The 56,579-nt window shown below is 46.7% G+C and carries 42 protein-coding genes, 1 tRNA gene and 1 pseudogene; 17 read left to right on the top strand and 27 right to left on the bottom strand.

Annotated features, from left to right (window positions below):
* Positions 1 to 96 precede the first annotated feature (96 nt).
* A complete protein-coding gene (locus QT973_RS08630; protein ID WP_333208329.1) occupies positions 97 to 957 on the bottom strand; it encodes a PEP-CTERM sorting domain-containing protein in 861 nt (286 codons plus the stop codon).
* A gap of 317 nt (positions 958 to 1,274) precedes the next feature.
* On the opposite strand from QT973_RS08630, the gene QT973_RS08625 reads away from it, so the two are divergent.
* Positions 1,275 to 1,982 carry an ABC transporter ATP-binding protein gene (locus QT973_RS08625; RefSeq protein ID WP_333053265.1) on the top strand — a complete coding sequence of 236 codons (708 nt, stop codon included), beginning with the start codon at positions 1,275 to 1,277 and terminating at the stop codon, positions 1,980 to 1,982.
* Positions 1,983 to 2,046: 64 nt separating this feature from the next.
* On the opposite strand, the gene QT973_RS08620 is transcribed toward QT973_RS08625, so the two are convergent.
* Together QT973_RS08620 and QT973_RS08615 are read right to left on the bottom strand one after the other, a co-directional pair.
* On the bottom strand, positions 2,047 to 7,536 hold the full coding sequence (locus QT973_RS08620) for a response regulator (RefSeq protein WP_333053266.1): 5,490 nt from the start codon (positions 7,534 to 7,536) through the stop codon (positions 2,047 to 2,049).
* 548 nt (positions 7,537 to 8,084) lie between these two features.
* Positions 8,085 to 9,452 carry a hypothetical protein gene (locus tag QT973_RS08615; protein WP_333208330.1) on the bottom strand — a complete coding sequence of 456 codons (1,368 nt, stop codon included), beginning with the start codon at positions 9,450 to 9,452 and terminating at the stop codon, positions 8,085 to 8,087.
* Between the two features lie 830 nt (positions 9,453 to 10,282).
* Between QT973_RS08615 and QT973_RS08610 the strand changes: the two genes are divergently transcribed.
* On the top strand, positions 10,283 to 10,714 hold the full coding sequence (locus tag QT973_RS08610; RefSeq protein ID WP_333053268.1) for a pyridoxamine 5'-phosphate oxidase family protein: 432 nt from the start codon (positions 10,283 to 10,285) through the stop codon (positions 10,712 to 10,714).
* 153 nt (positions 10,715 to 10,867) lie between these two features.
* On the opposite strand, the gene QT973_RS08605 is transcribed toward QT973_RS08610, so the two are convergent.
* The gene (locus tag QT973_RS08605) at positions 10,868 to 11,644 is read right to left on the bottom strand and encodes an alpha/beta hydrolase (RefSeq protein WP_333053269.1); all 777 of its coding nucleotides are present in this window, start codon (positions 11,642 to 11,644) and stop codon (positions 10,868 to 10,870) included.
* Positions 11,645 to 12,130: 486 nt separating this feature from the next.
* Between QT973_RS08605 and QT973_RS08600 the strand changes: the two genes are divergently transcribed.
* Complete coding sequence (locus QT973_RS08600; protein ID WP_333053270.1) at positions 12,131 to 12,625, top strand: GAF domain-containing protein; 495 nt, start codon at positions 12,131 to 12,133, stop codon at positions 12,623 to 12,625.
* Positions 12,626 to 12,814: 189 nt separating this feature from the next.
* Here the strand turns inward: QT973_RS08600 and QT973_RS08595 are convergent, their stop codons facing one another.
* From QT973_RS08595 to QT973_RS08570, 6 genes are all read right to left on the bottom strand, one after another.
* Complete coding sequence (locus QT973_RS08595; protein WP_333053271.1) at positions 12,815 to 13,135, bottom strand: XisI protein; 321 nt, start codon at positions 13,133 to 13,135, stop codon at positions 12,815 to 12,817.
* The gene (locus QT973_RS08590; protein ID WP_333262887.1) at positions 13,123 to 13,539 is read right to left on the bottom strand and encodes a XisH family protein; all 417 of its coding nucleotides are present in this window, start codon (positions 13,537 to 13,539) and stop codon (positions 13,123 to 13,125) included. The genes QT973_RS08595 and QT973_RS08590 overlap by 13 nt, the downstream gene beginning before the upstream one ends.
* Before the next feature lie 43 nt (positions 13,540 to 13,582).
* The gene (locus tag QT973_RS08585; protein ID WP_333208336.1) at positions 13,583 to 14,773 is read right to left on the bottom strand and encodes a GIY-YIG nuclease family protein; all 1,191 of its coding nucleotides are present in this window, start codon (positions 14,771 to 14,773) and stop codon (positions 13,583 to 13,585) included.
* Entirely contained in the window at positions 14,766 to 16,898 is a 2,133-nt protein-coding gene (locus QT973_RS08580) for a DEAD/DEAH box helicase (protein ID WP_333053274.1), read from the bottom strand. Before QT973_RS08580 ends, QT973_RS08585 begins: the two co-directional genes overlap by 8 nt.
* Positions 16,899 to 16,911: 13 nt before the next feature.
* The gene (locus QT973_RS08575) at positions 16,912 to 18,573 is read right to left on the bottom strand and encodes an AIPR family protein (RefSeq protein ID WP_333107679.1); all 1,662 of its coding nucleotides are present in this window, start codon (positions 18,571 to 18,573) and stop codon (positions 16,912 to 16,914) included.
* Between the two features lie 205 nt (positions 18,574 to 18,778).
* Positions 18,779 to 19,009, bottom strand: coding sequence for an addiction module protein (locus tag QT973_RS08570; protein WP_333053276.1), 231 nt, complete (start codon positions 19,007 to 19,009; stop codon positions 18,779 to 18,781).
* Positions 19,010 to 19,151: 142 nt separating this feature from the next.
* On the opposite strand from QT973_RS08570, the gene QT973_RS08565 reads away from it, so the two are divergent.
* Entirely contained in the window at positions 19,152 to 19,328 is a 177-nt protein-coding gene (locus tag QT973_RS08565; RefSeq protein ID WP_333391179.1) for a hypothetical protein, read from the top strand.
* A 72-nt stretch (positions 19,329 to 19,400) separates the two neighbouring features.
* Here the strand turns inward: QT973_RS08565 and QT973_RS08560 are convergent, their stop codons facing one another.
* From QT973_RS08560 to QT973_RS08535, 6 genes are all read right to left on the bottom strand, one after another.
* Entirely contained in the window at positions 19,401 to 20,819 is a 1,419-nt protein-coding gene (locus QT973_RS08560; protein ID WP_333391178.1) for an ATP-binding protein, read from the bottom strand.
* Between the two features lie 24 nt (positions 20,820 to 20,843).
* On the bottom strand, positions 20,844 to 23,618 hold the full coding sequence (locus QT973_RS08555) for a DNA methyltransferase (protein ID WP_333391176.1): 2,775 nt from the start codon (positions 23,616 to 23,618) through the stop codon (positions 20,844 to 20,846).
* A gap of 196 nt (positions 23,619 to 23,814) precedes the next feature.
* Complete coding sequence (uvrA, locus tag QT973_RS08550; protein WP_333208341.1) at positions 23,815 to 26,775, bottom strand: excinuclease ABC subunit UvrA; 2,961 nt, start codon at positions 26,773 to 26,775, stop codon at positions 23,815 to 23,817.
* Between the two features lie 73 nt (positions 26,776 to 26,848).
* The gene (locus QT973_RS08545) at positions 26,849 to 27,292 is read right to left on the bottom strand and encodes a retroviral-like aspartic protease family protein (protein WP_333391184.1); all 444 of its coding nucleotides are present in this window, start codon (positions 27,290 to 27,292) and stop codon (positions 26,849 to 26,851) included.
* 121 nt (positions 27,293 to 27,413) lie between these two features.
* Positions 27,414 to 28,040 (bottom strand): 7-carboxy-7-deazaguanine synthase QueE, encoded by a 627-nt coding sequence (locus QT973_RS08540; protein ID WP_333391172.1) that lies wholly within the window; start codon positions 28,038 to 28,040, stop codon positions 27,414 to 27,416.
* A 222-nt stretch (positions 28,041 to 28,262) separates the two neighbouring features.
* On the bottom strand, positions 28,263 to 28,961 hold the full coding sequence (locus QT973_RS08535; protein ID WP_333053282.1) for a class I SAM-dependent methyltransferase: 699 nt from the start codon (positions 28,959 to 28,961) through the stop codon (positions 28,263 to 28,265).
* A 1,177-nt stretch (positions 28,962 to 30,138) separates the two neighbouring features.
* Here QT973_RS08535 and QT973_RS08530 point away from each other — a divergent pair.
* The gene (locus tag QT973_RS08530; RefSeq protein ID WP_333053283.1) at positions 30,139 to 30,909 is read left to right on the top strand and encodes a hypothetical protein; all 771 of its coding nucleotides are present in this window, start codon (positions 30,139 to 30,141) and stop codon (positions 30,907 to 30,909) included.
* Positions 30,910 to 31,221: 312 nt separating this feature from the next.
* Positions 31,222 to 31,668, top strand: coding sequence for a hypothetical protein (locus QT973_RS08525; protein WP_333053284.1), 447 nt, complete (start codon positions 31,222 to 31,224; stop codon positions 31,666 to 31,668).
* A gap of 366 nt (positions 31,669 to 32,034) precedes the next feature.
* On the opposite strand, the gene QT973_RS08520 is transcribed toward QT973_RS08525, so the two are convergent.
* Both QT973_RS08520 and QT973_RS08515 read right to left on the bottom strand, forming a co-directional pair.
* Positions 32,035 to 32,589 (bottom strand): cyclic nucleotide-binding domain-containing protein, encoded by a 555-nt coding sequence (locus QT973_RS08520; RefSeq protein ID WP_333053285.1) that lies wholly within the window; start codon positions 32,587 to 32,589, stop codon positions 32,035 to 32,037.
* Positions 32,590 to 32,919: 330 nt separating this feature from the next.
* Entirely contained in the window at positions 32,920 to 33,903 is a 984-nt protein-coding gene (locus QT973_RS08515; RefSeq protein ID WP_333053286.1) for a DUF1517 domain-containing protein, read from the bottom strand.
* A 300-nt stretch (positions 33,904 to 34,203) separates the two neighbouring features.
* Here QT973_RS08515 and hemB point away from each other — a divergent pair, with 300 nt between their 5' ends.
* Both hemB and QT973_RS08505 read left to right on the top strand, forming a co-directional pair.
* Positions 34,204 to 35,187, top strand: coding sequence for a porphobilinogen synthase (gene hemB / locus QT973_RS08510; RefSeq protein WP_333053287.1), 984 nt, complete (start codon positions 34,204 to 34,206; stop codon positions 35,185 to 35,187).
* A 636-nt stretch (positions 35,188 to 35,823) separates the two neighbouring features.
* Entirely contained in the window at positions 35,824 to 36,312 is a 489-nt protein-coding gene (locus tag QT973_RS08505; protein ID WP_333053288.1) for a GNAT family N-acetyltransferase, read from the top strand.
* A gap of 448 nt (positions 36,313 to 36,760) precedes the next feature.
* Here QT973_RS08505 and QT973_RS08500 read toward each other — a convergent pair whose 3' ends face one another.
* The 6 genes from QT973_RS08500 to QT973_RS08475 all read right to left on the bottom strand — a co-directional run bounded on the left by QT973_RS08500 (position 36,761) and on the right by QT973_RS08475 (position 41,433).
* Positions 36,761 to 37,696: a HAMP domain-containing sensor histidine kinase gene (locus tag QT973_RS08500; RefSeq protein ID WP_333053289.1), complete on the bottom strand. Its 936-nt coding sequence runs from the start codon at positions 37,694 to 37,696 to the stop codon at positions 36,761 to 36,763.
* 25 nt (positions 37,697 to 37,721) lie between these two features.
* Positions 37,722 to 38,315, bottom strand: a complete 594-nt coding sequence (locus QT973_RS08495) for an L-threonylcarbamoyladenylate synthase (RefSeq protein WP_333053290.1) — start codon at positions 38,313 to 38,315, stop codon at positions 37,722 to 37,724.
* Between the two features lie 81 nt (positions 38,316 to 38,396).
* Positions 38,397 to 39,377: a HemK/PrmC family methyltransferase gene (locus tag QT973_RS08490; RefSeq protein WP_333264495.1), complete on the bottom strand. Its 981-nt coding sequence runs from the start codon at positions 39,375 to 39,377 to the stop codon at positions 38,397 to 38,399.
* 133 nt (positions 39,378 to 39,510) lie between these two features.
* Positions 39,511 to 40,329, bottom strand: a complete 819-nt coding sequence (locus tag QT973_RS08485; RefSeq protein ID WP_333053292.1) for a Tic22 family protein — start codon at positions 40,327 to 40,329, stop codon at positions 39,511 to 39,513.
* Between the two features lie 152 nt (positions 40,330 to 40,481).
* A tRNA-Pro gene (locus tag QT973_RS08480) sits at positions 40,482 to 40,555 on the bottom strand.
* A 326-nt stretch (positions 40,556 to 40,881) separates the two neighbouring features.
* Positions 40,882 to 41,433, bottom strand: a complete 552-nt coding sequence (locus QT973_RS08475; RefSeq protein WP_333053326.1) for a GNAT family N-acetyltransferase — start codon at positions 41,431 to 41,433, stop codon at positions 40,882 to 40,884.
* 649 nt (positions 41,434 to 42,082) lie between these two features.
* On the opposite strand from QT973_RS08475, the gene QT973_RS08470 reads away from it, so the two are divergent.
* From QT973_RS08470 to lptC, 8 genes are all read left to right on the top strand, one after another.
* Positions 42,083 to 42,808, top strand: a complete 726-nt coding sequence (locus QT973_RS08470; protein WP_006631881.1) for a hypothetical protein — start codon at positions 42,083 to 42,085, stop codon at positions 42,806 to 42,808.
* 682 nt (positions 42,809 to 43,490) lie between these two features.
* Positions 43,491 to 43,706 (top strand): hypothetical protein, encoded by a 216-nt coding sequence (locus QT973_RS08465; protein WP_333053293.1) that lies wholly within the window; start codon positions 43,491 to 43,493, stop codon positions 43,704 to 43,706.
* A 102-nt stretch (positions 43,707 to 43,808) separates the two neighbouring features.
* The gene (locus QT973_RS08460) at positions 43,809 to 44,678 is read left to right on the top strand and encodes an alpha/beta hydrolase (protein WP_333053294.1); all 870 of its coding nucleotides are present in this window, start codon (positions 43,809 to 43,811) and stop codon (positions 44,676 to 44,678) included.
* 212 nt (positions 44,679 to 44,890) lie between these two features.
* Positions 44,891 to 46,033, top strand: a complete 1,143-nt coding sequence (hrcA, locus tag QT973_RS08455) for a heat-inducible transcriptional repressor HrcA (RefSeq protein ID WP_445243000.1) — start codon at positions 44,891 to 44,893, stop codon at positions 46,031 to 46,033.
* Between the two features lie 175 nt (positions 46,034 to 46,208).
* Positions 46,209 to 46,385, top strand: coding sequence for a hypothetical protein (locus QT973_RS08450; RefSeq protein ID WP_333053296.1), 177 nt, complete (start codon positions 46,209 to 46,211; stop codon positions 46,383 to 46,385).
* Between the two features lie 291 nt (positions 46,386 to 46,676).
* Positions 46,677 to 48,269: a methionine--tRNA ligase gene (metG, locus tag QT973_RS08445; RefSeq protein WP_333236178.1), complete on the top strand. Its 1,593-nt coding sequence runs from the start codon at positions 46,677 to 46,679 to the stop codon at positions 48,267 to 48,269.
* Between the two features lie 105 nt (positions 48,270 to 48,374).
* A complete protein-coding gene (locus QT973_RS08440) occupies positions 48,375 to 48,980 on the top strand; it encodes a LabA-like NYN domain-containing protein (protein WP_006631885.1) in 606 nt (201 codons plus the stop codon).
* A 196-nt stretch (positions 48,981 to 49,176) separates the two neighbouring features.
* On the top strand, positions 49,177 to 50,373 hold the full coding sequence (gene lptC / locus QT973_RS08435) for an LPS export ABC transporter periplasmic protein LptC (RefSeq protein ID WP_333053299.1): 1,197 nt from the start codon (positions 49,177 to 49,179) through the stop codon (positions 50,371 to 50,373).
* Between the two features lie 58 nt (positions 50,374 to 50,431).
* Here lptC and QT973_RS08430 read toward each other — a convergent pair.
* The 3 genes and pseudogenes from QT973_RS08430 to QT973_RS08420 form a co-directional block, all read right to left on the bottom strand.
* Positions 50,432 to 51,060 (bottom strand): annotated as a pseudogene (locus QT973_RS08430) (Uma2 family endonuclease).
* Positions 51,061 to 51,456: 396 nt separating this feature from the next.
* Positions 51,457 to 52,908 carry a signal recognition particle protein gene (ffh, locus tag QT973_RS08425; RefSeq protein WP_333053300.1) on the bottom strand — a complete coding sequence of 484 codons (1,452 nt, stop codon included), beginning with the start codon at positions 52,906 to 52,908 and terminating at the stop codon, positions 51,457 to 51,459.
* A gap of 424 nt (positions 52,909 to 53,332) precedes the next feature.
* Positions 53,333 to 54,856, bottom strand: a complete 1,524-nt coding sequence (locus QT973_RS08420) for an ATPase (RefSeq protein WP_333391167.1) — start codon at positions 54,854 to 54,856, stop codon at positions 53,333 to 53,335.
* A gap of 695 nt (positions 54,857 to 55,551) precedes the next feature.
* Here QT973_RS08420 and QT973_RS08415 point away from each other — a divergent pair.
* Positions 55,552 to 56,331, top strand: coding sequence for a Tat pathway signal protein (locus QT973_RS08415; RefSeq protein WP_333391164.1), 780 nt, complete (start codon positions 55,552 to 55,554; stop codon positions 56,329 to 56,331).
* The last annotated feature ends 248 nt before the right edge of the window (positions 56,332 to 56,579 follow it).

The following is a 56,579-nucleotide window of genomic DNA, read 5'->3' as shown; positions in this document are numbered from 1 at the left end:
CGTCCCGCCCGTCCTTTCTGGGCGGGCGGGACGCCCATCCCACAAGAAAAAAGGGAAATTATTTAATTGACGATCCTTAGATGTTTTGCATCATTCCTAAACTTTTGATTTAACTTCAGAGAATTGATTCTTAAATTTTCTCCCCTTCGCCAGGAAACCGAAAAATAGGGCAGTGCCTAATATAGTAGTAGGTTCGGGAACTGGTTCTGCTTCGGGGACTGGTTGCGCTTGTGCCACTGCCATATTGTTCTTAACTTCTACTAATCTTAAATTAGTGGTGCTGTCAAAAGTCCGCGAATACACTCCCGAAGTATACAAACTCAGGCTTTTTGTATTACCTTCAGCCAGAAAAGCAAAATTAATTTGTGTTGGATTAAAGTTTCCAGCGAGGTTGTATGACACACTCAATTCCGGGGCTTTAAAAGAGTGCAAACCGATCCCAAATTGAAATGATTCTAAAAGAATGTTAGAAACAGTGTCAATTAATGCAAAAGATATACTGCCTTGGGCGCTAGCCCGTTCTGATTGGGGATTACTAACAGATGTAAAAAGATGTAAAATAGTCTGAACAGTGAAGGAAAAAGTTTCTTTAGCCTTTATAGAAAAGTCGCCGATAACTGCTGCTTGACTTTGGGCTAAACCAGAATAGTTATTCCCGCTGCCTATGACTTCACTTTGCGAGAGATTTGTTGCCAGCAATTCGTGACAGTTAGATATAAAAAATGCCTCAGCGTTCGCTTGGCTAATGGCTGCACCGCTGTTAGCTATTGTCTGAGTTTTAGTGTTAGTAAATGTACCTGTCTCAGTCGGGGTGTGACGGAAGTTGTTAATCGTTACTGCTGCGGCAGAACCGGCTATTGTGGCAGCACGGCTGGGCGCAATACCTACACTCAAGCTGGTTACTAAAGGAGTTGCTAATAAAAATGCGATCGTTCCGCTACAGTGATTGAATTTCATGGTAAATTTCCTTAAATTTGAAACATTTTAAGTGCTGTTATTGGTAACTTGTAGCGGTTGGTTGCGCTTACGTATCAATACTAGCTATATACTTAGAGATTTTTGTAAAGCTACTGTCAAGAAATCTTGTGTTTAAGTAAAAATTATGTAAAGTTGGTCGCCACAGCTACTAAAAATAGATTCTATGGGAGCTAGGGCGGGTCTTGATCTAAGTAAAATTACTGTTTACTCTAAAAAAGCTTGATTTTAAATAAATGCAATAAAATTTTATAATTAGTCGGGATAATATAAAAAGGCACAAAGCAGAAAGAGTAATCATGCTAGAAATTAAAAACATTCACACCTACTACGGAAATATCCACGCTCTCAAAGGGGTATCGCTAACAGTCTCGCAGGGAGAAGTTGTGACATTAATCGGCAGCAACGGGGCGGGGAAAACGACCACTCTCCGCACGATTCAAGGACTGCTGCGCCCGCGAATCGGCACTGTATTATTTGAGGGAAAGCCTTTAGAAGCACTATCTACAGAGGCGATCGTCCGTTTGGGGATTTCTCAAAGTCCCGAAGGGCGGTTGATTTTTCCGCGAATGACGGTGCAAGAAAACCTGGAAATGGGTGCTTATCTCCGCAACGATACTCTAGGTATCAAGTCCGATATGGAAAAAGCATTAAATTTATTTCCTCGTTTGCGAGAAAGAATTAGTCAAAAAGGGGGAACTCTCAGCGGCGGGGAACAGCAAATGTTGGCGATCGCCCGGGCTTTGATGTCGCGCCCCCGCTTGTTATTATTGGACGAGCCGAGTATGGGATTGGCACCGATGTTAGTCAGTCAAATTTTTGCGATCGTCCGCGATATTAATGCTGAAGGAACAACTATTTTGCTGGTGGAACAAAACGCCCGTATGGCTTTAAGTGTAGCCCACCGCGGCTATGTCATCCAAACCGGTCAGGTTGTAGTCGCCGGTACTGCTAGCGATTTGCAGTCAAATGAAACTGTTCGCAAAGCCTATTTAGGTGAAAGTTAAATAACTATTCTGGTAATCGGTAATGGGTAATCGGTAACAGCAATTACCAATTACCAATTAGCAATTACCCTATTTGCGATCGCAACTTCCCCGTTTCCAATTCCGTCTCAAAAGCCGCCCGCACCTTTTCCCACTCCGCTTGGGCTTCCAACAGGCGATCGCGCGCCGTACTCACATCAAAAACCTGTTCCCCTCCCGACTCAACCGCCAAGCGACCCATATATTCCAACTCCTTGCAAACAGCAGAAAAAGACACCGCTCCTAAATTGGCGCTGCTCGACTTCAGCGTGTGAGAAGCCAGCTTCAAACTATCAGCATCGCCGAGAAAAATAGCCTCCTTAATAGTTTCTAAATGTTGCGGTGCGTCTACCAAATATATCTTGATCAGCTCCCCCAAAAAATCCGGATCTTCATCATCGTCTAGCTCGCGGAGATTTTGCAAAATATGAAAATCAATCGGCGAATCGGCTCCCGGTTGAACGCTCGAAGATGCCGCAGCATCACTGTCAATGTCATCAGAAATATCTTGATTGTTTTCCTCTGTTACCGCATCCAATTCATCCCGAATCAGAGGTGAGCACTTGCTCAAGGCGATCGCCAACTCTTCCCGGCGTACCGGCTTAGTAATATAATCGTCCATACCTGCTTCCAGACACTTTTCGCGATCGCCCTGCATCGCATTAGCAGTCATCGCAATAATTCTCGGCTTCTTGTTAGCAGGCCATTCCTGACAAATGCGGCGCGTCGCTTCCAACCCATCCATATTCGGCATCTGCACATCCATCAGCACAACATCGTAAGATTGCCGCTTCAGCGCCTCCAAAACCTCCAACCCATTAGCCGCAATATCAGCCCGATATCCTATCCTGTCGAGTAAATGCGTAGCCACTTTTTGATTCACCACATTGTCCTCCGCCAGCAAGATCCGAATCTGACTAGAATTAGCTCCATCCTGTCCGGCAGAATTCGTCGCAACCTGCCTCAAAACAGCAGGCGTCCGCTGCGCGCGGTGTTGTTCTTGAGAATTTTCAAAATACTTCAATCCCGAAGTCAAAGTCACCACATTTGAAACTTCTCCCCTGCCGCTTCTGCCAGTAACATATCCAAAAACTTGCAGCAACACATTATAAAACTGGGACTGTTTTAAAGGCTTAGTTAAAAAAGCCGAAAAATGTACTTCTGTAGTTTCAAGTTTTTTCCAAACTTCCGCCTTACTTAAATAAGTAAACAGTACCAAAGGTAGTGCTATTTTGCGAGGGTTTTTAACGATGACATTCGGATTTAAGCCGTCGTCGCCAGACAAATTGCTCTGCTCAAATTTCCGAATCTCCACAGCCAAAGCCACACCGTCCATATCTGGTAGATTCATCGCCAAAATAGCTAAATCGAGCGGCGAGTTTCCTTTGATGATTTCCAAAGCCTCAGCACCCGAAGTTACAGCCACGGGTATCATTCCCCAAGACTCTGCCTGCCGGATCAAAACTTGCCGGTTAATGGCATGATGCTCAACAATTAACAAGCGCTTACCAGCGGCAAATTCCGGTCTTTTTTCCTCAGCCCGGATGTCATTCGCTTCAGCAGTCACCGTGAAATAAAAAATCGAACCCGAACCCGATATCAAGGGCGGAGTAAATTCTTCTGGCGACCTTCCAGCGATACTTTGTCCGGCAGAAACTCCCGGTTGAGACTTAGAACTTCGGGGATCAACCTGGCTGACAACCCACATTGTACCGCCCATCATATCGCTCAAACGCTGGCTGATAGCCAGTCCCAAACCCGTCCCGCCGTAATGTCGTGTTGTCGAAGCATCCACCTGCGAAAAAGCTTTAAACAGGCGATCCATCCGGTCTGGCGGAATACCAATTCCCGTATCTTGGACAGCAAATTGAATCTCGTATTGTTTGCTACGTGCCAACTCTCCCTGGTTAATTGCTAGCGGTTGTGGATCTAGAATATTAATTTTTTCCGGCGAACTCTTAGCAGCTACCGGTTCAATTTGCCTAGCCGTACAGCACACCACAATTTCTCCAGATTCTGTAAACTTAACTGCATTGCCCAGCAAATTTACCAAAATTTGGCGCAGTCTCGTGACATCTCCTAAAATGTTTTTTGGCACAGAATCATCAATAAAATAAGCCAACTCTAAACCTTTTTCTGAGGCTCTAGGAGCCAGTAATTCTAGAGATTCTTCTATACAGTTTTGCAGCTCGAAGGGGCTGCGTTCCAAATCCAATTTTCCAGATTCAATCTTGGAAAAGTCGAGAATATCGTTAATAATAGTCAGCAAAGCATCGCCGCTGGTACGAATTGTCTCCACAAAATCCCGCTGTTCTGGAGTTAGTTCCATATCCAGCAGCAAGCCCGTCATCCCGATGACCGCATTCATCGGAGTGCGGATTTCGTGACTCATCGTTGCTAAAAATTCGCTCTTAGCTCTATTAGCAACTTCCGCCGCTTGTCGTGCTTGATCCAAAGCTTCATTTTGCTCTGCTAACTGTCGCTGTCGCTGAACTTCGGTTTCTAAAAGTTGTGCTTGAGCTAAGGTAATGCCAACTTGAGCGGCAACATCTTCTAACAGTTCAATTTCGTCTGGATTCCACTGGCGAGTTGCATCGCACTGGTGCAAAGTAATAATTCCATTCGGTTCTCCTTGATAGGAAGTGCGAACAGCCAACATAGATTTTAATCCGATGCGGCGGCACATCGGCCCCGAAGATTCCAGCAAAGGATCGGCAAACACATCGGGAGATGCCAGGGCTATATCTTCAGCGAGAAGTTTTTCTGTGTAGGGGTTATAAGTGACAGAAAGTTCTAAATCTAAAGCCGATTCGTGACCGGGTTCTAAGTATTCCGCGACGCAAGGAAGGTGGGGATAAGGTTCCGAAAGATAGGTGTGAATTGTACAGCGATTGACACCAAATACGCGGCCGATTTGGGTGGCGGTAGTTTGAAAAATTTCTTGAGTGTCTAAAGTCGATCGCACTTTTTGAGTAATTTGTTTGAGTAGTAAAACGCGCTGGTACTGACGTTGCAAAGTTCGCTCTCGCTCTTCGCGGGCAATTTCTGCGCCGATGTAATTGCCCATCAACTTTAAAATTTCAAAATTCAGCGGTTTAAAAGGAGATTTAGTGGTGCGAGAAGTAAAGCTCAAAGTGCCATAAATTCGCCCTTGCACTATTACCCTCGTCCCCACAAAAGCCTCCAACTTGCGGACGCTGTAAGCGGGGTGGTTGCGCCACTGAGTAGTGCCGGCTGATTCGACAGAAATAGGTTCGCTCGATCGCAAAACCTCTCGCTCAAAGGTTCTGCTCAAAGCAAAACCGTCTCCTTTAGCAAATCCAAAGGGAAAATCTTCCGGTACATAAGCCGAAATCACTTCGTAGCGATCGCCCAAAACCCTGCCCAACAGCCCGATATCCATCCCAAACTGACTACAGCCCATCGCCAGCAACCGGATCGTTCGATCGTCAAAAGAGCCTTCCGAGCTCACCATTACCTCGTAGAGCGATCGAATTGCCCGCTCACTTTCCCGCAGTTCCTCAACTCCTTCGAGGCGGTTGCAGACATCGTGCAAAGTCCCGAAAATTCCCGCTATTTCGCCTTGCGAATTCCGGCGGACTTGGGCAAATAATTCTACGGAAACAAAGCCGGAATTACTGTGAATTCCCAAGGAGTTTTTTTCCGAAACCGACTTGGACTTAAATCGCAGTTCTCGCCGTTCAAATTCCGACTTCCCGGACAGCAAAGACTCCAATAAATTTGCACATTGCTCGCGCTCATCTGGATGCACCCACTCTAAAAAATTAGTTTGCAAACTTTCGGAAACCGCATAATTAGTAATTTCCGTCCAAGCGCGGTTGAGGAATTTCCAAACCCCCGCCGCATCTATGTGGAAAATTACTGTTGCTTTCAAAGAGTCAAATAGATGGAATTGTTCTCGATCGTGCTCGCGGTTTTTGACTTCAAACTGCTTGTTTAGAGTAATATCTGTATGAGTTCCTACTACCCGCAGCGGTTTGCCAGTAGCGCTGCGTAAAACTTGACCCCGGTTCAGCACCCAGACAGTGCTGCCGTCTTTACAGTACATCCGATATTCGGCTGCAAAATCCGGTGTCTTTTGGGCGAAGTGTTCTTCTAAAGCTGCCTTTACCGAGTCAATATCATCTCGGTGGATGCGACTCCACCATTCCGATCGGCGATTCGAGATTTCCCCTTCTTGGTAGCCCAGCATTTCTTGCCACCGCGCCGAATAAAAAAACTCATCTGTTTCGAGATTCCAGTCCCAAATCCCCTGATTGTTGACTGCAGGGGGGAGATTTGGCCGCTCTACGAAACTGTGGTAAGAAATTTCAGCCATCTCGTGGCTATTTGCTGCTGTCCGCTGTATTTCTGCTGAGAGTTTTTTGTATTGAGCGTTGCTAGATTCTAGCTGGCGCTGCAAAGCAATTAAGCCAGAATGCAGAGATTTGGAATCCAGCGCTTGTAAAAGGATAGTTTTAGGATTAATAATCCCGATCGGGTGATTTGTTTCGTTGATGACTAATAAAGGCAACTGGCAGTAGTGTTTTTGCAGCAGCGCCACGGCTGCTTCGAGGCTAGAGTGCGATCGCACCAGTGGCGGCGAACTGCTGCAAATTGCTCCCGCTTTAATTTTGTTAGAGTCTCTTCCCAGGGCCTGCAACTGCACGATATCCCGCGAACTTACCACCCCAACCAGTTTGTGAATGTTGGGATTTGTAAATTTGGAATTGTGAGCAGCACCAGTCGAGTGTTGATCGGGGGTTTCAGTGATTAATACATAACTAACATTGTGTCTAAACATCAGTTGCGCCAAGTAGCGAACCGAAGAATTAGAAGGAGCGTGAATTATTCGTGAAGCTGCTATTTGAGGGATTTGATAAAGTTTAATTAAACTTGCGGGCAGCTCTAATTTTTGATGCACAATTGGCAGCGGCGGAGGGAACGCGAAAGCCGCAGGTAGCGAAGCGCTGCTAATTGCTTTTGGTGTCGATTCCCCAATTTCCTGCAACACTTGCACCAAGCTTTGAGAGCTAATTAAACCGACAAGTTCTTCAGCCTCGCTGACGACGGGCAAATGGCTGATCTGATTTTTATCCAGCAGATTGGCTAAGGCAAAAAAGTCGGGAATTTCCGATTCTCTGGCTACAGTTACGGTTCTGATCATGATTTGCTCGATCGCAAATCCCCTCAAAGCAGCGCCGATCGAATTTAGCTGTACGATATCTCGCGCTGTAAAAATCCCCAGCACTGTCTGGCTGCTAGGATAGGGAGCTTTTGAGCCGTTGAGAGGCCGCCCGTTGCCTCCTGCGTGTAGCGCACGCGGTACACCGTTGTAGAAACCCGACTGTTCCCGCGATTGTGGGGAAGTCCCGTTCGTGGGATTTCCGAGTTGATAATTCCCGCGCGGTTCTACCACGAGGACGTAACTGGCTCCTGTGCTACTCATCAGCTCGATCGCCTTTTCTACGGGCGTCTCAGGGGTGACGGTGAGGGGATTGCGGTTGATGACCTGACTGAGGGAGGGAATAAACATCAGGGGGCATAAAAGTGATATTTGTTGGAAAAAGCCGATCGCGAGCAGCAGGTTGATTGAGAGGCTTTACCCGCGAGATTTCCAAGCGCGCTCAAAGTTTCTGTACGATTCAACTCACCCATACTTCCAGCATCTTGGCATTTAAAATTAATTCCGTGCCATATCCTGATAATTGACGGCTTCTGACTTCCAGAACCAATGCTATCTGCCAGAGGGCGGACATGAAGGCGGGCGGGTAATTCCTCGCCTAGCCTAACTGCTGCGGGTTTACGAGCAAGAATTTCTGCGATTGTCTAGACTGCACCCTACTTTCTGCCCCTCAACGGAACTCTCGCTCACATTCTGTTTGAGGCCAGATACCTGCACCCTACCAATTTACCAGCGACAGGAGGGGAATCACAACATGACATTTAGGTATTGCAACTGTGCAATTGGGGGTTCGAGGGTTCGAGGGTTCCAGGGTTCCAAGGCCAAGCAGGCAGAAAATAAATAATTTTGAGCATAACTAATTCTATCTTATCCCAATTATGGCCCAGAGGATTTGAGCTTCAATTCTGGCGATCGAACTTGATGAGAATAGCGCTGTTCCCTGCCAGTGTAAAACTCGCATTGCCACCCTTGAGCCTTAAGCTACCAACAACCTCATCCATTGTTTTAGAACTGAACTCCCGCACCGTGCCATTACCAGTTTTTATCAGCTCCGAAATATCAGCATTAACAGTGTAAGATGTTGCTCGGTCATTGACAACCAGCAAGTAAACATTCTTGCTAGCATCAAGAGTTGCAACTGCCATTAAATCCGAACTATTAGTGATAGGAAAAAAGGTAGCTTTCCCGCCCTGCAAAGCCCTAATTCCCATCCGTAAAGCATAGTAGCCTGCGCGCCGTTTTCCCCCGTCCCCTAGCAAACCTTCCGCCCCTGCGGGCTTGCCCCAGTCGTACAAACAGAATATGTGACTGCCGTCAATATAATTATCCCCCGGTTGAGAACCTCGAATCAAATTCTTAATCAAATTTAAAGCTAAAGATAAATCACCGTAGCTCATGTTGTAAGTTCCCCATTCTCCTACCCAAAGCTGCGAGTTAGCGCGGACAGTACCGTTCATCCAGCCGCGCACTTTGCGGGTGTAGCTAGAAATATCTGCATCGTAGTTGTGGACATTGACTGTATCGAAATAATTCGGTATTTCCTGCAAAGCACTAGCCGGCCAATTGCTGCCGCCTATGGTTTTCGGGCCGTGGATGCGGTAAGTGCGCGAAGGCAAATAAGTTTTATAAACAAAGTCGATCGCATCTTTTGCCACCTTAACCAATTCAAAATAGTCAGCCCTAGTCCCGCCCCAACCCTGATCGCGATTGTCCGGTTCGTTGTGAATTTCCCAATCATCAACGCGGTAATCATTGCGAACATTCAGCCAATAAACCGTAGCAAAAACGTGTTCCCACCACTCGTTCCAATCTTCTCCTGTGCGCGGCGGATTCAGTTGCAGTGCCCAACTGGGATTCCAGTTATTATCAACATTACGAATACTCACAACCGGGCGAATATTTGCTTGTTTGAGACTATTAAAAATAGTCCTGGCATTGCCTTGCCAAACCCTACCTGGTCGTCCCGACCACCAATAATCGCTACCCTGGGGCGGATTAGTCATCATCTGATCCCAATGTGCCCAATTAATTATATTGGGATTTGTCTTAATTTCGTCAATAGATGGCCAACCGTATTTACCATCATCATCTTCAGCTTCCCATCGAGACATACCCCCGTAAATGCGGTAGGTATTAATTCCCAAATCTTGCAAATCTTTGATGTCGAAATTGATATTGCCTTCGACTGCACCGATGTAGCGAGTGCTGACACCCGCAGCAGTGCCGGAAATTTTAATTGTTTCGATGTTTTGAGCAAAAGTTGTCATTCCGATGAACAACCCTAGGCTGATGGCAATTAAAACACCTAGAAAAAAAATCAGAATTCTAGTTTTTGATAACACGTGATTATTAACTACTAATTTAGGTTATTTTCTGTTCGAGGTAAATATACCCATCGCTAATCTAACTTAACGGGCGATCGAGTTTGTTAGCTATTGTAATAAAAAAGCATTAACTATACCAATTTCCCGAATTAACACATAAAGTAAAATAGCACAGGTAGCAGTCAAAAGTGAAGGTTCACCTCGAACAACCACAGTAAAATATTTGGGTATAACAATTAACCCTATAAATTGCGTTAAATATCTGGCGGGGTGACAACGCCGCCGGAAAGCCAGCCAGGCCTCATATTTGATCGACTTGTGTTAAAAAAGATAGGTCAGAGCATTCCAAGGGACGATCGCCTTTTGTTCGCGGGTAACAACAAAACATGGACGCCCAAGCTGCAGATAAAGTGAGTTTGGGCTTGATCTGGGCTGAAAATTTGTTTAAGTCCCGTTAGGAAAAAACGCTTTTATTAATTAATTAGACGATCGCCATTTAATAAAAACATTAAACCCTCAGCAATTGCCGAGGGTTTATTTCCCAAATCCTACAATTTTCCCCACAAAAAATATATCGGTCTAAAGGTAGATGATATTGGTGACCAACCTAGGTTATGCTCGGAGAACTTCTATACTTGTTTATAGCCACAAAACAGGCGCATCAAAAATGCAATAATTAGACCCAAAGCCCCACTCGTGAAGCAACCTAAAACATCGATGGATTTCTCTAGAGTAAGTCTTAAAGGAGCATAAAAATGTTAGATATTGATGAAATGAGTTCAAAAGAAATACAAGAACTTTTGCAGCAAGTAGGACACGGACACCTCGGCTGTGTATTTGAAGGGCTTCCCTACGTTGTGCCAATGCACTATTATCTCCAAGATTCGGACATATACATTTTCACAACAGTCGGGATGAAAACGAAGTATATCGACGGCAATCCAGAAGTCTGCTTGCAAGTGGAAGAAGTCCGCGATATGGAACACTGGCGCAGCGTTGTCGTGAACGGGCGAGCAGAACGCCTTACGCAGCAGGAAGACATCGATCGCGCGATGGAATTGGTCAAAGAACACAACCCCAAACTTTCGCCCGCCATCAATCGCACCTGGATTGACTCGCAAGGGCGTGCGGAGACCATCGCAATTTACCGCATTCAGCCCTGGGAAATGAGCGGGCGCACGACGGAGGGAATCAGCAGTCGGTGAACGTCGAGACTCACTTGTTACCGGGTTTTTTACGAAAATACTTAATTAAGATTTTCAATCTCGGTAAAAAACCCGGTTTACGATCGTCAGAGCGCCTCCAACACTAGAAATTACAAAAAAGTGCGGCCGGAGAAAATAGTGCCAAATATCAGCTCAAACAGCTTTGCTTGCCAAAAAATCTCTCATGTACCGATTCACTAACTGCGGCTGTTCCTGCTGCACCCAGTGGCTGCAATTAGGAATGTAATGAATCTGAAAATCCCGCACGTAATCTGCGGTTCCATAGGTTAACTCTTTGCCGAGGGCCGCATCTTTTTCTCCCCAAATCATCAGCGTCGGAACTTCCAGCACGCTCCAATTCTGGCGATCGAGAAATCCGCGAGCAATATTGCGGTAATAATTGATAGTAGCAGTCAGAGCGCCCCGTTTGGCAGCGGCATCTTTGTAAGCTTCGATATCTGAGGGACTAAAGGTGCTTTTGTCAACTGCCATACCTTCCAAAGCAGCCGAAATTGCTTGATAGTCGTCCCACTGAATTAACAACTCCGGCAAAACTGGCAACTGAAATAAAAAGATGTACCAACTTTTCAGCAATTGTTGGGGAGTGCGTAACCCTTCAGCAAACTTGGCCGGATGCGGTAGATTCATCACAATTAATTTATCCACCATTTCGGGATAAGCATAAGCAAAATTCCAGGCGATCGCACCTCCCCAGTCGTGACCAACTAAGACGCAACTTTCGTATCCCAAACCCTGAATAATGCCCTTGACATCTTGCACAAACTCTGCCATAACGTAAGCAGATCGATCGCGAGGTTTGTCGCTGTCGTTGTAACCCCTGAGATCCACAGCGACAACTTTATAATCTGATGCAAATTCTGGGATTTGATGCCGCCAAGAATACCAAAATTCAGGAAATCCGTGCAGCATCAGCATCAGCGGCCCAGAACCTTGAGTGACATAGTGCAGTTTAATGCCGTTCGTAGCGATAAATTCGTGTTTCCAAGCAGCTTCCTTCTAGCACAGACATATTTGATGCTTCCTCTAGCTATCGAGATAGCCTAGCAGTTCCTCTCTTTAAGAGGAACCAACTTTAGGCCGATCTAGCAATTCTCCCAGCACTTGTAAACTCTTCCTTTTCTCTTCATTTGTGGAACAGGCGTCCCATCGGTGGTTCTTCGCGAAAAAAAGCCGTAGCTTGCGGGGCCCGACGCCATTGCCCGTTTCCCAAAAAGATTGCTATCTCTGTCAAAATAATAGTATAATGTTGCTGGCATCCAGACAACTGTTAAGCCAAAAATTACTCATTTTAGAGCGCGCGAAAATCTCGAAGCGCAAGAAATTGAGTTTTGTTGATAGCGCCAGTTCAATAATTAAGATCGGGCGAGTGTACTAGGAACTAAAGGAGTTAATACTATGTCGGGCGATCGCCTGCAAAACATTGTTAACCGCTTGACAGATCGTCTAAAGCGCGATGTATTAGTTGAAAAATCCCTCTACGACATTCGAGAAGTTTTGCAGAGCGATCGCGCGGTGCTTTATCATTTTTACAAACAGTGGCAAGGTCGAGTGACTTACGAGATGTTAAGTGCGATCGAACTCTCAATCTTGGGTTCAACGGGGCCAGACGAATGTTTTAGCGGCGAATACGCTGCTTTGTACGAAGCGGGCAGAGTTAAAGCAATTGCAGATATTGAAGTAGAACCAATTAACCCATGTCACCGAGATTTTCTGCTTAGCCTGAAAGTTCGCGCCAATTTAGTCGTGCCAATTTTAACAAACAAAGGACTGTGGGGGCTGTTAATTGCTCATCAGTGCAGCGGGCCCCGCACTTGGTCGCGATCGGACATTGAATTCATGCAGCAACAAGCACAAAATATGGCAATGTCTCCCACAATTCAAGATAGTTAATATTTAATCCCAGATTCTGCTTGGTGACAGTTGGGGTATCGAGCATAAAATATATATGCGAAAACCGAGACAGAAATATTTACACATATATAATGTTGCAAAGCTTACGGGAAGAGAATTTCAGATTCTATTTTGTGTAATTAATTCTGTCTAACTACTTATCCATCTAACTGTTCCAAACCTTGGTCTCTAGGAATAGTTGGTGGCAAGGAGTTTTCGGATGCTGGGGGAGCGAAACCCAAGAATGATATCTTGAGGAGACACGCCGCGTTGAATCAGTTCTCGATCGATGTAGATTTCGGTACTGTTGTGTTGAATCCAGATTTGATTTTCGATGATATCAAGCTGCATGGCACACCCATAGATGCGATATTCGTCGCGCCATTCGTTGTGCATAACGAGGTATCGATCGCGGGCGAAATCGAATATTAGCTGAGCATTTGCGTCATTTTTAGAAAAGTCTTCGAGAAAGTCACAAACAATTTTGCGGTATTCGTTTAGTCTATCCATTGGTCGATCGCCTCACGAGTTGGATTATAAACAATTAGTCGAATTTCATAACGTTCGATGACAGTTTTTGCGGGTTCAAACCTGAGAAACATTTGGTAGGTATCGGTGGGCACTGCCAGATAGAGTATACGTTCGGGTTCGCTAGAGACTTCGAGGGCAACGCGATAGTTGAGGAATTGACCGAGGGCAGTGTGGAATTCAGAAATGGTGGAGCCACCTACGAAACTTTTGACTTCTACAGCTATTTTACGTCCTTCTTTTTCAGCGGCGATCGCTTCTTCGGCTGCAAGATCGATGTAGACATCAGCAACACCATAGCGTAACTGGTAGGGATCGTGGGTAATCTTCCAGCCATCTTTTTGTAGGGCGATTTTGACCCTGTTGTGGAAGAGATCCTTTGCCATTTTTAGTTTGGGTTCTAATTGGACGTATTCCCCTTAGATAGCATTACGATCGCGTGAGACTTGCTGTCTCCCGATCGTACCGGAATTGATCGAGGGTTCCTTCCTTGATTTTTTCGATCGCCTCCTCAATGACTTCTAGTGGAACGAGGAACCACTCCCTTGGCTGCACTGGTATACCGAAGCGATCCTGTAATTCCAAATCCAATCGAGCACTGGCGAAGAACTTCTGAAGGAGTGCCTCAAGTCGCTTCCGGTTCATATTTGCCAGTTTGAATTTTGCGACGATTTCCACATCTGCTAGTAGATAGGTGGGGTCTTTCTTGGCGTTGGCAATTCGGCTTTTTACGTCTCCTCCGGTGACGCCGATCTTGTGAATAATAGACCGATTCTCCGCAATGAAGGGGTGATCCGATTGGCTCCTGAGCACGTAAATGTACCCAGTTGGTAAGTCGTCTGCTGCTTCAATGTGAGAAAATAGGGGGCCGAAATCTGGGGTGGTGATGCGGCGGCTGGCCTTGTCTTTATTTAAAGCACGCTGGAGCGATCGCAACAGCAAATCGCTCTCGGTGGCATTGTCATAAACCACCCTCAACCGGCAGTCCGATCGACCATAGTCGCTGACAAACGGCTCACCCATATCGACCACCATCACCTTCTGCCCATCAAGGATGAACAAATCACCTTCCTTGACGGCTGCATAGTCTTGATATTTGATGGTTTGCCGTTCCCCCGACTGCAATTGCCGTTGCACTTTGTCAAAGATGGGTTTGAATTCATCAAAGTCCTGACAGGGAGTACGTTGGGCGATTTCCTCGGCTGCTTTGATTTCGCTGCGCGATCGCACATGAGTAAGCTGGGTAACGTCGTTCTCTGAGGCTGCATCGACTCCCAGGGAGGCCAGCAGTGCTTCATCTGTCAGATTGCTTTCTGTGATCGGGCTGGCATCAGTCTCAGCATCTAACAGTCTGCGTGAGTCTAGGGGTTCCAAGACTGCACGACATTCCTCCGATTCTCGCAGGCGATCGAGCCGTACTGCATAAAGCCGCTCGAAGATATCGCGATCTTCCCCATGCTGGGGCAGTCTGCCATATTCTTCCACAAACCGCTCGATCTCCTCAAAGCCTGCGACGATCCGCTCTTCTCTGGCAGAACGCTGGCCGGAGGGTTCGGGGGTCATGTCCATGCCCAATTCACCGAGCAATTCCAAATCATCATCGGTGGTGTACTTAGGCATTAGTTTCCTCCTTCACTTTGCGTTGCAGGAAGGCAACTCCTTCTGCCATCCGTTTTTCCCAGGGATCGACTGCTGTGAGAGAGGGCAACCTGCCTTTTTCTTGCTTGAACCGCAGCGCCCGTTTGGCTAATTCCCGCGCTTCTTCCACGCTAAGGGTTACTCGCTTAGCCGCAATGACTTCTGCCACCTGCTTCAGCCGTTCTTCGCTCATGGACTTAGCCAGAATGGCATAGGCTTCGCCAAAGGGATTGATGCGATCGATCAGATCCATATCGAGGTCTGTTACCGATAGGGCGAACTTCCTCACCCCATCGAGGAGTGAGGTGTTTTTCGCTGCTTCCCCACCACCAGGATTTGTGGCGTACTGCCCACCACTTTCGTTCATGGTTTTTTTAGCTTGTTGGACGAGGGTTAGGGCGGCGATCGCGTGTTGGCGGACGGCTTCTCGATCTTCCGCTTCTAGATTTGGGAACTTCTCTTTGACGATTTTGCCCATGCGAACTTGGGTGAGTTCTTCCGGCACCAGTTCTTCATCAAATAGGCCGCGCTCGATCGTTGGCTTATCTTGGACAAAAGCCGTCACCAGTTCGGTCAAGTCTTCGCGGCAGATGCGTTCGGCTTCCGGGCTCTTGGGTTCGGCTAATCCCTTAATTTCCATTTGAATCAGGCCTCTCTCTGGATTGATGCCTACGTTGCACTTGCCAGGATTGTAACCATCTTCCCCGTAGTCGAAACCCGGTGTTGGTTGATTGTCGGGGCGCTTGGGTTTGAACTCGAAGCGCGGCGCGAGCACCTGCTCCATCAGTAGGCTGGCCGCAATGGCTTTGAGCGTGTCGTTCACTGCCTCGGTGACGGCAGATTCGGCGGCATCCGGCTCGGCAATCAGGTTGGTGAACCGAGCGCGGGTTTTCCCTGGTGCATCGCGGGTGGCGCGACCGATAATCTGAATAATCTCTGTCAAACTGGAGCGGTAGCCGATCGTCAGGGCGTGCTCGCACCAGATCCAATCAAAACCTTCCTTTGCCATGCCGAGGGCGATGATGATGTCCACACGATCGCGATTGTTCTTCTGGGTGGGGTCTTTTAGGGCGGTGGCGACTTTATCCCGTTTGGTGGGGTCGTCGTCTACGAGATCGGCGATTTTGAGGATCGTGCCGTCGGCGGTTTTGACGAGTTGAAATCCCGTGTTGGGATCGGTGCCTTGCCATTCGCCCAGTTCCTCGATGATGTGCTCCACCTCGCGGATCTTGTCCTTCGTACTTTCGCGGGAGTTGACGTTGGGAATGTGCAGGATGGTTTTCTCTTTGGGGTTTAGCACCTGCACGATTTCGTCGGTGTAGCTACCCGCGTAGAAGTAGTAGCCGATGTCGAGTTGCTTCAGGTATTGGTAGCCGTTGAGCTGTTCGTAGTAGGTGTAGGTGACGGTATCGAATCGGGATTCGTCTTCGGGGTGCAACACAGCTTCGGCATCGCCGCGAAAGTAGGAGCCGGTCATGGCTATGATGTGGGTTTTGTCGCGGGCCATGAGTTGGCGCACACGATCGCCCAGCTTGTTGTCTGGGTTGGACGAAACATGATGAAATTCGTCTATGGCGATTAGGCGATCGTCTAAGATTTCGATACCGAATTTGTCCACGGCAAAGCGGAATGTGGCGTGAGTGCAGACCAGAATCTTGGCATTGCTGGCTAGAAACTTCTGCACCGCGCCCACTTTGCCGCCGTCGTTTCCCGGTGCGTCGCAGAGATTCCACTTCGGCTCAACTTGCCAATCGGCCCAAAAGCCAAACTGACTCAGCGGCTCATCGTGGAAGCTGGAGCCGATCGCCTTTTCTGGTACTACGATGATGGCTTGTTTGAGGTTCTGGTTCTCTAGTTTGTCCAAGGCGATGAACATCAATGCCCGACTTTTGCCGGAGGCGGGAGGCGATTTGATCAGGAGGTATTGTTCGCCGCGCTTTTGGTAGGCGCGTTCTTGCATGGGGCGCATACCGAGGGCGTTGGGGCGGGTGGAGGTGCCATCCTGGGCGTAGGTGACGGAAACTGAGGGAATCGCGATCGGTTTGCTCATGGGTGGTAAACTTTGGTTTTGCGATTGACAGGCTGTTCGGTAGCACTTATCGGACATTCATTTTGGTAAGTCAAAGTCTACTGATTAAATCGCCACGCCGAAAGGTTGCAGATAGCTGCTGTAAGGAAATCTCTTGTTCGCCATAAAGATCTTGCAGCGCACGTTGAATATCCTGTACTGAGGCATCGAAATAGGCTTCGCTATTTTGTTCAATCAGATGCTGTGCCGATTGAAAATTCTGATGGCTAATGTCTTTCATCTGAATATTCAAATCAGCAAGAAGCTTGCGTCCCATCTGCATGGCAATAAAGCATGAAGCATAGCGAACAACATCTGGATCGGCAGGATTTGGTCTTTTGCGACGATTTTCTGCAATTCTGTAAAGCTGAACGGCAATTACAACTTGCGATCCGCTCAATTGGTCGGTGAAGATTGCGTCATAAAGTTTTCCGAAATGCTCGCGCGAGAAGAATTTTGCTTGATGAGGCTTTTCTCGCCAAACAGATAGTATGGCTTCAGCAGCTACTCCTGAAGTAATATCTATCGGACGGGTACTAGAATCAGAACGCTTCCGGCGGTAATTGAATCCTAATTGCTGAATATCTATTTCCAGTCTTTGCTGGAGTTCGTCATTAGCGCGTAAATCTTTAAGATCTACTGGATTTTGACTATTAGTAGCATAAGTGATTCTTTGAACTAAACTTTCGTTTTCATGAGGTAATTGATAAAGTCGAAGCAGAACATAAGCTTGGGCATTTTCATGAAGCAAATTGTTGTCACGCAAAGTTTTGAATATGGTCAGACAGGTTTGGCCTCCATTGATAATTTGTAAATTTTCGACACGCACCTGATAATTACCATCTTGCAAAGCGTTGTACGAAAAGTTTTCACAAGTTAGGGTTATCCCATTATTGTAAAAGTAGAAATTGTTCTTCTCATCGCTGGTTAAAGTGTTTCTAATAGCCTCATTGACGCGATTACCTTGCAAGCCTAAGTAACGACGAATATTCCGCTCTAATAATCGTTCACCATGTCGTTCAATTAGTGCTGCGATTTCGGTGACGGAAATTCTGCCAACTAATACTCGGCTAAATTCCATATCTTCAACGATCGCCTTGCCACTTAGTTGCAAAGAATCTTTTACGGGTTTGGAAGCTTGCAGAATTTTGACCAAGCGTTCGTGATTAATATGCTCCCACGTAACTTGACTGCCGAAGCCAGTGCGTTCAATAGCTTCCTGTGCAGACGCATTCCAATTTAGGCCATTGTTACAGGCTAATGCCCGAACCTGTGGGATGTAACCATCCCGAATCAAACTACGAGCTTCTTCGACTTTTGCGAGCAGTCGTTGATTAATATGTTCTAGTCTAGCTGCTGGATTAAATAAGTATTGAATTGCGTTGATTAAACTTTCAATGCCTTCTTGGGGAAAGTTAGAATCTCCTGCTAGCTTGTTTTTGTATTTTGCTTGAAACAAGCTAACTGTAAATTCACCATCATACTCTTCGGAAATGTGCATGGCATCTACGCCAAAGTCACCAGATCCTTCGGTCAGGCACTCGAAAGCGTCGTCATCTTCTAAATCCAAGATGGTTCTAACACATAGGTATACAAATGCGAGGGACTTGATTTTACCTTCATCTTGGATGTGCAATTCTTCGGCGGACTTTTGACGAATATCGTTAACGACTGATGCTAAACGTTGGTCAATGATAGATGCATTAATGTCCATGTACTTATTTACTTAGTATGTTCTCAAGAATTCGCTTCATTCAGTCTAGGCGGGAATATGGTCGGCTTGATTATGAGATAGTTGAGAATTTTTAATTCTTTTGCTGAAGCCAGTTAGTTAAATCGACGATATTCGTAAAACCCTTCAAGTCTAGATTGCACAGCCTCTGCATATTCTTGCAGGGCTACTGGGTGAAATTCATATTTCATTGCTGTGCAAGTTGCCGTATTTGGGCTAAGGCAATATCTCCGGGAATAGTTTGAACTGCGCCGCTATCAATTTCGGCAATGCGTTCTTGAGCTTTCTGCACGCCTTCTAATAAAATATCTCGATCGATTTGTCTTTCCATGCTCTCCACAATTTTGTCAATGAGGATAGCCTTGGCTGCATCTGGTAATGCAGTTGCTTCTGAAATGAGTTGGTCTAGGGTTAGCATTGGCTCGTTTGGCTATAAGAGGCTAGTCTGATTTTAACATTTTGTATTTAACGGGTCATTTTGGTAGCTCGTAGGCGCAAGCCGGGGCGCAGCCATCGCACTTCTCCTCATTTACCTCCTTTAGGTTTGGCAGATTTTTTCGATGATGCCTGCTGACTGGTCATCTTTGTATACAATTCAAACAGTTTTTCGAGGCGTTCGGTGTCGTTTTGAAGTGGCGATCGATGTAGATGCGATCGTGCAGCGACTTCTTTGGAGTAGCGTGGTCTGCGCGGAGGTTGGGGGGCATGGTTTCAGGGTGACTCCCATTTGCTTTTAAGCACTTAAATCCTTGATTCATCAGGGTTTTAAGCTTTGGATCTTCGTTATGTGGATTTGCGTTTAAGCACTTTCATGCCCAAAAAGGGAGGTAACGAGCATAGCGAGTCGAGGTAGAAGCAGAGTCATCTGCTTTGATTAACCCCGCTTCCTTGGTAGCACCAATCACTTGAGAGACCAAGACATTCTTTGACTCGTCAAACCCAAAGCGCTCTCGTAGGGTCTGCTTCGACATCTGTCGGTTGCTGACGTATAGCAGGCAGCAATGCTGATAGCAGGCTCGAATTCGATCGGATTTACTCATGTCAGAAAAATCTTGGTAAGCGAATAGGATGGATATCGTGCGTGTCTCACCGACCCGAAAATCTGGCGCAGGTAGTTGAAAGACCTCTGCCGCACTCACTACTTTGTCAATACCACTACCCTTTTCTTCGCAAATGCCAAAACGACGCATGAGGTCGGCAAGTTGCTCATTGCGCGAACGATATTCGTCAATAAAGCGTTCTACTTGAATGGGTGGGATGCCGGGATTAGAAATTTCAATCCGATCGTTATACATCTCGATCATCACTGAAGCGCCTGTGGCTAGAAACTCCTGATGCACTAGAGCATTAGCAATCAACTCTCTGAGTGCCTGTTTTGGGAACATCTTAATTTCTTCCCGCATGACTTCTTCAATGAATCGATTTTGCGGTGCTGCTGAATGGACGAAATCGACTAAGCCTTCAAAGCCAACTGCATAGCCACGATTGTCTGTCTTATCGTCGCGGGTTTGGAGCTTGTTTATCCCCTCATAAATAACGACACGGGGGGCTTTACGAGCTAAGGCAGAGGAGAAGGCATCCAGCTTTTTCGCCAGAAGAATAGCAGCGAGATTTGTGATTGTCCAACCTTGAGAGGTTTGTTTGATTAAATCTTGACTCTGCAATCGTTCCAAGACCGCATCGCGACTGGTTGGGTAGGGTATGTCTAGCAGCTCAAAGTATGTTTGGGTATCGAGGAGCGCAATGATATCATCAGGGCTGGCATCCGATCGAGCGCATTGGGAAAACCAGTCCTGTTGATCTTCCGCAAAAATGCGTTTGAGCATATCCGGTGTCATTGGCACCAAATCTTCACCCGCCCGCATTAAATATGCACCCTCAAACGTGAATGCTTGCCCTACGGGACGGGTGGGTATTTCAAAAACTAATACCCGACCATTGGAATGGTTTAACTCTGTAACTTCTACCCGAAATCTCAGCTTCTCAACTATTAAAGCTTTAATATCATTAAGAGAAGTTGCAGATGGAAACGCTTGCGTCCCGACTACATTTCGAGGCGGTTTATTGGTGACACCGAAGACGAGATGACCACCACCCTCATTGGCTAAAGCTATGCAGTAACGCAAAAGTTTGGTTGTGTCATATTGCTGTTTAGCTTCCTTAAATTCAAGCCTCTCTGTTTCAGCGGGAGCGAGCAACCATTGCTCTAGATTTTCAAGAGTAACCATATTGTTCTTTGTCGGTTTTGATGGCTAGATTTTACGTTTGGCAGACTTTTTTTGGGGCGTTTGCTGGGTGGTCATTTTGGTGTACAATTCAAACAGTTTTTCCAGGCGTTCGGTGTCGTTTTTGAAGCGGCGACCAATGTAGATTCGTTCGAGGATTTCGTCATTACGATCGTGCGCTTCCCTAACCAGAGGGAATTCGGTATCCATACGATCGCGATCGTACATATCGGCGATCGTGGCTGGGAAATAGTGCTCTCGCGCTAGCAGAATATCTTCGGCGCAGCGGGTGAGGTCGGCTTTGTTTTGCTCGGTGAGAGTGGGGACGGGGAAGGTAAAATATGTGAGGTTAACAGAATACCGATAATCTGTTCGCAGTCTTGCGCTCGTTGTGGCTAGCCACACTGCATGAAGTTTGGATGACATTAAAGAAAAGAGAGAAGGGGAGCTATCATAAACGACAAGAGCACCTTCGCTGACTACAATTCCACGTCTTATGAAAGAAACAGGAAGATACTCCCGCCGTCCTGATGATGTCCTTGGGGCGACGATGGCTTCCTGTTCTTTGTATTTACGGTAGAAAAAACGATGAGGAACGCTGGCTGCTTTCTTAGCATCGCGTCCGGCACTGAGTCGATATTGTTGGCACGCATCAATTCTTGTCGCTATCTGAGGAATTGTTATGGCTTCTTCAACCTCTTCATCTTCAATCCATATACAGAACCTATGAACACCCTTAATGATGTCGGCACCACCAAAAAACTGCTTAATATATTTCGCAGCTTCAGGATGAGAGCGCAATATTTTTTCTCGCTCATCCCAATCAAGGATCAAATAGCCACCATCAATCGCACTACTTCCCAAGGCCATGTCAGGAAGTCCAGAGATAGAAGTCTTTCTTTGTTCCATAACGATTGAGGGACCATCGATCAAATAAGGAGAGATATTCTCAGCCGCCTTTGCAATCTGATCATCAAAGATAACCTTCTTACGAATTCCCACCTTGCCAAAGCCCACAATGACACAAGTTACGCCAGCATTGTCTTTCGCATTATTTCGCCAATCAAAGGATCGATGAGCAAAAAATATTTCCAGTCCCATAGAAAATACGTTTGGCCACAGCAAGGATGCCTGTTCACCCTGACAAATTGAATTTGTAGAAACAAAGGCACATTTGGCATTTTCGTAGTCCATGTATTCTGATGCCCGCTTGAACCAGCAGGCAATATAGTCAAGTCTTTTGACGTTCCCCCACTCGTTTAGAACGTAGTCCATCTCAGAATTCTGTTCTTGATCGCGATCACTGTAGCCTTGGTAGGGCGGATTCCCACAAATATAGGTTTCCCCTCCCTCATTCTCAAAATCAATCTCCGCCACTTCCCGCATCTCGCCAAACAAATCCAAATCCTCGCGCTGCACCTTCACCCCCGTTCCTGTCGGCGGACAAAGACTCAACCAATCCAGCCGCAACGCATTCCCACAGGTAATCCAGTTATCATTTTTGAGCGGCAAAAACTCCGCCAGCGCCAGCTTTGGCCCTCGATACATCACATCACATTGATACTCCGCAATAATCAACGCCAACCGCGCAATCTCACAGGAAAAGTGACGCAATTCAATCCCTCGAAAATTCGTCAGCGGAATCTCAGATTTGCGATCGGGCTCACCCCGAAGACGATTAATCTCCCACTCAATCTCGCGCATTTTCTTATAGGCAATCACCAGAAAATTCCCCGATCCACAAGCCGGATCGAAAACCCGAATTCGCGCTATCCGTTGCCGCAAATTCAGCAGCTTGCGGGCATTCTCCCCCGCTGCCTCCAATTGCTCCCGCAAATCATCCAAAAACAGCGGATTCAACACCTTGAGGATGTTGGGCACACTCGTATAGTGCATCCCCAACGCACCCCGCTCCTCATCATCCGCCACCGCCTGAATCATCGAGCCGAAAATATCGGGATTAATCTTTGTCCAGTCCAGATTGCCAACATGAAGTAAGTACGATCGGGCAATCTTGCTAAAACGCGGCACCGCCACCCCACCCGAAAACAGCCCTCCATTCACATAGGGGAATCTATCTGCCCAATTCCGAATCTTCGCCGCCTCCCGATCCTTAAGCGGCGTACACATCGCCCGAAACATCTCCGACAGCACCTCGTGCGTATTCGAGGAATCACTGGCACTCATTTGTTCGATCGTGGCAGTGAAGAGGGCATTGCTGTGAAAGATATTCGTATCCTCCGCGAAGAAACAGAAGATTAGTCGCGCCATGAAGTGATTTAACGCTTCCCGGCGATCGGCCTTGTCCCACTCCGGGTTCTCCTTCAGCAACTCGACATACAAGCGGTTGAGGCGCCCCGTAGCCTTGATATCAAAGGCGTTCTCACGGATCTGCTTGACTGTCGTAATGCCCGCCAATGGCAGGAAAAAACCAAAATGGTTGTGAAAATCGGGGTAATCGCAAGCGACTATCTCCCCATCAGCGAGGTTTTCCGCCTCAAAACTTTTGCCATCGGTGGCCAGGATAAACTTAACCTTATACCGAGCCGTCGCCGCACTATCTCGCAACGCCGTGAGGGTGTTTGTCACCTCGCCTTCGGGGCAAACCTTCACATGGATATTGTTACGCTGGAGCAAGCCACCGAGATCCGATTGGTTGGAGCCACCGCTTTTGCTTTTGAGCCGCTTGAGAGTCGTCGGCTTGTTACCAAAGGCTTCGAGGAAGGCAAAGGGGAACTCTTCCGAGTCAAAGGGCGCTTCAGCGAGCCTGGAAACTGCTTCTTCGATTTCGACTGCATTCATAGTTCCACCATAGGTAGCTCAGGGGCGGTAGCTCAGAGGTTCCATTATCGCCTCTTAACGCAATTTTGGATTTTACCTTGATTTTCGATTATGGGGGTTGCGATCGCAGCGTTTTGGGGTGGAGGGCGATCGCCTACATCTTTCTTACTCCCCATCAGCATTTCCCTTCATCGAAGGTTAGGTGCTTTAGTGAGAATTAACTAACGGCTACAGCCTCCCCCAAAGGATGCTGCTGCAAAACCGCTTGCAAATACTTCCCAGTATAAGAACGAGGATTTGCCGCCACATCCTCCGGCGTTCCCGCCACAATAATTTCGCCGCCCTTATCTCCCCCTTCAGGCCCCAAATCGATCGCCCAATCGCAGCACCGAATCACATCTAAATTGTGTTCGATTACCAAAATTGAATTACCCTTATCCACCAACCTTTGCAGCACATTTAACAAATGGTGAACATCATAAAACGACAAACCCGTCGTCGGTTCATCAATCAAATAAAGCGTCTTCCCAGTAGCGCGGCGCGACAGTTCCGTTGCCAATTTTACCCGCTGCGCTTCCCCTCCAGAAAGCGTCGGCGCCGGCTGTCCCAACTGAATGTAACCCAAACCCACATCAACCAAAGTTTGCAGTCTGACGCCCGCCCTGGGAATATTTTTAAACATTTCCAAAGATTCCTCGACAGTCATGTTCAAAACATCAGAAATCGACTTGCCTTTGTACTTAACTTGCAGTGTTTCTCGGTTGTACCGTGCACCCTTGCAAACCTCACACTGCACGTAAACATCCGGCAGAAAATTCATCGAAATCACATTTACGCCCTGGCCGCCACAAGCTTCGCACCTTCCCCCTTTCACGTTAAAAGAAAACTGGCCCGCTTTGTAACCTCTTGCCTTCGCTTCAATGCTTTCGGCAAACAAATCCCGAATCACATCAAAGACTCCCGTGTAAGTAGCGGGATTAGAGCGCGGAGTACGACCGATGGGAGATTGATCGATGACAATTACCTTATCAACCACATCATCGAGAGAGCGTTCCCCTTTAGTTTTTAGGGCGTCCATATCGGGTGGTAAAGGCACTTTTTTGGTGATATAGTGTTGCAGCGACGGGTACAACAATTCATTGATTAAAGTTGATTTTCCCGAACCGGAAACGCCTGTCACGCAGACGAGTTTTCCGAGGGGAATTTCTACATCGATATTTTTTAAATTGTTGCGCGTCGCATTTATGATTGAGAGAGCTTTGCCGTTGCCTTTTCTCCTTTCATTAGGGGTTTCAATTACTCGCTTTCCCGACAAATAAGCCCCGGTCAAAGATTCTTCGGCCGCCAGCAAATTTTCTAAACTTCCTTGCGAGATAATTTTGCCGCCGTGTACCCCAGCGCCGGGCCCGATATCGACAATATGGTCGGCCGCTCGCATGGTTTCTTCATCGTGTTCTACGACAATCAAAGTATTGCCTAAATCGCGCAATTTTGTTAAGGTTTGCAGCAGGCGAAAGTTGTCCCTTTGGTGGAGTCCGATGCTGGGTTCGTCCAAAACGTAGAGCACTCCTGTCAAACCAGAACCGATTTGAGTCGCCAGCCGAATTCGCTGGGCTTCTCCGCCAGAAAGCGTCATTGCGGCGCGGTCTAAAGTCAGGTAATCTAACCCGACATCGAGCAAAAATTGCAGCCTTGCTTTGATTTCTCTCAGGGCTAAATCGGATATTTGGAATTGCCGATCGCTCAATCCCAAATTATTTACTCGTTCGCGACATTCGCGAATCGAAATACTGGTTAAATCTACAATTCCGTACTGTCCCAACCGCACCGAAAGCGCCTCGGGTTTCAAGCGTTTGCCCTGACAAACCTCGCAAGAGCGATCGACCCGATATTGTTCCAGCTTCTGCTTAATCAAATCAGAACCAGTATCGTCGTACTGGCGCTGCAACATGGAAATTACGCCATTAAAATCTCTCCTAAAATCAGTGTTGCCGTCGCGCTTTTTACTTTCTCCGCTGCGCTTTTGTTCATTGCCGTACAAAATTACCCGCTGGTGTTCGGGCTTTAATCGATACCAAGGAGTGTCGATATCAAACCCGCAAGTATCAGCAATACTGCAAAGCAAAGAGAGATAATAGGAATTGTCTTTGTCTGACCAAGGCGCGATCGCACAATAAAGAGGTGCTTTCTCATCGGGAACTACCAACTCCGGCGCAAAAGTCCGCAAACTCCCCAAACCGTGGCAGTTCGGACACGCGCCGTAGGGCGAATTAAAAGAAAATAACCTGGGTGAAAGTTCTTCCATTACTGCGCCGTGTTCGGGACAAGCAAAGTTTTCGGAAAATACGATCGGCCCCTGTGGTTCGGAATTTTCATCACTCGGTAACTCTTCAACTATCGCAATTCCCTCAGAATGGCGCAAACAAGTTGCCAGAGAATCAACTAAACGTTCTTCTAAACCGGGTTTTTTAATTAACCGATCGACAACTATCTCGATATTGTGCGTATGATTTTTATCTAATTCGATATTTTCCGAAAGTTCTAAAATTTCTCCGTTAACTTTGACGCGAATAAATCCTTCCGCAGCTAAACTCGACAATAATTTGCGGTGAGTGCCTTTTTTTCCGCGCACAACTGGTGCCAGAAGGTGAAAGCGAGTGCCGTCGGGAAGTGCCATGACTCGATCGCACATTTCATCAATTGTCTGCGGCGCAATGCAGCGATCGCAAATCGGACAGTGCGGTTCGCCGGCTCTGCCGTAGAGTAATCTGAGATAATCGTAAATTTCTGTAACAGTGCCAACAGTCGATCGCGGGTTGTGAGAAGTTGACTTTTGGTCGATCGAAATAGCCGGACTCAAGCCTTCGATCGCGTCCACATCCGGTTTGTCCAACTGTCCCAAAAACTGGCGCGCGTAGGCGCTGAGAGACTCCACGTAGCGGCGCTGTCCCTCGGCAAAAATTGTATCGAAAGCCAGGGAAGACTTACCAGAACCGGAGACGCCAGTAAAAACGATCAGGCGATCGCGCGGCAATTCCAGATCGATATTTTTCAGGTTGTGCTGTCTCGCACCGCGAACCCGAATCGTATTTTGGTTGTGAGAGTGAGAATTCGTCACATTATGCCCGTTGCGGGATGCACTTGGCTGGCTGTTTGAGGTTTCGGCGCGTTGGGACATGAGAGTAGTGCAAAACAGTGCTTAACCATCTTAGCGCTGCCGATCGAATAGCTGGCATCCAAACTCAAGAATATCAAAGAATTGTCAAATAAGTTTCCGTCGGCCCGTCGGGCAAAACCTTCAATCTTTGATTTTTCAAATCCACTTCAATTCCCAGCGCTTCCATCGGAATCACCCCTAAAAGTGGAGTTTTCCCCTCTGGCAATTCCAAACACTCAAAAGTCCCTTCGCGGCCGCACAGAGAAATCTTGGCATCTTGAAAAATCCTCGCCTCACTAATACCCGTGGCTGTTTCCACAACCACTTGCTTGAGAATTTTCAAACCCAATCTGGCGATGACATCTTTAGGCAAACACAAAGTTGTCGCGCCCGTATCCACCAAAACATTTTCTAGAGTAACATACCTGACTTGCTCGATGGGAATCAGACCATCTTCTGCTTTCCCTTCATCCAGCCGATTCGTAATTACTAGGGTTGCGATCACTTTTCCCATTAGGGTTTCCGTAGTTGTTTCCATTACGTTCAGATTATCATAAATTGCTGCTTTAATTTTAGCACATATTTCCACATATTGTAGGGCGATGCACTCCCCCTTCTGCACCGCCCACCTGACGAATAATTCTGGCTAAAATATCAAATTATTGCACACCAATAAATTTGTGAGTTTGCAAAGATAGCCTGTAACTAGGATTTTGTTTCAGCAATTCCAAAATAATTGGAATCGCTGAAGTTTTTGAGTTCCATTCTGGCTGCAAGAAAACCGGAATATTCACATTATTTTCCAAATGCTTGTGATAAAATGCAACTTCTTCGCCAGTGCTAATCACTAACTTAATTTCATTAGCTCTAGTCCAAAAAAGCTCTTGCACCGGATATTTAGGATTGACGTGTTCCTTCGGAGAAAGAGTAATCCAAGCCTGCGGGGAAACATCCTGCCAGTAAGCACCCGAAGTTTCAATACTCACCTGCTTGTCAGCTTCTAACAAAGCTTCAACTAACTCAGGCAAATCCCGGTGTATAAAAGGTTCGCCACCAGTAATGACCACCCTCGGAGACTGCAATTGAGCGAGCAATTGGGCGATCGACTGCGGCACCGATGGCAAACCTTTGCCCCCATTTTCGTAGCCTGTGTCACACCAAGGACACCGCACAGGGCAACCGGCCAATCTGATAAAATCAACTAAAGTCCCCGTCCAGTAACCTTCGCCTTGAACAGTACACTGAAAAGTTTCGTGAATTGGTAATTTTAGTTGTAAATTAGACACCCGAAGTTACGCCTCAAATCAATTAATTACGTTGTTTAGATATAATATTCTTAAATTGTTATTTCTTCGCGGTTTGCAGCAAATAAAAACAGTTCTGAACGCATAAACGGGGTTTATGAAAAAAAATATCCGTTTTATCTCAGAAGCTTCACTCAGAAATCGGGTTTCTTCATAGCTTTTGTATAAATCCTTAGAAATCCACCACAAACCGCAAATAACTCTTTAATTATTCTGTTCAGGTTCCATCAGAGTAGCCCAACGGCGCTTCAGGGCCAAAGTCAGCCCGTCAGCAATGGGGACAACACTGAGAGTAACTCTGGGATCGTTACGCAATTTGTCGTTGAAACTACGAATGGCGAGGGTGCTTTCGTCTTGTACTTGAGGATCGGCAACTCGTCCAGACCACAGAACATTGTCAATTACAATTAAACCGCCATTTCGTACAAGTTGCAGCGATCGCTCAAAATAAGCCTCATAATTTTCTTTATCGGCGTCGATGAAGGCAAAATCAAAGGTTCCAGCTTGTCCCTCGGCTATTAGTTTGTCGAGAGTATTTATTGCTGGGCCCAACTGCAAAGAAATCTTATTAGCCACGCCTGCTGCTTCCCAATAGCGTCGTGCGATCGTAGTATATTCCTCGCTGACATCGCAGGCAATAATTTGACCGTTAGGAGGAAGTGCTAAAGCTACGCACAGCGCACTATAACCAGTAAAAACGCCAATTTCTAAGGTTTTGGTCGCTCCCATAAGCTGCACCATGAGCTCCATAAACTGACCTTGTTCGGGAGCAATCTGCATCATCCCCATAGGATGTTTAGCCGTTTCTTCCCGTAGTGAAGCGAGAATATCTGGCTCCCGCAGAGAAATAGATAACAGATAATCGTAAAGTTGATGTTCTAGGCCAAGAGTTGAGTTCGCCATTGGTTTGTCCTTGCTGCTCACTTTTGATTTTAGATTTTAGACGCCCTGTTAATGGAAATCGGAGAATGTAGAGTTAATTTAGGCATCTATTTTGCTGTGGCTGAGGGCAGGTTGCAGTATCAGTGTCTCGGTTACACAGAGGCAACTTGCAAAACGCGCGCTCTACTTCCAAATCAGTTTATCTCAGCCACAGGTGATTTCGCAGCTCTAGAAAATAAAAATAGATAGAGGGGAGCGTTTTGAGATTCCTGCTTTTCTAGCACTAGCACCGCGTAACGCCGTTAGCGATACCAGTTCAAAAAATGAATGCAACTGTAGACAAGCTGGAAACCCATACATAATCAACTATTCCCCATCTCAAATCTCAAATCTCAAATGGTATGAGTTGGGGAGAATGTGATTTCATCCTGATTACTAAGGAATGAGAGTTAAATAACTTCCACTCTTGAAAGTGGGATGGGCGTCCCGCCCGTCATGAGTGGACGGGCGGGACGCCCATCCCACAATAACAACTAAAATTGTAAGTTATTTAATTCGCGATCCTAACTAGATGAACTGCGAAAAACATAAGTATGTCATTGCCAGTGAAATGAAGCAATCCCAAAGGTTGTGATTTGTTTACATTTTGTTACATTTTCAAGTTTGTTTGTGTCGCTCTACTTAATCGCCAATGAGTAATTATTGAGGACTTATATCATGTCCGATCGATTATCCCTAATACCGTAGGGGCGGGTTCACGAACAATATCTGCCAATAATTGACAATCTCAAAAACCCGCCCTTTTAATCGCTCCCAAACCAACAAACCGTTTCCTTTAACTATTATGGATTGGTTCAATCCCGTGTATGTTCTTGGAACAAACCAGGCGTTTGGAAACCCTTGTGTCCCAGAGTATTACTAATCACTAATAAACTGGGTTCAATAGGACGATTTCTTAACTGTCACAGCTTATTCCTCCACACCTAAACAACATACCCACAATCAAAACAACATTCCACGATTGAGGTAGAGCAAGTATTTGTGGGAAAAAACAGGTTTTTCGCCACTCTTGCCCTGCATTGTTACTCATAACTAATGAACCGGGATTAATAGGACGCTCACTTAACTGTCACAGTTTATTCCTCCATACCTAAACCACCTACCCACAATCAAAACAACATTCCACCAAGGCATCGCTATGTATTACACTTTCGCAGGTTTTGGTGCCGCCACAGGCATATTTTTGCTGCTAGTTTTTGCCATTCTGCAATGGCTGCACGTCTCCGCCGGCAGTTTTATTGATTGGGTAATTGCCATTGCTATTTTTGAATGGCTGTTGCTGATAGTTACAGTTCCCTGGAATATCCATTTTGAAGCTAAAGAAGTTTTAGCGCAAGCCGCAGAATCGACTAAAAAAAACATTGCTGTCGATCGGGAACAACTCCAATACGTTACTGTATTAGTTAGCCGATCGCTCTTTGTGGCGATCGCACTTCACCTGTTTAGCGCGATCGCACTTTACGCCCTAGCCGCCGCCGGAATTAGTGCTATTGGCTATCTCAGTTCCGCTGCTGCACTGCTGTTAACTGTACTGCGTCCAGCTATCCGAGGTTATCAGTATTTAGCCCAGCGGCTGACAAGTATTCGCCGCCAATTTTTGCACCCCCGCGAAGATATTGTCGAACTCCGCAGCCGCTTTGCACAATTAGAATCTACAGTTAGAGACTTGACCGATCAATTAAGTTCCGACAATCCGAATTCGTGGGTGGCTGTCCAAAATCGGGAACGGGAAGCTATCAGAAGAGAACTAACTACTGTATCCGCATCTCTACAATCTTTGCAAGCGACAAATCAGGCAGAGCACACTAAACTGAGAAGAGATGCAGAAAGTGCGATCGCCCAACTCACCGATGACGGACAATTTCTCAACCACGTCCGCGAAATCATCCGCTTCTTTAAAGAATCGTAAAGTCTGTTGATAGTTGATAGTTGACAGTTGACAGTTGTCTGTTGACTGTTGTCATTAGTTACCAATGCCCGATGCCCGATGCCCAATTGAAAATTCCCTATCTTTAGATAGATGCCAAATAGTTGCAGATAGTTAAAGTTTTAATAAAAACACAATTTAGTCAGTCTTCAGGAAGATGCAATAAAGGTATTTTCCCTAACAGCAATTTTTCGCAAACTATAACCAAAGATAGTTTGTGAATGAGCTAGCTTGGGATTAATATTTAAACATAAGCCAAAGACCTTTTTTGAAAAGATAACTCAGGAATAAATCATGACTAATCGCCAACCAATACCCCCCAAAGAAGAAGTTAGCAAATCAACACCGGCCGACGAACAAATCGAAGCCAATATGGAAGCCCCCCACTACGACAGGGGCATTACTCCTGCGGAGACAGCAGCGCGGCAAGAACGGGAAGGCGCTAACTTCATGCACACAACCACCGAAGCGAAGCAGAAAAGTGCAAAAACTGATGACCAAACCGATGACGAAAGCATTCACACTACAGATGGTTATACAGTAGACAAAGAAGGTCTAGTTAACAATTACGCGATCGAACCGGAAATGTACATCAACGAACCGGGCGATTTGAGAGCAAAAGAAGAAGCCGAAGCCGCAGAACGCGCTCGAATTCTCGCAGAAATCAAAGATAAAAAAGGCGAGGAAGGAAAACTGACAATGGATGCAGACACCCGTGGCAAAGGGCCGGGCATTATCTAGATTGTGTGGTTGGTAGTTGCGTTTCAGCGCGCGAGGTTGCAACTACTGCAAAGCACAGAGGCGGGTTTTTATAGTTCCGGCAATTATCGATCGATATTTCCGGTAAAACCCGCCCCTATTTTGTTTTCCACATCTGTTTTTTGAGTTGAGATGTTACATCTTACATCTTGCACCAATCTCAATAATCCTTTTTTGGGCGGGCAGGATGCCCAACCCCTACTCCCCACAAGAAAACTCATTTTTTGTGGAACAGGCATCTTGCCTGTTCTTCAGAATGGTGCAAGATGTGAGTTACATCGTACATCTCTCAATTACCCTCTCAATCGGCCAGTTTTCACACCCAGCGCAAAAACCCCTTAAAATTCCTCAAGCTTTAACATTTTCCCTCAGCCAATTAAACTTAGCCTCAGCTAGCGCCAAATTTTCCAGAACGTTAGGATTGATATCCTCGCGTTCAAATTCTGGTTGATCTAATTCAATATTGCGACCATATTCTATATGTCGGATCGTACCGCGCATCCTGTCTGCCAGACACAGTGAAATTCCATAATAAAACCGGGAAGCAAAGCCCATATCGTTTTGAAGTTTGATGACTAACTGCCGCCTAGGAATTGCCAGCAAGTGAGTTTCTTCTATTGCCTTTACCGTTGCTAAAGGAGGGCGAGCGTCAATGAAAGAGACTTCTCCCACCAGTTCTCCGCTGGCTATTTTAGCGAGTTCTCTAGTCCGCTCAGCCTCGATTAAAACGCTCAAACTCCCCTTCAAAACAATGTAGAGCGCATCTATCTGCCTCCCTTCATGGATCAAAATCCCCCCCGGATCTAGAACTTCCTTTTTGCCTTTTTGAACGATCCAGTTGATATCGTCATTATTTAACTGGCTCAAAATAAAAAGTGCTTTTTTTCTGCTGCTGTCGGCCATAAGTTTTAGCTCTCGATCGCTTCTTCTTTATATAAAATTTAGATGGCGTGCGATCGCAACTTCTTCCGAAGCAGTCCTCGCTCAATAGAGTTTTTTTTATCCTGCCTAACTTCCTCGCAAAACCCCTATCGGGCAGGCTTTGCCAATAGCAGATAAATCATGCTCAAGCATGATCTCTCAATACTAGCATTTGTTAAACAATCTTTTTTAATTCGATCGACCTCCCTAACCTCCCGCGAAATTCGCGTCTCAAAAGCAATTGGGTTCACCCGCCCAGCTTTGCTGCGGGATGGGGCGCGGCAGACAATGCTCCGCGCCCAGTCTTGCTCACTAAATCGATCGCAAATCAGGATAGCCGGCCAACATATCGTCAGCAGTCAGAGTGTCCCCGTTGGCTTGAGGAGTCCACAGCACCTCAACCGCCAGCAACTGCTCGCTCGATACTCCCCCAATCTGGCGCAAAGCTTGGCGCAAATCTTCAGAGTTTTTCACTGCTGGCAATTGCAATTTACCTTGAGTACCGACAATCACCGTCACCACAATAAATTCCCCAGGCTCTGAATTCAAATCAGAAGCAACCAGCGCCCCATTTTCCTGCAAACCTGGCAGGATATTGCTGCTCCCTGCTTGGCGGAGCTGATTGTTATAATTCGAGAGCGTTTCTTCAGTAAATTTACTGCGTTCTGCCAAAGAAAATTGATTAAACTTAGCTTCGGCTGCTTCCAAGCGAGTTTGCACAGATTCAGCGCCCGCGTAAACCCAGTATTCAGGATGCCGCAACAGCGCCAGAGTAGATTCTTGCAGCACTTGAGCGCGACCGGCTGCTGTATCGGTATCCGCTTTTTGCGCGAGGGCGTCGAGTTCAGCTTGCAAACCGCGGGCCTCTGCTAGCAAACCAACTTGCAAGCGGGCGACAGATACGGTGGTAGTGGCGGCGCTGTTGCCGAGTTCGTCAGTTCCGCCCCCGGCGCGGCGGAAGCTTTGGACGAGGAAATTAGCGATCGAAATAAAAATCAAAATCGAGAACAGGCCGCCAAACCCGCCCCCAAAGCCAAAAAACGGCAGCAAGAACGGGAAACCAAAGCCACCTCCAAAGCCACCACCCGGATAGTAGCCCCCTCCCGACGGCGCGTAAGTGCGACTAGGAGACGAGTAACTGCGCGCCGGAGCACTAAAAGATCCGCCCCCGATGCGTCCTCCGCTGCGGGCAGCCAGAGCTCCATCAGCGTTACCGAGGGCTAGCGTCAGTACCAGACCGATCGCAAATAGTGATTTCAAAAGCGGTTTCATCTTTGAAATTAGTTGCTTGTACATAAGACCGTTACTATTCGATACATTTATAATTTACAGTCTATCCTCGCGAATGGGCAGCCTGGTTATAGGTATGAAGCCAGCGAGATATCCGTACCAACCGATCCAACCACAGTTAGGCCTGAGTCTGCAAACGAGAAAAGCTAGAAAGGACTGGCATTCCTGACTGCGAACAAAGGACATCGCGGGTTTTACAGAAGTTTACTTATGTAAAGGGCGATCGGCCAACAATAAGCTCTAGACTTTTAAAGAAGCGCCACGAGTCCTAGAAAACAGGGCTTTATCTACCGTAAAAAAAACATTATGTTTCCAACTCACCGCCCCCGCCGCCTCCGCAACCATCCCCAACTCCGCCGGATGGTGCGCGAAAATATCTTGACAACCAGCGATTTAATTTACCCCCTATTTGCCGTACCGGGGGAAGCTTTTGCTAAAGAAGTCACATCGATGCCCGGAGTTTTCCAGCTATCGGTAGACAAAATAGTAGAAGAAGCAAAAGAAGTCTACGACCTCGGCATTCCGGCTATTATTTTATTCGGCATTCCCGCAGACAAAGATACCGACGCGACAGGTGCTTGGCACGACTGCGGCATCGTCCAAAAAGCGACGGAAGCAGTTAAAAAAGCCGTACCAGATTTAATCGTCATGGTCGATACTTGTCTGTGCGAATATACCACTCACGGTCACTGTGGCTATTTGGAAGTCGGAGATTTAAGCGGTCGCGTATTGAACGATCCCACACTAGAATTGCTGAAGAAAACCGCTGTTGCTCAAGCTAAAGCCGGTGCAGATATTATCGCCCCTTCGGGAATGATGGACGGTTTTGTCGGAGCAATTCGCGAAGGATTGGACTCCGCTGGATTTGAAGATATTCCCATCATGTCTTACGCGGCAAAATACGCCTCAGCTTATTATGGCCCATTCCGAGATGCAGCAGAGTCTGCCCCGCAATTTGGCGATCGACGCACCTATCAAATGGACCCCGGAAACGGCCGCGAAGCTCTGAAAGAAATTGCTCTCGACATTGCCGAAGGCGCAGATATGCTCATGGTTAAACCCGCTTTAGCTTACATGGACATCATCTGGCGCGTGAAGGAAGCAACTAACCTGCCAGTTGCTGCTTACAACGTTTCTGGGGAATATGCGATGGTGAAAGCCGCCGCCCTCAACGGTTGGATAGATGAAGAAAGAGTAGTGATGGAAACTTTGACAGGATTCAAGCGTGCTGGTTGTGATTTGATTTTGACTTATCACGCCAAAGACGCCGCCCGCTGGCTGCAAAACTGATTCATTTGATTTGAGATTAGAGATTAAAGAATTGACTCCACAGCACAATCTTCGGGTGTTCTTGTGGAGTCAACACCTCTCTCGATAGATGATTTTTGAGCAATTAGGCAAGACACAAGCTATCGCTTACCTATAAACGACGCCTCGAAACCGGGTTTTTACCGTTTCACTGGGCTGTAACTGAGATATTGTACCATTCTCAAGAACAGGCTTTCCGGCCTGTTCCACAAAGAGTGAATTTTCTTGTGGAACAGGCCGGAAAGCCTGTTCATAAAAAGCTTATTGACAATGGTACAACATTTCTGTTGTAACGAAGTATTGCTATGAAAAAACCCGGTTTCTCTGTAGACAAACTCCCAACCCCTTAAAAATCAGTCATTCCCATCTAAAATCTCTAATCTCAAATATCAAATGGTATGAGTTCTAAGTTGGGAATTTTGAGTCAAAGACTTTTTTTCAAAATTTACCCCAAAAAGTATTAACGATCACCGAAATTAGTTAGAAAATATGTATGAATAAAAATAGTTTTGTAAATGGGGAATTCAACCATTGATCGTTCCCAAGCAAAATTAACTTTCACTCGTGTAAAACAGTAAAAGTAACACAGTTGAGATACAACTTCAAGGCAGATTGAGCATGACATCAACGACTAGGGATTCCAGTCACATTCAATTTTGTATAGGTCGCGATCGCGCCGACATCGTACAGATCCAAGAACTATTTAAAGCCGCCGCCTTTTGGGCGAGGGAACGCAAGATAGAAGATTGGGAAATTGCGATCGCCAACAGCGAACCAGTTGTTACAGTGTGGGACGGCTCACGGGCGATCGGCTTTGCCAGAGCCACCTCAGATGGCATCTATCGAGCCACCATCTGGGATGTCGCCATTCACCCGGATTACCAAGGTGCAGGACTCGGCCGCAAATTAGTGCAAACCGTCTTGAGTCACCCTCGGATGTGCCGAGTAGAGCGAGTTTACCTGATGACAACTTACAAGCAAAGCTTCTACGAGCGCATCGGTTTTCAGCAAAACGCTAGCACCACCATGGTACTTGAAAATCAGCTTCTCGAAGAGAATCTCGAATTAGAAATTAGCAACGGCGAATTGCTAACTGCTAATTGTTAAATACTCACAAGATTGGCACCAAAATCTATAATATGTAGGGTGCTCTTCGGCGCACCTTACTCCCTATAAATAATTTCCTTGTTTCATATTCCCTCTTCCCTCTTCCACACCTCGGTTAAATCTGTTAAATCCTTTGCCCTCTTCCCCACCTCCGTTACATTTCATATGTTGCACCATTCTCAATTAGCCTTTTAGGAACAGGCTGGACGGCCTGTTCCACAATAAAATTCATCTCTTGTGGAACAGGCCGTCCAGCCTGTTACTTACAATGGTGCAATATCTCAGTTACATCCCGTAATTGCTCGTGGCCGAACGGGAGCATCTCATATTTGTAAAAACACTTCTTCTGGCTCCTTCCTTCTTCCTCTTTCCTCCTGACTCCTGCCTCCTGACTCAAATTTCTAGCTTGGGTGCTTTCATTGAGATGCCCGTGGCCGAACTTCCTTCATCACAAAGTTGCCAAAGGAATAGAACACTGAGTCCGGTTAAAATTGCACTCTTCGGACTCAGAAGGCACAGCCAGAACCTCCAACTTTCCGCTCATCAAACTTAAAAGAGTCTGATTCATCAATAACCTCATTCCAGAAGACACCTGAGAATTATCGCTGCTCTTGGTAATATCACACTCCAAATTGTGCTTCAGCAAATCCCAAGACTCGCTCCAAGCACTCACTGAACGCTGATCGTCCACCCAAATGTGAACGCATCCAGATTCCGGCGAAGCATGGGCCGAAACAGAAATACTCCCCTCCTCCATCTGAGCAACAGCAGTATCTACCAAATTGACTAAAACTTGCCTAAACCTCGGCAAATCTGCCAATACATAAATCCCCGGATCTGGCGGCAATATCTCCAAACGAATGCCGCGATTAGCAGCTTGCAAGTAAGTTAAATCATCAACCTCGTCAAAAACCTTAGCTAACTGAATCGGCTCAATATCCATCCTTTCAGTGCCGTGTTCAGTTTTAGCAACAGAGATAATTTCATCTATTAATTTCACCAGCTTGAGTGCCGCGGCGTGAGCTTGCTCGACAAACTCTCGTTCCTCAGCAGGATCGTCGCACAAATCCGAGAGAATTAATTGCAGCGTACCAATCATAGTGCTCAGGGGCGATCGCAACTCGTGAGAAGTCCGAGCCAAAAAACCCGCCTTAAATTGGCTCATCTCCGATGCCATCTGATAAGCCAATTGAGTTTGCTTAAGTTGCTCGGAAAGGGCATCAAACTTCTCTAAGTGAATTTCTTGAGGAGGTGGGGCCACTTTGGGCGCCGGTTCGGGCTGTTGCGAGCTTTTTTGCCGCAGGCGCCAAATCAAACTGCTTCCCAAACCCAGCCCCAGTCCCATACCTAAATATATAAAGTTGCTCCAGCCGATCGGCGCCATATTGCTTTGCCTTGGAGTTTAGCTTTTAGCATTCTAACTCGATCGCGCCTTGTCGCAATATTTCCCACTCGCTGCCCGTCCATTTAGCCACAGTCGAAGGCAAACTCGAAGCTGTTGTCGCTGTTGCTAATTCAGAAGGAACTAATGTCAAGACTTCGGGAAACTGAGCCTCAATTTCTGCCACCGACTCCAGAGGCGGCTGGCCGGATAAATTAGCACTGGTAGTAGCCAAAGGGCCTGTCTGCTCTAGAATCTTTAGGGCAAGGGGAAAGTTAGGCACTCGTACTCCGATTGTAGTTGGGTCGATCGAATTCATGGCCGCCGGGACTTTTGGCGAAGCCGGCAGTACCAAAGTTAACGCCCCCGGCCAATAGGATTCGGCTACTTGCTGCCACAACTTTAACTCTGCTGGACTTCCCTGCACGTAGGGCCACAAGGCCCTCGCCGATGCCGCCATCAAAATCAGGGGTTTGTCTTGACTGCGACGTTTAGCTGCAAAAATCAACTCCGAGCGATCGGGACGCGCAGCCAAAGCGGGTACAGTATCTGTAGGAAAACTGACGATATGATTACCAGAAATTGCCCCTTGAACTAGGGAGTCGATCGAAACTTGTGTCATGCCATTTTAGATTTTAGATTTTAGATTTTAGATTTTAGATTTTAGATTTTAGATTTTAGAAGTACGACATATTCTTGAAACCTAACGTCGATACGCTAAAGCAAACCGATCGATCCCTGCTAAATCAGAAAATATTTGAACTTTGCCATAACTCCCATGACTTTCCAGCATATCAGCTACCGCCTCAGCCTGTCCCGCCATCATCTCAACCAGCCAAACTCCCCCCGATTCTAAATAATCGGGAGCCGTTTCTACCAAATGCCGGATGCACTCTAACCCGTCAAAACCGCCGTCTAATGCCAGATGAGGTTCGTGCTTCAAAACTTCCGGTTGCAGAGTCAGTACCGTGCTGCTGGGAATGTAAGGGGGGTTAGAAACCATGCCGCTGACTTGACCTTTGAGAAATTCTAGCGGTTCCCACCACAAACCTTGATAAAAATTAATTCGCGATGCAAAACCCAAATTCTCAGCATTCAGTCGAGCCACTGCCAAAGCTTCGGAACTGCAATCTACCGCATAAACCCTAGCATTTGTCAACGCAGAAGCCAAGCCGATCGCGATCGCCCCGCTGCCCGTTCCCAAATCCACCCAATCCGATTTGGCAAATTCTCCCCCCCGAAGCTCGGAGAAGTTTAAATCTTCTCCCCCCCTTAGTAAGGGGGGGTTGGGGGGAGTAGATTTTTGATTGATATTTTCTGCTTCTAAACGGCTTTTCACAGCTTCCACAGCCAAATCGATCAGCAATTCCGTTTCAGGACGCGGAATTAGCACCGCCGGCGTTACTTTTAGCGAAAAATGTCGCCAATGTGCAACTCCCGTTAAATACTGCACCGGCACCCGTTCCTGCAAGCGCCGCTGCCACAATTGAGCAAGTTCCGATAAAGACAACTTTAATTCAATTTTTGGCAAATCTTTAAACGACTCCAAACGCAGAGCCAACCTATCCAAACCAGCCAGCTCTTGCAGCAGCCAGTCGATTTCTGCTAGGGGAATGTCATGGGCGATCGCCTCTGTTTTAGCTTGATTCACCCACTGCCAAAGCTCTAAACCAGAAACAAACATAATACTTTTTTGGAAGGGGTAATTGTTAATTGCTAACTGGTAATTAGTAATTAGTAAATAGTAGGCTGAGTCGAGAAACCCAACCTACTAATTAATAACTGATGACTGATGACTAATGACTGCTGACTAACTATTAGCGAGCCGGAGCTGGAGCCGGCCGAGCTGGAGCCGGAGCAACCTGTGGATTTTGGCCCGCACCGGCAGGTTGGAGCGATCGGACAAATTCCAGGGACTCCCGCGACGGAACCAAAATCATTTGGGTCAAAAACGGGTCGTTTTCAGTACGCAAAGCTTCCAAAACGCTCTCCAAGTTCACCACCTCAATCTTAATTGTGGCTGTCACGTTGGGCTGCTGCTGCTTAAAACGATCGACCATACCCTGTAAATCCTCCTTGTTAAAAAACAAGGGAATCACCTCTTGCTGACCCCGCTGAATCGTCAAATAACCATTTTCTGCGCCGCCTCTTGCCAAAAACAGAGGTACACCGTTGAACTCATTAACTTGTTGACCAGTCTGCTGAAGTACAGTTTTAGCCGACTGCACCTGCTGCGGAGCGGGAACGAAAGCAAATTGCACTTCCTCCGGCTTACCTTTATTTGCTTGAGTGAGCTGATAAATTTCCCCCAGCGACACCGGCATCACGCGCACCGTGGCCGCCAACTGAGGATTTCTGGTTTTCAGTTGATCGACAAAAGCTTGAGCGTCTTTCTGGCTGATGAAAATTCCCGCCACAGAAGCATTACCAGTTTGACCCTCACCCTGCTTGGGAACAGAAGCGATCAGGGGCGCACCCTGAGCGTCTGTAATCGTAAATACCGGCACCGAGCGCAATTTTTCCAAAATTTGCGGCTCCGGCAGTGCCAGTGCAGACATCTTGCCAATTGGGGAGGGGCCCAGCAGAGTGCTGCCGACAATTCCCAATATTGCGCCCAAACGAACTAATGATTTCATGTTTTTTCCATCAGGAGCGATCCTGAAACACATTAACGCAAAGACTCGCGCTTTCACACGATCGGCAAAAACTGCCTCAATTTGTTTTCATTTTGACGAAATGTAAACATCAGAGACAGTTATGCTTCAATCTATTATTTAACATTGTGCGATCGGGATGACAGGATTTGAACCTGCGACATCCTGCTCCCAAAGCAGGCGCGCTACCAAGCTGCGCTACATCCCGGTGTTATAGTTAGCTAACCTCTAACCATTAACACACAAAACCGCTTGCTTGTCAAGCTTTATTAAATATTTAGCTCTCGATGGAGCTAAGGCGAAGTTTTTTTCAGGTTGTGCGGTTTGACGCCACCCAAAAATCGATACCAGCCCCTGACTCCTATCGCGATCTGCTCAAATCGACTGACAATACTTGCACAGCTTTATAACTGCCCTGATGCCGGGATACATCCAAGCGTAACTGAGGGCAGCGCACAGGTGCAGTCGGTGTTGGCAGCGTCAATATTGTATTGTAGATCCTCAACAAATCAACGCCGACCTGCACCTCGCTCGCTAATCAGGATACCAAAACATACCTTTAATCCCCTCTGGATCGGACATAAAGCCCAAATTGCGGTAAAAATCCACCACATGAGGGTCAGCAAATAAGGTAATGTTGCTGATATCTTCACTGCGGAGTTTTTTAATGATGTATTTCATCAGCGCCTTGCCCATGCCCTTGCCCTGGTAGTCGGGATGAACTACCACATCCCAAAGCGTGGCATTAAAAGCATGGTCTGAAGTCGCTCTGGCGAAACCCACCAGCCGTCGCTGGCTGCCCCGCATCTCCCACATAGAGACGACTAGGAAGCTGTGCACAATAGCTTTTTTGACTTTACGCAGGGGACGGCGGGACCAACCCACTGCATTACAAAGTTCTTCGAGTTCGTAGAGGTCAATGTCCCGATCGCAACTGAAAAAGATGCGAGCGTTTCCGCTGGCGGGCTTGCGAAACGTTGGGGAAAGCGGATCGCCTAACCCAACAGCCACATCTTCCTCAAAATCCGCTGTTTGGGGTACAGAGGCAGACTCAGAACTACTAAATAAGTTTTTCCAAAAACCCATGCAGGCGCGGTTAAGGTAGTAGAAGTTGGACGACGAGAAAGAGAACCAGACAGATAAACCCACTCCGATCGGCGTAGGATCAATTGCCGGTAGCCTCTTGAGGAACAGTTTACGGTACACTCATCTTACGCCGAAAACAGGGATTTGTCGTCCAACATTGAGTCTGCGCTTTTTTTATTCTGTCAAGTCTGGTAGAACTGTTCTGCTAGCCAGTGCCCAGACAACCCGCTTTTAAGGTAAAATTTGTTGCCGAACCAGGACAGAGGCATTTTGGGAAATGCTTCTTTTGAGTGCCGCCGATCGCGCCGGAACTTATACCCTTGGTGGAAAATACCACTGGAATGGCGCAACGGTGACATTCTCGTGATAAGTTCTCTGACCACGAATTTCAAAGGTGGTACAAGCCCCCGGATTTATCCGTGGAATCAATCCAAAATCGAAAATCGAAAATCCTCAAGCCCCCGCATTTATCCGTGGGGTCGCCTCTAAAATCTAAAATCTAAAATCTAAAATCGATTGACAGATTTGACTTTTGCTTTTAGTGAGGAGACGGGCACAATTTAAGTCGAATCGTCGAATCGAAAATCCCATTGCCATAAGGCATGGAAGAGTCAATACCTAGTATATCTCCCGCACCTTCTCCTCAATTATGGCTTCGGGTTTAAAACCATCTACACTAGAACTTCTCAAGCGCTTTAACCGAGCGTTTCCGCAGTTTTATGAGCAATTTGTCAGCAGCGAAATCCAGTTGCAAAACCTCAAATTAGCTTACCAGCTTTACAAAACTCGGCAAGCAGTCATCGAAATCCGAGCCGAAGGTAACAAAAGTGCCCTGCATTTTGCTTACCGGAACCAGTCTTTTCTACTGAGCGATATTTTTGGAGTGCTCGCGGCCTACGGGCTGACAATTCACAGTCTGAGTCTGTACGGTCAAATTTACCCGCCCATGCTGGTATTTATCAAATTGGTCGTATCTCGCGGTGGCAAGGTACTGGCAGATAAAACAGCAGAAAACGTCTGTAGGGCGGTTCGAGAGGCATTGGCGGGGCATTTTGAGGTTGAAGAGATGTTGGCGGTGGAATTTAATTTAGACGCGGGTTTAGAAGATGTGGCAACTGAATTCTACGTCGATCCGGTTTTCCACTTGCCAGCTTTGCTGATTGAAGCCGATAATCAACCTGGACTTTTTTACAAAGTTATGTATGCCATCTGGCAAGAGGATTTGTTGGTCGTAAATGCTAATTTGCTAGTTTGGCGGGGGCGAACTCGCCTAATTCTCTATTTGTTGGGGCCCAATGAAAGTTTAATTCCCGAATATCTGGGGCAGAAAATCGCTGAGGGGGTGCGACAAAGATTGCTAGGCGAGCGATTTTAGGGCAAGCTGCCGATGCTCCCTAAATAACTCGATTTCTATAAGTATAGCAATCCTCGCATCATTTGTAAAAATATGTAGGGGTAGTGCTACCCCTCCTCCCCGTGCCTACCCCAGCCTGCATCGGGGCAACCGGGCGTGGGGAGAGCCCCTACAAGAATTACACGAATCATTTAGGATTGCTATAGACATTAGTTTGCAGACGTTTTCCAGTGAGATAGGATAAAAAGCTCGGCAACATTTTTCGTACAAACGAGTGTAGATAGCGGTTCTCATAAACATGGGACACGCCGAAACGATGTTGTCAATCTTTTTAAGTTTTACAGCGCCTATTTACTTAAATAAGATCGCGGGACTACAGGCAAAAGTCGCAAATATCCGCAAAAATGCGCTCCATAAAATTATGTATCACCTCGCCCAAAACTAGCGATAGGTAACGCTAGCTAGAGAATTAAGAGATTAAATAAATTGTTGTATGCTAAAAATTTAGTTGGTTGAATAGTTGAAGGTAGAAAGTACGATTTTTTTTTGTAAGCAACCTACAAAAAAAATATAATTTGACACTGGAACACCGAGAGTTAACAACTTTCAAATCGACCAATTTTGGGAAAATTATTGCCACAAAATACCCTTAAAAAATCGCGTTGATTTATGTCGCAATTGCGCTCATACAGCAGAGAGAAATTTGAATACTGCAAAAAACATAGAACGCTGGTTTGAAGGAATATTTATTCTCGGCCGATCGCATAAAAGGGCAAGCTATGCCAAGATTGCCCGTGCAGTGGACAAAAGTAGCGTCAGCGACCGCGCGTTGCACCAGGAAGTAAGCGGTAAATCGATAAAGTTGAGTATTTTTGACTTAACTTATAGCGCTTGTTGGGTAGATGAGGTAAACAATTGAACTGAAAAAGCTTGAGAACACAGGATTTCGGCGTACTCTCTCTTTCTGAGAAAGGCTATACATAGGTTTACATCGGTCTTATGGAGCGGGTAGGATAAAAGTATGGCAACAATCGACATCCTAGGGGTTCGGCACGCTTACGATTTGACGGCTCCGACTTCAACTTCCCCGGTTCTGGTATTTGTCCACGGCTGGCTGTTAAGCCGCCACTACTGGCAACCTTTGACCGATCGCTTGGCATCAAACTATCAGTGCCTTACCTACGATTTGCGGGGGTTTGGCGATTCTCAATCCGACGGTGGCCTTCATCATGGGCATTCCGAACCGCTAAATTCCTGCTACACTCCGGCAGCTTACGCTGGCGATTTGGAAATTTTACTCGAAAAACTCGATATATCTTCTGCTTGGCTGGTGGGACACTCTCTGGGCGGTACGATCGCCCTTTGGGGAGCCAGCAAATTCTCCGATCGCGTTAAAGGCGTGGTCTGCATCAATGCAGGGGGCGGCATCTATCTTAAGGAAGAATTCGAGCGGTTTCGAGCGGTAGGCAAGCAGCTAGTGACAATGCGTCCCGGCTGGCTGCCTCGGTTGCCGTTAGCAGATTACGTGTTTGCCCGCGATTCTGTAGCCCGCTCGATCGGCAGATCCTGGGGACGGCAGCGCTTAATAGATTTCGTGGGAGCTCATCCAGATGCAGCTTTGGGGGCTTTGTTGGACTCCACCACAGAAGCCCAGATTCACCTCTTGCCACAAATTGTGTCCCAACTCAAGCAGCCTGTTTATTTTATTGCTGGCACTAAAGACAAAATTATGGAACCAAAATACGTGCTGCATTTGGCTAGCTTTCACTGGATGTTCCAAGGTTGCGGCGAGAATGTCCTTCAGCTTCCCGATTGTGGCCATTTGGCAATGGTGGAACAGCCGGATGCAGTGGCTAGTTACCTGCAAAATATTCTGAAAGAACATGATTAGATGGCATGGGGCATGGGGCATGGGGCATGGGGCATGGGGCGTTAAAACTTACAAATAACCAATAACCAATAACCAATAACCAATAACAACTGACTTCTTCCTTAACCTAAAATCTGTTATGTTTAAAGAGGTAAGTCTGCCCGATCGCCATTTTGGTACAGACGTTTCGATTAATATAGCGACTTTCAACTCTAAATTCTAATTCTGCTTAAATATCTGTGCGCGTTAACCTCACCGATCGGCAACAACACATCCTTTGGGCAACGGTTCGCCACTACATAGCAACAGCGGAACCCGTTGGCTCAAAAGCTTTGGCTGACGAATTCAACCTCAGCGTCAGCCCAGCTACAATTCGCAATGCGATGGGGACTCTTGAAAAAGCTGGACTGCTTTATCAGCCCCACACTTCGGCAGGACGAGTCCCCTCTGACTCCGGCTACCGAATTTATGTAGACCAGTTGATTCAGCCGTCTGATACGCTGGCCCGCAAGGTGGAACAGGTACTAGACCAACTCAATTGGTCGGACGGTCGCATGGACGCGGCACTCCGCGGCGCTGCTCAAATCCTGGCAACTATCAGCGGTTACATAGCCATGATCACCATACCGCAAACCAATATGGCTTGCTTGCGCCACTTGCAACTGGTGCAGCTAGAGCCGGGAAAGGTGATGCTGATAGTGGTGACGGATGCCTACGAAACTCAGTCGGTTTTGGTGCAGTTGCCGAGGGATGCAGAAGGTAACACGCCTGATGCCGAAATTGTCGATCGCCAGTTGCAGATTTTGTCGAATTTTTTGAACAGCAAGTTGCGGGGACGATCGCTCTCGGAACTCTCGGCTGTAGACTGGAGCGAGTTAGGCCGGGACTTTGAGCTGTACGCTGAGTGGATGGGAACTATGCTGACTGCTTTGAGCAGCCGCCAAAGCAATCCAACCTACACGCGGATTCTGATCGGCGGTTTAGCAGAAGCGCTGCGCTTGCCTGAGTTTTCGCAGTTGCAGCAAGTTCAAACCCTGGTGCAATTGCTCGAACAAGAGCAGGAACTGCTTTGGCCTTTGATTTTTGAATCGCCGGAGTTAGACACGCCAGGGAAGCGGGTAACGGTGCGTATTGGTTCGGAAAATTCTTTAGAACCGATTCGTGGCTGTACTCTGATTTCTTCGACTTACCGCCGGGGATCGGTGCCGGTGGGTAGTGTTGGGGTTTTGGGGCCGACGCGGATGGTTTACGAAAATGCGATCGCGGTTGTGGAAGCTGCGGCGGATTATTTGTCAGAAGCTATTGGCGGAAATCGAGTTGGTTTTCCTGATGGGGATCGAGGGCGATCGGATAATCCGTTGTTAGATGCACCCTAATTTGATAGCCCCAAGCTTAATTGGCTTGGGGTTTTATTGTCTGTGGATGTACTCACAACCTTTAAAAACCGGGTTTGGTGACAAAAAAACTAGGCTTTTATACTCTTTTTGGGGCAAGAAACTAAAGCTTGGCAGTTGACAAGAGAGTTTTGTAAACAACCCGGTTTCTGTGTCCATGAGCGGCTCGGAAAGTGGCAGGAGTTGCGGGCGATCGACTTTCCAGCGATCGGGAGAAAGAGATGGCGATGGTGAGCGATCGGGCATTTACAGAAAGTGGTCGCGGAGTGTTAGTCGAACGGCGGGTTTAGCAGCCCAACTGACGAGTTTTGTTGCCAACCGGGTGGGCTGCTAAAACCGCTCTAGGGATAGCGGCTATGACCAATGAATAGATGAGGCGTCCACCCTGGGAGCGTCGATTCCCAAGGCAGCAGAATGTCAAAATATTAAGACATTTTAGAGAGTTGGTCAAAAACAACTAAAAAAGATTAGTGTGGATAGGAAAGCAATATTTCTTTTGGGAATAGCCCGGGTTAGACAATTGCAAATAACTTGCAGTGTATTTGGCTTGATTGCCACTCCATAAAAAATTTAACCGCTGAGTTAAGATCGAAACGAAATTTAGGGAATTTTCTTTTAGCATTCAATGAAATCGACTGATAAAACTAAGAATACCTTTGCGATAACAACGCCTCTGTATTATGTAAACGATTTACCTCACGTTGGCAGCGCTTATACGACTATGGCTGCGGATGCCCTAGCGCGATTTGAGCGGCTGCGGGGAAAATCTGTTTTGCTGGTTACGGGGACGGATGAACACGGGCAGAAAATTCAGCGGACAGCCGAGAGTTTGGGACGATCGCCCCAAGCTCACTGCGATTCAGTGGTTCCGGCGTTTGAGACGCTTTGGGAGCAACTCGATATCCAGTACGATCGGTTCATTCGCACAACTTCGCGGCGTCACGAGTACATTGTCAAAGAATTTTTCCAGCGCGTCTGGAACTCCGGCGACATCTACTTGAACCAGCAACAAGGCTGGTACTGCGTCTCCTGTGAAGAATTTAAGGATGAACGGGAATTGTTGCCGGGAAATCGGTGCTCTGTCCACACCAGCAAGGAAGTTGAGTGGCGCGACGAGGAAAATTACTTTTTCCGTCTGTCACGGTATCAAGACCAACTGCTGGCATTGTACGCAGAACGTCCCGACTTCATCGCGCCGGAAAGCCGACGCAACGAAGTGCTCAGTTTCGTCAACTCTGGACTGCAAGACTTTTCCATTTCTAGAGTGAATCTCGCATGGGGTCTGCCAATGCCAGTTGACCCCAGTCACAGCATCTACGTGTGGTTTGACGCTTTGCTGGGATACGTCACCGCCTTGCTAGATCCGGACAGCGACCCGATTTTGGAGAATGCTTTATCTAAATGGTGGCCGGTTGACTTGCACTTGATCGGCAAAGATATTCTTCGCTTCCACGCAGTTTACTGGCCGGCAATGCTGATGTCAGCGAATCTACTGGTGCCGGGTCGCGTTTTCGCACACGGGTTTTTGACCAAAGACGGCAAAAAAATGGGGAAAACGGAGGGTAATACTTTAAACCCTGTCGAATTGGTCAACAAATACGGCGCTGACGCAGTACGTTACTATTTCCTTAAAGAAATTGAGTTCGGAGAGGACGGCGATTTTAACGAAACTCGGTTTATCAATATATTGAATGCTGAGCTAGCAAATGATTTGGGGAATTTGCTTAATCGTACCCTAAACATGGCTCGCAAATATTGCGGTGCCTGCGTACCAAATGTGTTGGGAGAAAACATTGAGGGCGATAACCTTCTCAAGGCTATGAGCCTGGATTTGGGCGATCGAGTAGCGGGTTTTTACGAAGAGTTGGCTTTTAGCAAGGCTTGCGAAGCCGTGCTTGCATTAGTGCGAGCCGGGAACAAGTTTATTGACGTGCAAGCACCTTGGAGTTTGTACAAGCAGGGACAGATCGAAAGTGTTGAACAAGTGCTATATTCTGTTCTGGAATCTGTTAGACTAGCATCTTACCTTTTATCGCCCATTATTCCCAATATCAGCAACGCTATCTATCAACAGCTAGGTTTTTCAATTGACTTTAACGATCGGGTTACAGTTAACAGTTTAGCGAATTTTGCAGCTCATGCTGCCTGGGGCGCTTTGCCTGCAAACCAAACTCTGGGGGAACCCCAACCTGTTTTTAAGCGGATCGAACTGCTGTAAACAGTACCTTCATAGTTGGCAGCCAGCGCTCTGGGTGTGATGACAGACTACGAATTAGCAGTTATTTCCTTACCAATCTTTCATAAAAATTGAGGCATAACAATCATGTTGAATAGAATAGAAAGCAACGACCTTTTTACGCCGGAACAGGTACTAGAAAATCGTGGTAGAGTGGCAATTTTTATTGACGGTTCTAACCTTTTTTACGCGGCTTTGCAGTTAGGAATTGAGATTGATTACACTAAGCTGCTGTGCCGTTTAACTGCGGGATCGCGGCTGCTGCGCTCTTTCTTCTACACGGGTGTCGATCGCACTAACGAGAAACAGCAGGGGTTTTTGCTGTGGATGCGCCGCAACGGCTACCGGGTGATTTCTAAGGATTTGGTACAGTTGCCAGATGGTTCTAAGAAGGCGAATTTGGATGTAGAAATCGCTGTGGATATGATGGCTTTAGTCGGGTCTTACGACACGGCGGTTTTGGTGAGCGGTGACGGCGACTTGGCTTATGCTGTAGACGCTGTGAGCTATCGCGGTGTGCGGGTAGAGGTGGTGAGTTTGCGATCGATGACGAGCGACAGTTTGATTAATGTAGCCGATCGCTATATCGATTTGGAAATGATTAAGGACGACATCCAAAAAACATCGCGCCCTAATTATGCTTACCGCCCTTTGTCTGGTTTGAGCTTGATGGAGGAACACGACGACAGATAGGGATTTGGTAATGGGTAATTGGTAAGGGTTAATAGGTGATGATTAATGGGTTGAATCATTGAGAATTAGAAGTTAAAAATTTAGACAAAGCATGACACATTTTTAATTTTTGATTAAGTGTTTTTCACGACCCAATTATCAATTACCAATTCCCCATTCCCATTCCCAATTACCTATTATCAATTCCCTATTCCCAATGATTCATCTCCAATCCCAAATTCCCAATCTCAACTCCCCAAAATTGAGGCTGCTATTTTTAGCAGCACTGATTTTGGGGATTGGTGCTTGTGCAGTTCCGCAAGAGACTCAAAAGAACAAATTAGCTGAGGATCTCCAAACTGCTCAACAGTCAAACAGCACTTTAACTTTAAACAAAGTAACTCTAGAACAAGCAAACGAAAAGGGCGAGACGTTCTGGAAAGTCAACTCACAAAATGCCGTTTACAGCAAAGACAAAAAAATAGTTAACGTTCAGAAACCTGTAGGCAAATTGTTTCAAGATGGCAAAGAAATTTACGATATTCAGGGAGAAACTGGCCAGGTATTTCAGGAAGGAAATCAAGTTTTTCTCAAAGGTAACATAGTCGCTACTGACCTTAAAAATGGAGTGGTATTGCGGGGAAATGAGTTGGAGTGGCGGCCAAAGGAGGATGTTTTAGTTGTCCGCAACAATTTGACGGGAGAGAACAAACAGGTGACGGCTTCAGCGAAGGAAGCGCGGGTTTTCACTAGGGCTAAGAGGATGGAGTTATTCGGCTCTGTGGTGGCGAATGTTAAAGATCCGGTTTTGCAATTGCGAACCGAGCACTTAGTGTGGTTTATGGATCAACAAAAGGTAAACAGCACCAAACCTACTCAAATTGACAGATACAAAGATAAAATAGTAACAGACAGCGGTTTTGCCGACCAAGTAGATGTAGACTTAAAAACCAAGATTGCGACGCTGACAAAAAACGCTCAGTTGATGCCTTCTGATCCGCCGCTGCAAATAGAAAGCAGTTTGATGAGTTGGAATTTTCCGGCGCAATCTGTGATATCGCCTGGGCCTGTGAAGGTTTTTCACCGCGTGGAAAAGGTGACGATGACTGGGGATACGGGGCGGGGAGATTTAGAGAAAAAAGTTTTTTATTTGACGGGAAATGTGGTAGGAATTGGGGAAAAACGTCAATCTCAATTAAATACCGATCGCGTAACGTGGTATTTAACTAATCAGACTTTTGATGCAGAAGGAAATGTGGTTTATCGGCAGCTAAATCCGGTGTTTAATTTGACTGGGCCGAGGGCGGCGGGAGAGTTGAAAAATCAAACTGTGATTGTTAAAGGCGACGGTGGTGGCGGCCAAGTGGTTACGGAATTTGTACCGGATGAGTATCAGGGAACTTTGGGAGAGTAGATGGGATTGCAACCGCAGATGTTGGCAGATGGACGCATGAACGCTGTATGAATGCTGTTTATCGCCACACTCGCCTCAAATTCAATACAAATCCCGGCAATACATCTTCGCCAGACAACTCGGCTGGATCGATATTTCTACTTCTGCCTGCTGTCGGTAAATCTCTACCCGCTGGTTTTGCGGGTCAATTAACCAGCCCAATCTCGCTCCATTTTCCATATATTCGCGCATCTTCTCTTGGAGGGTTGAGAGAGAATCCGAGGCCGATTCCCTACGGGATAGCTTCGCTTCACGCAATTCTACTACAAAGTCGGGGCACAGCGGAACAAAGCCTTTGCGTTCTTGTGCAGTTAGTGCTTCCCAGCGAGTTCGACTCACCCAGGAAGCGTGGGGAGAAAGGCGAGCACCGTTAGGAAGGATGAATCCGGTAGAAGAGTCAAAGCCTTCTCCTAAATCTTCGTTTGCTTCACACCAGTTGCCTACTTGCGTACTGATACTGAGGTTGCGGCTGCCTGATTCGCCTCCGGTGGGTGGATTCACTATTAATTCTCCTTCTGCGGTTCTTTCTAATCTCAAGTCGGGATTTGCCAATGCTAGGATATCGAATTGTTCGCCTGTGACAAAAAGGGCGATCGCATTTGGCAATTCTATAGATATAGTTTCTGGTTGAGTAATTGTTTGTACCATATTCAATTGTTCGCTTTTTTAGGTAGAAATCGGTCACAAAAAACCTAAAACTAATAGACATAAATTCTGTAGGGGCGGGTTCACCAACCATGTCTGACAAACATCAATCAATATAGTAAACCCGCCCCTACCCAACCAAAAATACCAAGGTACCGCCCACCCAAATTACAAATGTACCGTGAATTTGTTGGCTAAAATATGGATGTAAATTCTGGCGGGGGAGGGCGGGTTTATCAGATTGTTTGATTTGTTTCAAAGATGGTTGGTGAACCCGCCCCTACATTGTTGACATCGTGCGGGGGAGGGCGGGTTTATCAGATTGTTTGATTTGTTTCAAAGATGGTTGGTGAGCCCGCCCCTAAATTGTTGACAATTTTGCAATATATCAGATGCTTTTTACAACTGTCCGAAACCTTTTTTAGGCTTATCTTTTTTCTTTTTCTTCTTCTGCTGGGCACCCATATAGCCACGGGAACCGGGCTGCATTCCTCCGGGGCCGCCCATTCCCGGCATTCCCGGCATTCCCGGCAATCCTCCCATTCCTGTAAAGTTGCCTTGACTCATTTGCTGCATCATTGTACGCATTTTCTGGAAATCGCTGACGAGCTTTGTTACGTCGTTTTCTGCGTAGCCTGCGCCTTTGCCGATGCGACGGCGGCGGGATGGAGAACTTGCTAAAAGTTCGGGATTGCGACGTTCTTCAACTGTCATGGAATTAATCATGGCTTCGGTGCGTTTTAGCTGCACTTCTCCCTGCCGCATTTGTTCGTCTGAAAGTTTGTTCATCCCCGGAATCATTTTCATGATGCCGCCGAGGGAACCCATATTTTTTAACAGTCTGGTTTGTTTGAGAAAGTCGGTAAAGTCAAACTTTGCCGTGAGCATTTTCTCTTGCATTTTTTCGGCATCGGCGATGTCGAATTCTTCTTGCGCCCTTTCTACTAGCGTCAAGACATCGCCCATGCCTAGTATTCTCGATGCCATGCGATCGGGATAAAATGGTTGCAAGGCTTCCACTTTTTCGCCGACGCCGACAAATTTAATCGGCGCGCCGGATATTTGCCGCACGGATAAGGCTGCACCGCCGCGGCTGTCGCCGTCTAATTTGGTTAAGATTGCGCCGGTAATGCCGATTTGTTCGTGAAAGGTGCGGGTTAAATTTGCTGCTTCTTGGCCGGTCATGGCATCAACAACTAACAGCGTTTCGTGGGGTTGTACTGTTTGTTTGATGCGGCCCAATTCTGCCATCATGTCTTGGTCGATTTGCAGGCGGCCTGCTGTATCGACGATGATGGTATCGATGCCGATTTGTTTGCCATGTTCGATGCCTTGGCGGGCAATTTCTACGGGGTCAATGTCTTTGCCTAATTCAAATACGGGTACGTCGATTTGTTTGCCGAGGGTTAGCAATTGGTCGATCGCGGCTGGTCGATAAATGTCGGTTGCGACTAGCAGTGCGGTACGATTTTGCTTGCGGAGGTGGAGTGCTAGTTTGGCGGTAGCTGTGGTTTTCCCGGTTCCTTGCAAACCAGCCATCAGGATCACTGTGGGCCCGGAGTCGGCGGTGGCGAGGGGTACGTTGGTTTCCCCCATGACGCGCACGAGTTCGTCGTGGACGATTTTGATGAATTGTTGGTCGGGACGGACGCCTGAAACGACTTCTGCGCCTTGTGCTTTTGCCGCTACCTCTGAGATGAAGTTTTTGACGACTTGGAGGTTGACATCGGCTTCCAGGAGGGCGCGGCGGACTTCTTTGAGCGCGTCTTGGATGTTGGACTCGGAGATTTTATTTTGTCCGCGCAGTTTTTTCCAGGTGGATTCGAGTCGATCGGCAAGGGCTTCAAACATAGGGCATTGTTGGCTAGTCAGTCTTTTTAATTTTAAGGCTAAATGCGGATGTTTGGATGCAAGTTTTGCTGAAACAGTTCGCGATCGCACTCCGACTAAAGAAACCAGGTTTTTTATGAAAAGACGCGTTGCAGCCCACTGATTCGGTAAAAAACCCGGTTTCTGGCCTCATGCGTAGTTTGATGTTTTTATTTTTTAACCGCTGATGAACGCGGATTGACGCGCTATGGATTTGGATGTTTTCAAGTTATATCGTGTCCGGTTAAATAGATATAGTTGCTGTAGGGGCGGGTTCACCAGTATTTCTAATTCACATCCAGGGTATTTATAAACCCGCCCCGACCCTATGTGTGGGTGGGGGCGGGTTTATTTTACCTGTTTGTTTGTTTCAAATATTGTTGGTGAACCCGCCCCTACAGGTTTATTAACATTGGTACAAAATGTTGGTTTTTATGTATTCTGCGATTACTGGTTGGACTGTGAAGAGGGTGCGATCGCCCTTTTGGACTTTTTCGATTAATAACCTCCGTCTCAAGGATTCGACGGCTTTGAGGAATTCTGAAGGGGACAATTCCAGAAGGGCTGGTTTTTTGGAAATTTCGACTGGTTTGTTTTGATTTGCCAACCAGGACATTACTTGTTTTTCGGAGTCTGACAAGCGCTGAAAATGTTGGTGAAATAAATATTCTAAGTCTCCTAAAACTAGGCTATCATAGGATAAAAATTCAGAAATATTGCCGTTAAATAAGTCTTGAATTGCAGCGGCTGCTGTATTCAACCACAATGGATTTCCGTTGTAAAGTTCAATCAATTCTGACCATTTTTCTGATTCAAGTAAACCTTTTTCTATAAATATTTCTCGCGCTGGTTCGCCTAAACCATTGAGTTGCAATGTTTGACATTTTTTTGGGTTGCTTTCTAAGGCAGCAATTTCTCTGGGTTTTTCCCAACTAATCAAAACTATGCAACTGTTGTGACATGATTCTGCTATTTGTTTGAAGAAAGTGCCATAATTTTCATAGCCTTGTTTGTAGTTTCCTGCTAGTTGTTGGCTGCTGAAAATTGTTTGTACGTCATCGAGGATGATGAGACAGCGGTGCGATCGTAAATAGTTGATTACCCCCCCCAGCCCCCCCTTGCTAAGGGGGGGAGAAAGAGACGGAGGTTGAATCTCTTCGCCCCCCCTGGGATAAGGAGGTTGAATCCCTTCGCCACGCCTGGGATAAGGAGGCTGAATCTCTTCGCCCCCCCTTGATAAGGGGGGGTTGGGGGGGTTAGTTTCTTGCTGCTGCGATAGGAATTTAATTAAGTCGGTTTGAAGTGATGCGAGGGGTGGCGCATTGTGGAGGCTTCGCCAGATGATGCAATCGAATTCCTGTTGAATTTGTGGGATTAGTTGCAGTGTCAGGGCGGTTTTGCCCATACCGCTTAATCCTAAGATGCTGATGAGACGGGTGCGGTTTTCCAAAATCCATTGTTTGAGGGTGGAAAGTTCGGATGTGCGATCGAAAAATGTCGAGATTTCTGGTGCGTCGTCTAAGTCGATGCGGGGCTGTTTTGCTGTTGGTTGGGGGTTTTGGGGAGTTTTGGGCGATCGCACTTTTTCACGACAAACGTTAAAGTTATTATTGACTGTGACATTCTCGCCAACTTTAATATTATCGCCAACTATAGCTAATTGATAATTATAAATTTTTTCCTTCTCTAATACAGTCCTAAAATTTGCTTTAGTAATATCTTTTTTCAATCCTTTAGAAAGTATTTTCCAAAGTTGTGATCCGACATTTCTGACATGACTTGGACTTGAGTAAACTTCTTGAGCAATTTGCGTGTAAGTTGTGTCTTGTAAAGTTCCTCGCAGGATAGCTTCTTGCACGTAATCTAAATGCTTTCCCGTCTTAGCAAAAATTAGCTCATCTGCCAGTGTCAAAACTTCGGCAATATCCATAGATTAGGGAGAAGCTGGAGTTGTACGCCATTAATTATACCTGACATTTCGTACAATTGTGACATTTTTGATTTTGTCATCTATCTAAAGTCAGGACTTTTCCTACACAGCTCATCCTTTATATTAGTTGATTAAGGTATTAGCAGGATATTTATATGAAGCGAGTTCGGTGGCTCAGCGGTTTGTTCTCGGCTGGGGTGTTGTCTTTTAGTTTAGCGACTGTTGGTGCACAAGTGGCACAGGCCCAGCGCCCAATCCATATACTTGACCTGCAATGTCTTATTACACGGGGTGGAAGGAACCTTAGTCACCCGGGCGGGTTAGCTTATTTGTACAGAGGGCCTACAGACCTTTCCATAGGCAGACAACTACATACCAGTATTATGAGGGTACGCGAGGCCGGTTGGACTTGTAAACTTCCAGGGGGTCGTGCTTCTCTCCGATTGGAGTATGGAGTTGACGATCAAAGTGAAATTTTACCACCCAAAATAGAAGTTTATGTAGATGGAAATCAAGTAGATTCTCAGGTGGGAAAGCCTGGGAGGATCAATACAATGCTGGTAGATATTAGTAATGGTAGAAGTTTATCTCTTGAGATATCTTGTTCCACAGCTAAAAATTGTGGGAACAGGAATTATCACTTTTTCAAATTTCAAATTGAGCCGGGAGCACGATCTCCAGGGAGTCGATAAATTATGAGTATCAGCCGCCGTCAATTTAATCGTATCATCATCTGGGGTGGCGCTTCTTTTGCTGCTTCCGCCACATCCGGCATCTTTTTCCCCAAACCAGCCGAAGCTTATTCCCTAGAATTTCCGATTAGTGCTTTATCAGCCGATCGCGTTTTTAACGGTATTCAAAAATATTGTGGAGCACAGCCCATCCCCGGCGTTCTCTCACCAATCGTACAAGGCAATACTAATGTTAGCAGTAAAATAGAACCAGCGGCCGCTAACGCCATTCGCACCGCAGACAAAGAATTTGTTAACCGCAATTTTACTAGCAAAAGAACCGAATTAGCCCTAACTGGCAGCGGTTCTAATTTTGCTGCTGATACCAGTCGGCTATGGGGGCGGCAAAGACAGGATCAAGTCGGCCCGAATGTTGGTTTTGGCTTCGTACAAAAGTGGGAAGATCAATATAGCGATGCCAAAATTTCCGGGCCGACAATGTGCGCTATTCATAACGCTCAACAAGTCTTAGCAGATCAAAGATTAACACCTCCAGAAATCGCGGCTTCTGTATTGCCAACGCGATCGCGATTGGATGATTGGGGTTCTTGGGGAGGGGATGCCGATGCGTCTGCTGGGAGAAATCCTGGTGCTGTTTTTGCTCAATACGATACAGCCGCCGGTACGGTGACATCTCGCTACGATTTAGTTGAACCGGGGCCGAGAGGTTTTGGGCGTGTTGAGTATACTATTGAAGCGGAAGATCAGCCTCGGCGGGTGATTTTGGTGACGGTGAGGTTTTAGGGAGAAATCAGCATTACGAAAATCCTGTAGGGGCGGGTTCGCCAAGATTTCTAATTCACCTCCAGGGTATTTATAAACCCGCCCCCACCCACGAATAGGGCCGGGGCGGGTTTATTTTGCCTGTTTGTTTCTGTCAAATATTGTTGGTGAACCCGCCCCTACCTTATGGATGGGCCGGGGCGGGTTTATTTTGCCTGTTTGTTTCTGTCAAATATTGTTGGTGAACCCGCCCCTACCTTATGGATGGG

The organism is Microcoleus sp. Z1_A1 (assembly GCF_036700305.1).
GTDB lineage: Bacteria > Cyanobacteriota > Cyanobacteriia > Cyanobacteriales > Microcoleaceae > Microcoleus.
Note: the sequence above shows the minus strand (reverse complement) of the source record. Positions and strands in the feature narration are given on the sequence as shown.

Coding starts and splice junctions, on each gene's coding strand:
- lptC (WP_333053299.1), top strand. CDS start 49,177: ATGATTCATCTCCAATCCCAAATTCCCAATCTCAACTCCCCAAAATTG.
- QT973_RS08620 (WP_333053266.1), bottom strand. CDS start 7,536: ATGTTTATTCCCTCCCTCAGTCAGGTCATCAACCGCAATCCCCTCACC.
- QT973_RS08570 (WP_333053276.1), bottom strand. CDS start 19,009: ATGCTAACCCTAGACCAACTCATTTCAGAAGCAACTGCATTACCAGAT.
- QT973_RS08545 (WP_333391184.1), bottom strand. CDS start 27,292: ATGGAAACAACTACGGAAACCCTAATGGGAAAAGTGATCGCAACCCTA.
- hemB (WP_333053287.1), top strand. CDS start 34,204: ATGTTTCCAACTCACCGCCCCCGCCGCCTCCGCAACCATCCCCAACTC.
- QT973_RS08595 (WP_333053271.1), bottom strand. CDS start 13,135: ATGGATAGACTAAACGAATACCGCAAAATTGTTTGTGACTTTCTCGAA.
- metG (WP_333236178.1), top strand. CDS start 46,677: ATGAAATCGACTGATAAAACTAAGAATACCTTTGCGATAACAACGCCT.
- QT973_RS08525 (WP_333053284.1), top strand. CDS start 31,222: ATGACTAATCGCCAACCAATACCCCCCAAAGAAGAAGTTAGCAAATCA.
- QT973_RS08530 (WP_333053283.1), top strand. CDS start 30,139: ATGTATTACACTTTCGCAGGTTTTGGTGCCGCCACAGGCATATTTTTG.
- QT973_RS08565 (WP_333391179.1), top strand. CDS start 19,152: ATGATGCCTGCTGACTGGTCATCTTTGTATACAATTCAAACAGTTTTT.
- QT973_RS08470 (WP_006631881.1), top strand. CDS start 42,083: ATGGCTTCGGGTTTAAAACCATCTACACTAGAACTTCTCAAGCGCTTT.
- QT973_RS08515 (WP_333053286.1), bottom strand. CDS start 33,903: ATGTACAAGCAACTAATTTCAAAGATGAAACCGCTTTTGAAATCACTA.
- QT973_RS08605 (WP_333053269.1), bottom strand. CDS start 11,644: ATGCTGCACGGATTTCCTGAATTTTGGTATTCTTGGCGGCATCAAATC.
- QT973_RS08520 (WP_333053285.1), bottom strand. CDS start 32,589: ATGGCCGACAGCAGCAGAAAAAAAGCACTTTTTATTTTGAGCCAGTTA.
- QT973_RS08585 (WP_333208336.1), bottom strand. CDS start 14,773: ATGCCTAAGTACACCACCGATGATGATTTGGAATTGCTCGGTGAATTG.
- QT973_RS08460 (WP_333053294.1), top strand. CDS start 43,809: ATGGCAACAATCGACATCCTAGGGGTTCGGCACGCTTACGATTTGACG.
- QT973_RS08560 (WP_333391178.1), bottom strand. CDS start 20,819: ATGGTTACTCTTGAAAATCTAGAGCAATGGTTGCTCGCTCCCGCTGAA.
- QT973_RS08505 (WP_333053288.1), top strand. CDS start 35,824: ATGACATCAACGACTAGGGATTCCAGTCACATTCAATTTTGTATAGGT.
- QT973_RS08625 (WP_333053265.1), top strand. CDS start 1,275: ATGCTAGAAATTAAAAACATTCACACCTACTACGGAAATATCCACGCT.
- QT973_RS08590 (WP_333262887.1), bottom strand. CDS start 13,539: ATGGCAAAGGATCTCTTCCACAACAGGGTCAAAATCGCCCTACAAAAA.
- QT973_RS08450 (WP_333053296.1), top strand. CDS start 46,209: ATGAGCGGCTCGGAAAGTGGCAGGAGTTGCGGGCGATCGACTTTCCAG.
- uvrA (WP_333208341.1), bottom strand. CDS start 26,775: ATGTCCCAACGCGCCGAAACCTCAAACAGCCAGCCAAGTGCATCCCGC.
- QT973_RS08580 (WP_333053274.1), bottom strand. CDS start 16,898: ATGTCCGATAAGTGCTACCGAACAGCCTGTCAATCGCAAAACCAAAGT.
- QT973_RS08415 (WP_333391164.1), top strand. CDS start 55,552: ATGAGTATCAGCCGCCGTCAATTTAATCGTATCATCATCTGGGGTGGC.
- QT973_RS08610 (WP_333053268.1), top strand. CDS start 10,283: ATGAGTTCAAAAGAAATACAAGAACTTTTGCAGCAAGTAGGACACGGA.
- QT973_RS08495 (WP_333053290.1), bottom strand. CDS start 38,315: ATGACACAAGTTTCGATCGACTCCCTAGTTCAAGGGGCAATTTCTGGT.
- QT973_RS08440 (WP_006631885.1), top strand. CDS start 48,375: ATGTTGAATAGAATAGAAAGCAACGACCTTTTTACGCCGGAACAGGTA.
- QT973_RS08615 (WP_333208330.1), bottom strand. CDS start 9,452: ATGACAACTTTTGCTCAAAACATCGAAACAATTAAAATTTCCGGCACT.
- QT973_RS08475 (WP_333053326.1), bottom strand. CDS start 41,433: ATGGGTTTTTGGAAAAACTTATTTAGTAGTTCTGAGTCTGCCTCTGTA.
- QT973_RS08555 (WP_333391176.1), bottom strand. CDS start 23,618: ATGAATGCAGTCGAAATCGAAGAAGCAGTTTCCAGGCTCGCTGAAGCG.
- QT973_RS08575 (WP_333107679.1), bottom strand. CDS start 18,573: ATGGACATTAATGCATCTATCATTGACCAACGTTTAGCATCAGTCGTT.
- QT973_RS08535 (WP_333053282.1), bottom strand. CDS start 28,961: ATGGCGAACTCAACTCTTGGCCTAGAACATCAACTTTACGATTATCTG.
- QT973_RS08485 (WP_333053292.1), bottom strand. CDS start 40,329: ATGAAATCATTAGTTCGTTTGGGCGCAATATTGGGAATTGTCGGCAGC.
- QT973_RS08600 (WP_333053270.1), top strand. CDS start 12,131: ATGTCGGGCGATCGCCTGCAAAACATTGTTAACCGCTTGACAGATCGT.
- QT973_RS08490 (WP_333264495.1), bottom strand. CDS start 39,377: ATGTTTGTTTCTGGTTTAGAGCTTTGGCAGTGGGTGAATCAAGCTAAA.
- QT973_RS08420 (WP_333391167.1), bottom strand. CDS start 54,856: ATGGATATTGCCGAAGTTTTGACACTGGCAGATGAGCTAATTTTTGCT.
- QT973_RS08630 (WP_333208329.1), bottom strand. CDS start 957: ATGAAATTCAATCACTGTAGCGGAACGATCGCATTTTTATTAGCAACT.
- ffh (WP_333053300.1), bottom strand. CDS start 52,908: ATGTTTGAAGCCCTTGCCGATCGACTCGAATCCACCTGGAAAAAACTG.
- QT973_RS08500 (WP_333053289.1), bottom strand. CDS start 37,696: ATGGCGCCGATCGGCTGGAGCAACTTTATATATTTAGGTATGGGACTG.